At 65.1% G+C, this 56,519-nt stretch carries 54 protein-coding genes (1 of these 54 running past the window's edge); 25 read left to right on the plus strand and 29 right to left on the minus strand.

Annotated elements, in window-relative coordinates:
• Window positions 1-192 (plus strand): TSUP family transporter (locus AC1DP9_RS24710; protein WP_477108742.1); only part of this gene is annotated, 192 nt, incomplete at its 5' end.
• On the opposite strand, the gene AC1DP9_RS24715 is transcribed toward AC1DP9_RS24710, so the two are convergent.
• The gene (locus tag AC1DP9_RS24715; protein ID WP_441591348.1) at window positions 189-818 is read right to left on the minus strand and encodes a DUF938 domain-containing protein; all 630 of its coding nucleotides are present in this window, start codon (window positions 816-818) and stop codon (window positions 189-191) included. The two genes, AC1DP9_RS24710 and AC1DP9_RS24715, sit on opposite strands and share 4 nt — an antisense overlap.
• 147 nt (window positions 819-965) lie before the next feature.
• On the opposite strand from AC1DP9_RS24715, the gene AC1DP9_RS24720 reads away from it, so the two are divergent.
• Both AC1DP9_RS24720 and AC1DP9_RS24725 read left to right on the plus strand, forming a co-directional pair.
• The gene (locus AC1DP9_RS24720; protein ID WP_477108743.1) at window positions 966-1,571 is read left to right on the plus strand and encodes an IMPACT family protein; all 606 of its coding nucleotides are present in this window, start codon (window positions 966-968) and stop codon (window positions 1,569-1,571) included.
• The gene (locus AC1DP9_RS24725; protein WP_477108744.1) at window positions 1,564-1,878 is read left to right on the plus strand and encodes a 2Fe-2S iron-sulfur cluster-binding protein; all 315 of its coding nucleotides are present in this window, start codon (window positions 1,564-1,566) and stop codon (window positions 1,876-1,878) included. Before AC1DP9_RS24720 ends, AC1DP9_RS24725 begins: the two co-directional genes overlap by 8 nt.
• Window positions 1,879-1,899: 21 nt before the next feature.
• Here the strand turns inward: AC1DP9_RS24725 and AC1DP9_RS24730 are convergent, their stop codons facing one another.
• The 4 genes from AC1DP9_RS24730 to AC1DP9_RS24745 all read right to left on the minus strand — a co-directional run bounded on the left by AC1DP9_RS24730 (window position 1,900) and on the right by AC1DP9_RS24745 (window position 5,401).
• Window positions 1,900-3,015: an extracellular catalytic domain type 1 short-chain-length polyhydroxyalkanoate depolymerase gene (locus tag AC1DP9_RS24730; protein ID WP_477108745.1), complete on the minus strand. Its 1,116-nt coding sequence runs from the start codon at window positions 3,013-3,015 to the stop codon at window positions 1,900-1,902.
• Window positions 3,016-3,116: 101 nt separating this feature from the next.
• A complete protein-coding gene (locus AC1DP9_RS24735; protein WP_369823406.1) occupies window positions 3,117-3,866 on the minus strand; it encodes a sulfite exporter TauE/SafE family protein in 750 nt (249 codons plus the stop codon).
• A gap of 12 nt (window positions 3,867-3,878) precedes the next feature.
• Window positions 3,879-4,253 (minus strand): antibiotic biosynthesis monooxygenase family protein, encoded by a 375-nt coding sequence (locus tag AC1DP9_RS24740; RefSeq protein ID WP_477108746.1) that lies wholly within the window; start codon window positions 4,251-4,253, stop codon window positions 3,879-3,881.
• 17 nt (window positions 4,254-4,270) lie between these two features.
• Entirely contained in the window at window positions 4,271-5,401 is a 1,131-nt protein-coding gene (locus tag AC1DP9_RS24745) for a cytochrome P450 (protein WP_477108747.1), read from the minus strand.
• Window positions 5,402-5,670: 269 nt separating this feature from the next.
• Between AC1DP9_RS24745 and paoA the strand changes: the two genes are divergently transcribed.
• The 3 genes from paoA to paoC are packed head-to-tail and all read left to right on the plus strand — an operon-like array spanning window position 5,671 to window position 9,504.
• Window positions 5,671-6,333, plus strand: coding sequence for an aldehyde dehydrogenase iron-sulfur subunit PaoA (gene paoA / locus AC1DP9_RS24750; protein WP_477108748.1), 663 nt, complete (start codon window positions 5,671-5,673; stop codon window positions 6,331-6,333).
• Entirely contained in the window at window positions 6,330-7,280 is a 951-nt protein-coding gene (locus tag AC1DP9_RS24755) for an FAD binding domain-containing protein (RefSeq protein ID WP_477105123.1), read from the plus strand. The genes paoA and AC1DP9_RS24755 overlap by 4 nt, the downstream gene beginning before the upstream one ends.
• Before the next feature lie 16 nt (window positions 7,281-7,296).
• Complete coding sequence (paoC, locus tag AC1DP9_RS24760) at window positions 7,297-9,504, plus strand: aldehyde oxidoreductase molybdenum-binding subunit PaoC (RefSeq protein WP_477108749.1); 2,208 nt, start codon at window positions 7,297-7,299, stop codon at window positions 9,502-9,504.
• A gap of 30 nt (window positions 9,505-9,534) precedes the next feature.
• Here the strand turns inward: paoC and AC1DP9_RS24765 are convergent, their stop codons facing one another.
• Window positions 9,535-9,726 (minus strand): hypothetical protein, encoded by a 192-nt coding sequence (locus tag AC1DP9_RS24765; protein WP_441591345.1) that lies wholly within the window; start codon window positions 9,724-9,726, stop codon window positions 9,535-9,537.
• A 485-nt stretch (window positions 9,727-10,211) separates the two neighbouring features.
• On the opposite strand from AC1DP9_RS24765, the gene AC1DP9_RS24770 reads away from it, so the two are divergent.
• The 3 genes from AC1DP9_RS24770 to AC1DP9_RS24780 all read left to right on the plus strand — a co-directional run bounded on the left by AC1DP9_RS24770 (window position 10,212) and on the right by AC1DP9_RS24780 (window position 15,088).
• Window positions 10,212-13,277: an autotransporter outer membrane beta-barrel domain-containing protein gene (locus AC1DP9_RS24770; RefSeq protein ID WP_477108750.1), complete on the plus strand. Its 3,066-nt coding sequence runs from the start codon at window positions 10,212-10,214 to the stop codon at window positions 13,275-13,277.
• Between the two features lie 143 nt (window positions 13,278-13,420).
• Complete coding sequence (locus AC1DP9_RS24775; protein ID WP_143093876.1) at window positions 13,421-14,362, plus strand: hypothetical protein; 942 nt, start codon at window positions 13,421-13,423, stop codon at window positions 14,360-14,362.
• A 78-nt stretch (window positions 14,363-14,440) separates the two neighbouring features.
• On the plus strand, window positions 14,441-15,088 hold the full coding sequence (locus AC1DP9_RS24780) for a response regulator (RefSeq protein WP_092293547.1): 648 nt from the start codon (window positions 14,441-14,443) through the stop codon (window positions 15,086-15,088).
• Here AC1DP9_RS24780 and AC1DP9_RS24785 read toward each other — a convergent pair.
• Window positions 15,085-15,984, minus strand: coding sequence for a LysR family transcriptional regulator (locus AC1DP9_RS24785; RefSeq protein ID WP_092293549.1), 900 nt, complete (start codon window positions 15,982-15,984; stop codon window positions 15,085-15,087). The genes AC1DP9_RS24780 and AC1DP9_RS24785 overlap by 4 nt on opposite strands.
• A gap of 93 nt (window positions 15,985-16,077) precedes the next feature.
• On the opposite strand from AC1DP9_RS24785, the gene AC1DP9_RS24790 reads away from it, so the two are divergent.
• Together AC1DP9_RS24790 and AC1DP9_RS24795 are read left to right on the plus strand one after the other, a co-directional pair.
• Window positions 16,078-17,292, plus strand: a complete 1,215-nt coding sequence (locus AC1DP9_RS24790; protein ID WP_477108751.1) for a CaiB/BaiF CoA transferase family protein — start codon at window positions 16,078-16,080, stop codon at window positions 17,290-17,292.
• Between the two features lie 36 nt (window positions 17,293-17,328).
• Window positions 17,329-18,327, plus strand: a complete 999-nt coding sequence (locus tag AC1DP9_RS24795; protein ID WP_092293553.1) for a Bug family tripartite tricarboxylate transporter substrate binding protein — start codon at window positions 17,329-17,331, stop codon at window positions 18,325-18,327.
• A 6-nt stretch (window positions 18,328-18,333) separates the two neighbouring features.
• On the opposite strand, the gene AC1DP9_RS24800 is transcribed toward AC1DP9_RS24795, so the two are convergent.
• Together AC1DP9_RS24800 and AC1DP9_RS24805 are read right to left on the minus strand one after the other, a co-directional pair.
• Window positions 18,334-19,302, minus strand: a complete 969-nt coding sequence (locus AC1DP9_RS24800) for a 5'-nucleotidase (RefSeq protein WP_477108752.1) — start codon at window positions 19,300-19,302, stop codon at window positions 18,334-18,336.
• Between the two features lie 78 nt (window positions 19,303-19,380).
• On the minus strand, window positions 19,381-20,352 hold the full coding sequence (locus AC1DP9_RS24805; protein WP_477105125.1) for an AraC family transcriptional regulator: 972 nt from the start codon (window positions 20,350-20,352) through the stop codon (window positions 19,381-19,383).
• A 94-nt stretch (window positions 20,353-20,446) separates the two neighbouring features.
• Between AC1DP9_RS24805 and AC1DP9_RS24810 the strand changes: the two genes are divergently transcribed.
• Entirely contained in the window at window positions 20,447-21,280 is an 834-nt protein-coding gene (locus AC1DP9_RS24810; protein ID WP_477108753.1) for an oxidoreductase, read from the plus strand.
• Between the two features lie 15 nt (window positions 21,281-21,295).
• Here the strand turns inward: AC1DP9_RS24810 and AC1DP9_RS24815 are convergent, their stop codons facing one another.
• A complete protein-coding gene (locus AC1DP9_RS24815) occupies window positions 21,296-23,971 on the minus strand; it encodes an excinuclease ABC subunit UvrA (RefSeq protein WP_477108754.1) in 2,676 nt (891 codons plus the stop codon).
• A gap of 179 nt (window positions 23,972-24,150) precedes the next feature.
• Window positions 24,151-25,059 (minus strand): LysR family transcriptional regulator, encoded by a 909-nt coding sequence (locus AC1DP9_RS24820; RefSeq protein ID WP_477108755.1) that lies wholly within the window; start codon window positions 25,057-25,059, stop codon window positions 24,151-24,153.
• A gap of 170 nt (window positions 25,060-25,229) precedes the next feature.
• Between AC1DP9_RS24820 and AC1DP9_RS24825 the strand changes: the two genes are divergently transcribed.
• Both AC1DP9_RS24825 and AC1DP9_RS24830 read left to right on the plus strand, forming a co-directional pair.
• Window positions 25,230-25,907: a hydrolase gene (locus AC1DP9_RS24825; RefSeq protein ID WP_477108756.1), complete on the plus strand. Its 678-nt coding sequence runs from the start codon at window positions 25,230-25,232 to the stop codon at window positions 25,905-25,907.
• Between the two features lie 68 nt (window positions 25,908-25,975).
• Entirely contained in the window at window positions 25,976-27,379 is a 1,404-nt protein-coding gene (locus tag AC1DP9_RS24830; RefSeq protein ID WP_477108757.1) for an alginate export family protein, read from the plus strand.
• Window positions 27,380-27,656: 277 nt separating this feature from the next.
• On the opposite strand, the gene AC1DP9_RS24835 is transcribed toward AC1DP9_RS24830, so the two are convergent.
• From AC1DP9_RS24835 to AC1DP9_RS24885, 11 genes are all read right to left on the minus strand, one after another.
• Window positions 27,657-28,400 (minus strand): sulfite exporter TauE/SafE family protein, encoded by a 744-nt coding sequence (locus AC1DP9_RS24835; protein ID WP_092293569.1) that lies wholly within the window; start codon window positions 28,398-28,400, stop codon window positions 27,657-27,659.
• Window positions 28,401-28,414: 14 nt separating this feature from the next.
• Window positions 28,415-29,509, minus strand: coding sequence for a Bug family tripartite tricarboxylate transporter substrate binding protein (locus tag AC1DP9_RS24840; protein ID WP_477108758.1), 1,095 nt, complete (start codon window positions 29,507-29,509; stop codon window positions 28,415-28,417).
• Between the two features lie 64 nt (window positions 29,510-29,573).
• On the minus strand, window positions 29,574-30,488 hold the full coding sequence (locus AC1DP9_RS24845) for a LysR family transcriptional regulator (protein ID WP_092293573.1): 915 nt from the start codon (window positions 30,486-30,488) through the stop codon (window positions 29,574-29,576).
• An 8-nt stretch (window positions 30,489-30,496) separates the two neighbouring features.
• On the minus strand, window positions 30,497-31,330 hold the full coding sequence (locus tag AC1DP9_RS24850) for an amidohydrolase family protein (protein ID WP_092293575.1): 834 nt from the start codon (window positions 31,328-31,330) through the stop codon (window positions 30,497-30,499).
• Between the two features lie 35 nt (window positions 31,331-31,365).
• On the minus strand, window positions 31,366-32,049 hold the full coding sequence (locus AC1DP9_RS24855) for a fumarate hydratase C-terminal domain-containing protein (RefSeq protein WP_441644952.1): 684 nt from the start codon (window positions 32,047-32,049) through the stop codon (window positions 31,366-31,368).
• Window positions 32,043-32,978: a fumarate hydratase gene (locus AC1DP9_RS24860; protein ID WP_441591337.1), complete on the minus strand. Its 936-nt coding sequence runs from the start codon at window positions 32,976-32,978 to the stop codon at window positions 32,043-32,045. The genes AC1DP9_RS24855 and AC1DP9_RS24860 overlap by 7 nt, the downstream gene beginning before the upstream one ends.
• Before the next feature lie 12 nt (window positions 32,979-32,990).
• Window positions 32,991-34,739, minus strand: a complete 1,749-nt coding sequence (locus tag AC1DP9_RS24865; RefSeq protein ID WP_477108759.1) for an L-aspartate oxidase — start codon at window positions 34,737-34,739, stop codon at window positions 32,991-32,993.
• Window position 34,740: 1 nt separating this feature from the next.
• A complete protein-coding gene (locus AC1DP9_RS24870) occupies window positions 34,741-35,088 on the minus strand; it encodes a succinate dehydrogenase/fumarate reductase transmembrane subunit (RefSeq protein ID WP_092293583.1) in 348 nt (115 codons plus the stop codon).
• Window positions 35,085-35,420 carry a succinate dehydrogenase gene (locus AC1DP9_RS24875; protein WP_092293585.1) on the minus strand — a complete coding sequence of 112 codons (336 nt, stop codon included), beginning with the start codon at window positions 35,418-35,420 and terminating at the stop codon, window positions 35,085-35,087. Before AC1DP9_RS24875 ends, AC1DP9_RS24870 begins: the two co-directional genes overlap by 4 nt.
• Window positions 35,421-35,422: 2 nt before the next feature.
• A complete protein-coding gene (locus AC1DP9_RS24880) occupies window positions 35,423-36,157 on the minus strand; it encodes a succinate dehydrogenase/fumarate reductase iron-sulfur subunit (protein ID WP_477108807.1) in 735 nt (244 codons plus the stop codon).
• A gap of 142 nt (window positions 36,158-36,299) precedes the next feature.
• On the minus strand, window positions 36,300-37,265 hold the full coding sequence (locus tag AC1DP9_RS24885) for a LysR family transcriptional regulator (RefSeq protein ID WP_441591334.1): 966 nt from the start codon (window positions 37,263-37,265) through the stop codon (window positions 36,300-36,302).
• A gap of 188 nt (window positions 37,266-37,453) precedes the next feature.
• Between AC1DP9_RS24885 and AC1DP9_RS24890 the strand changes: the two genes are divergently transcribed.
• From AC1DP9_RS24890 to ribB, 9 genes are all read left to right on the plus strand, one after another.
• A complete protein-coding gene (locus AC1DP9_RS24890; protein WP_477108760.1) occupies window positions 37,454-38,968 on the plus strand; it encodes a CoA-acylating methylmalonate-semialdehyde dehydrogenase in 1,515 nt (504 codons plus the stop codon).
• 68 nt (window positions 38,969-39,036) lie between these two features.
• Window positions 39,037-39,966: a LysR family transcriptional regulator gene (locus tag AC1DP9_RS24895; protein ID WP_477108761.1), complete on the plus strand. Its 930-nt coding sequence runs from the start codon at window positions 39,037-39,039 to the stop codon at window positions 39,964-39,966.
• 378 nt (window positions 39,967-40,344) lie between these two features.
• Window positions 40,345-41,382: an LLM class flavin-dependent oxidoreductase gene (locus AC1DP9_RS24900; protein WP_477108762.1), complete on the plus strand. Its 1,038-nt coding sequence runs from the start codon at window positions 40,345-40,347 to the stop codon at window positions 41,380-41,382.
• 20 nt (window positions 41,383-41,402) lie between these two features.
• Window positions 41,403-42,380, plus strand: a complete 978-nt coding sequence (locus tag AC1DP9_RS24905) for a Bug family tripartite tricarboxylate transporter substrate binding protein (protein ID WP_477108763.1) — start codon at window positions 41,403-41,405, stop codon at window positions 42,378-42,380.
• 58 nt (window positions 42,381-42,438) lie between these two features.
• Entirely contained in the window at window positions 42,439-43,470 is a 1,032-nt protein-coding gene (locus tag AC1DP9_RS24910; RefSeq protein WP_477108764.1) for a flavin reductase, read from the plus strand.
• Window positions 43,467-44,075: a glutathione S-transferase gene (locus tag AC1DP9_RS24915; protein ID WP_477108765.1), complete on the plus strand. Its 609-nt coding sequence runs from the start codon at window positions 43,467-43,469 to the stop codon at window positions 44,073-44,075. Before AC1DP9_RS24910 ends, AC1DP9_RS24915 begins: the two co-directional genes overlap by 4 nt.
• Before the next feature lie 78 nt (window positions 44,076-44,153).
• Window positions 44,154-45,398 carry a CaiB/BaiF CoA transferase family protein gene (locus AC1DP9_RS24920; RefSeq protein ID WP_477108766.1) on the plus strand — a complete coding sequence of 415 codons (1,245 nt, stop codon included), beginning with the start codon at window positions 44,154-44,156 and terminating at the stop codon, window positions 45,396-45,398.
• Between the two features lie 27 nt (window positions 45,399-45,425).
• A complete protein-coding gene (locus AC1DP9_RS24925) occupies window positions 45,426-46,874 on the plus strand; it encodes an NAD-dependent succinate-semialdehyde dehydrogenase (RefSeq protein ID WP_477108767.1) in 1,449 nt (482 codons plus the stop codon).
• A 26-nt stretch (window positions 46,875-46,900) separates the two neighbouring features.
• Window positions 46,901-47,992 carry a 3,4-dihydroxy-2-butanone-4-phosphate synthase gene (gene ribB / locus AC1DP9_RS24930; RefSeq protein ID WP_477108768.1) on the plus strand — a complete coding sequence of 364 codons (1,092 nt, stop codon included), beginning with the start codon at window positions 46,901-46,903 and terminating at the stop codon, window positions 47,990-47,992.
• Window positions 47,993-48,144: 152 nt separating this feature from the next.
• Here ribB and AC1DP9_RS24935 read toward each other — a convergent pair whose 3' ends face one another.
• From AC1DP9_RS24935 to AC1DP9_RS24945, 3 genes are all read right to left on the minus strand, one after another.
• A complete protein-coding gene (locus AC1DP9_RS24935) occupies window positions 48,145-48,897 on the minus strand; it encodes a helix-turn-helix domain-containing protein (protein WP_477108769.1) in 753 nt (250 codons plus the stop codon).
• Window positions 48,898-48,995: 98 nt separating this feature from the next.
• Entirely contained in the window at window positions 48,996-50,708 is a 1,713-nt protein-coding gene (locus tag AC1DP9_RS24940) for a methyl-accepting chemotaxis protein (RefSeq protein ID WP_477108770.1), read from the minus strand.
• Window positions 50,709-50,929: 221 nt separating this feature from the next.
• Window positions 50,930-51,607 (minus strand): helix-turn-helix domain-containing protein, encoded by a 678-nt coding sequence (locus AC1DP9_RS24945; RefSeq protein ID WP_477108771.1) that lies wholly within the window; start codon window positions 51,605-51,607, stop codon window positions 50,930-50,932.
• Between the two features lie 209 nt (window positions 51,608-51,816).
• Here AC1DP9_RS24945 and AC1DP9_RS24950 point away from each other — a divergent pair, with 209 nt between their 5' ends.
• Window positions 51,817-52,740 carry a LysR family transcriptional regulator gene (locus tag AC1DP9_RS24950; RefSeq protein WP_477108772.1) on the plus strand — a complete coding sequence of 308 codons (924 nt, stop codon included), beginning with the start codon at window positions 51,817-51,819 and terminating at the stop codon, window positions 52,738-52,740.
• A gap of 16 nt (window positions 52,741-52,756) precedes the next feature.
• Here the strand turns inward: AC1DP9_RS24950 and AC1DP9_RS24955 are convergent, their stop codons facing one another.
• Genes AC1DP9_RS24955 through flhD form a run of 3 tightly spaced genes read right to left on the minus strand, consistent with a single transcriptional unit; the run spans window position 52,757 to window position 54,476 of the window.
• Complete coding sequence (locus AC1DP9_RS24955; protein WP_477108773.1) at window positions 52,757-53,503, minus strand: flagellar brake protein; 747 nt, start codon at window positions 53,501-53,503, stop codon at window positions 52,757-52,759.
• A gap of 29 nt (window positions 53,504-53,532) precedes the next feature.
• On the minus strand, window positions 53,533-54,180 hold the full coding sequence (gene flhC, locus AC1DP9_RS24960; RefSeq protein WP_477108774.1) for a flagellar transcriptional regulator FlhC: 648 nt from the start codon (window positions 54,178-54,180) through the stop codon (window positions 53,533-53,535).
• Window positions 54,177-54,476 (minus strand): flagellar transcriptional regulator FlhD, encoded by a 300-nt coding sequence (flhD, locus tag AC1DP9_RS24965; protein ID WP_477108775.1) that lies wholly within the window; start codon window positions 54,474-54,476, stop codon window positions 54,177-54,179. Before flhD ends, flhC begins: the two co-directional genes overlap by 4 nt.
• A gap of 287 nt (window positions 54,477-54,763) precedes the next feature.
• Between flhD and AC1DP9_RS24970 the strand changes: the two genes are divergently transcribed.
• Window positions 54,764-55,915 (plus strand): EAL domain-containing protein, encoded by a 1,152-nt coding sequence (locus AC1DP9_RS24970; RefSeq protein ID WP_477108776.1) that lies wholly within the window; start codon window positions 54,764-54,766, stop codon window positions 55,913-55,915.
• A gap of 7 nt (window positions 55,916-55,922) precedes the next feature.
• Here AC1DP9_RS24970 and AC1DP9_RS24975 read toward each other — a convergent pair whose 3' ends face one another.
• Window positions 55,923-56,519: the final stretch of a diguanylate cyclase domain-containing protein gene (locus tag AC1DP9_RS24975; protein ID WP_477108777.1), read on the minus strand. The gene runs 969 nt beyond the window's last position; only the last 597 of its 1,566 coding nucleotides appear in the window; its start codon lies off the right edge, out of view — the gene reads right to left on this strand; the stop codon is at window positions 55,923-55,925.

Raw genomic sequence — 56,519 nt, forward strand, 5'->3', positions numbered from 1 at the left:
GTGGTCGCGCTGATGACCTATGCCCAGGCCGGGCATGTCGACTGGACCAGCGGCATCCCGCTCTCGCTCGGCGGCATGCTGACGATCTCCTGGGGCGTGGCGCTGGCGCACCGGATGCCGGAGCGCCGCCTGCGCGCCGCGTTCGCCGTGTGCCTGATCGTCACGGCGGTGATCATGCTCGTGCGCGGCTAGCCTGCCGCCGGCTTGCGGAAGACCAGGCTGAAGTTGTTCGCCGGCATCGGGATGGGCGCGTCGCAGGTCATGCCTTGGGCAGCCCCGAGGGCGATCACCGCTTCCATGTCGCGCACGCCCCATTCGGCATCGGCAGCACGCAGCTGCGCGTCGAAGGCTTCGTTGCTGGGCGCCGTGTGAGCGCCGTCGCGCTTGTAAGGGCCGTAGAGATAGAGCACGCCGCCCGGCCCGAGCCGCTTGCCGGCGCCGGCGAACAGCGCCTCGGCGGCCGCCCACGGCGAGATGTGGACCATATTGATACAGACAATGGCGGCCACGGCGTCGATGCCCCAGGGTTCCGCGCGCACGTCGAGGGCCAGCGGCGGCAGCACGTTCGTCGCCCCGGCGTGGGCCGCCCAGGCCGCGATCGACTCGCGCCAGGTGGCATCGGGGTCGCTCGGCTGCCAGGTGATGCCCGGCAGCGCGGCGGCAAAGTGCGCGGCGTGCTGGCCGGTGCCGCTGGCAATCTCGAGCACCGTGCCGCTGGCCGGCAGCACCTGGCGCAGCACGGCAAGGATCGGCTCCCGGTTGCGCTCGGTGGCAGGCGCCATGCGGCGCGCGGCGAGGTCGGGGGACGGGCGGTTCATGGGCGCTCCTGTTTTCGCGGGTGACAGGCGCAAGGGTAGCAGGCGCGGCGCCCCGGCGCGGTCAGACCCGGACGGCGCAGCGCCCCGGCTGCGCTACACTCCCCTCCTGCCCAGTCACCCCGCCGGTTTCGGCCGATTTTCGCCGCCTTGCCCACCTACACGCTTGCCACCCCCGTCCACTCGGACCTCGAGATCCGCAAGAGCCGCTTTATCGGCCTGGCCACGCCCGTGCCGGACCGCGAGGCCGCCATGGCAGTGCTCCAGGACCTGCGCGCGCAGCACCCGGGGGCCACGCATGTGTGCTGGGCGCTGCTGGCGGGTGGACAGTCGGGCATGTCCGATGACGGCGAGCCGTCTGGCACGGCGGGCCGGCCGATCCTCGAAGTGCTGCGCCACCATGATCTCGATGGCGTGCTGGCGGCGGTGATCCGCTACTACGGCGGGGTCAAGCTCGGCGCGGGCGGACTCGTGCGCGCCTATACCGATGCGATTGCCGCCGCGCTCAAGGACGCCGAGCGCGTCGAGCGCATCGCCTACGCCACGCTGGATGTCGAGGTGGACTATGCCGACGAACCACGCGTGCGCCGCTGGATCGAATCGATGGCTGGCGAGGGCTGCATGCTGGCCGACACCCAGTACGGCGCGCTGGCCCGGCTGGTGATCCGCCTGCCGGCCACGCTGCGCGATTCCGCCATCGCCACCCTGCGCGACGCCACCCATGGCCGCGCCCAGTTTCCGGAAGCCAATGCCTGATCCGGACGACATCACCACCCACGACAGCGCCGAATTCACCGCCCGCGTGCTGCCCGGCGAGACGCACTACGCCGCGCCGGCCTCGCTGAGCCTGTTGGAGGCGGCCTTGCTCGAAGGCGTCGCCCTGCCCAGCTCCTGCCGCAACGGCACCTGCCGGGCCTGCATCAGCCAGCTTCACGCGGGGAGCGTGCGCTATCGGATCGAATGGCCGGGACTCAGTGCGGATGAAAAGGACGAGGGCCTGATCCTGCCGTGCGTGGCGTGTCCGACCAGCGACGTGGCCTTCGAGCCGATCGGCACGAACTAAACCCCGGGGTAAGTCACCCCATCAAGCCAGCCCGCGCCCGTTCACGGAGAAGAAGCGCAGGGCGATCTTCAGCGCATCCGGGCCGGTCGGGTCGGCGAAGGCCTGCCCCGGCGCGCCACCGCTCCAGGCGTGGCGCAGCCCTTCCACCTTGACCAGCCGCATAAAGGGCCGCACGCCGGCCTGCCAGTCGAAGACATCCACCGCGCGCCGGGTGCCGCGCCGCACGCGCCGGGGCGGCATGGCCTTGGGGGCGGGCGCGCCGGGCGGCAGCAACTCCAGCCACAGCGCAGCGGCCGAGGTGGCGTTGTCGTAGGTGACCACGGTGTCGTCATCGCCATGCAGCAGCAGCAGCGGGGGCGGTCGCCGGCCCGCCAGCGCCAGCCGGGCTGCCACGGCGTCCGGGACGCGCTCGCCGCGCATGGCGCGTGGGGCCTGGGCCGCGTTGACGGCGCTGTAGGGCACCGCGCCCGAGTGCGAACCCACGGCGGCAAAACGATCGGGATAGCGCAGGCCGAGCATCATCGCCATCGCCCCGCCCGCAGACAGCCCCAGCGCGCACACCCGCTCGCCGATGATGGCGTAGCGCCGGCAGACATGGTCGATCATCGACATCAGCAGCGCCGCCTCGGATGCGCCCCGGGCGTCCGGCCGGAACCAGTTCCAGCAGCGCTGCGAGTTCGCCTGCACCGACTGCTCGGGCATCAGCACCACCCAGCGCGCATCGCGCGCCACGGTGGTCACGCGCGCGCAGGCGGCAAAGCTGGCGGCGTCCTGCCCGCAGCCGTGCAGCAGCACCAGCAGCGGCGCAGGCCGCGCGGCGCTCACGCCTGGCGGCACGAAGATCCGGTAGCGCCGCTGGCCCAGCGCGCCCAGGCCAAGGGTGAAGCCCCAGACCCCCTCCTCCCAGACCCCGCCGCCCTTGCTGACCGGCGACGGCGCCGGCGTGACCACGCCGGTCAGCGCCCGGTGCGCAGCCTTGCCCACGGCGCGGCCCACGGCCTCGCTGACCGCACTGCTTTGCTGCTTGGCCGTCTTCAGCACGGAATTGGTCACCGTGCGTTGCAGGCGCCGGGCGCTACGCGCCGCCTGCTTGCCCAGCGTTGCCCACAGTTGGGTAGTACCCCTGCGCCGTGTCATGCCGCATCGCCCTTTCGTCGTCTGGTGCCGTGACGGATGCCACGCTGCGATCCTGCACCAGTATCGGGGGCGATTGTGTCAGGTTTTCATGCCATGTCCGGTCAGACGATGCCGCGCAGGGCCAGATCCGCCCCCAGCAACAGCAATCCGCAGAAGAACAGGCGCCGGAAGCGCTCCGCGCTGATCCGGTGCCGCAGCCACTGGCCGAGGAACATCCCGCCCAGCGCGGGCACCAGCGCCAGCAGCGAGGCCCCGAGCACCGGCGTATGGAGCAGCGCGCCGCCCAGCGCCAGGCTCACCGCCAGCGCGATGGTCGAGACCGTGAACGACAGCCCCAGCGCCTGCACCATGCTTTCCTTGTCGAGGCCGAGCCCCTGCAGGTAAGGCACGGCGGGAATGACGAAGACCCCGGTCACGGCGGTGATCGCCCCCGTAACCAGCCCGGCCAGCGGCGCCATCCAGCGCTCCGCCCGGGGCGGCACGACCAGCCGCACGGCGGCGAGGCCCATCACGGCATAGACGATCAGCGCCACGCCGAGCGCGTTGGTGGCGTGGTCCATCATCCTGGCCGGCACCAGCGCGGCGCAGAGCCACGTGCCGGCGCAGATGGTGACCAGCATCGGCCACAGCCGCAGCAGCAGTTGACCGAAGCGCGGGCCGCTGAACAGCTGCACAACGTTGGTCACCATGGACGGCGCCACCAGCAGCGCGGCGGCCTGCACGGGCGGCATGACCAGCCCGAGCAGGCCCACCGCCACGGTCGGCAGGCCAAGGCCCACCACGCCCTTGACGAAGCCGGCCAGCAGGAAGGTCAGGCCGATAAACGCGAATTCAGGACCTACGTGGAACATCGACAAACTCCTTCAGCGGGGGGTGGACACGCCGGTGGGCAGATCGGCGTGGACCGCCCGGCTGTCCGCCGGCGCCTCGTCGCGCTCGTTCAGGCCGTAGTCGCGCAGCACCTGGGCCACGCGCAGCCGGTAGTTGGCGAACACGCCGCCGCGCCCGGCCGCCTGCGCCTGGCGGTGGTCTAGCGTGTTGCGCCAGGCCATGACCGCCGCTTCGTCGCGGAAGAACGAGAGGGACAGCAGCTTGCCCGGCGTGGTCAGGCTCTGGAAGCGCTCCACCGAGATAAAGCCATCGATGGCCTCAAGCGTCGGCTTCAGGTGGGCGGCGATGTCGAGATAGGCGTCCTGGCGGCCCGGCGCGGGTTCGACTTCGAAAATCACGGCAATCATGGGGGCTCCTCTATTTATTAGTGGGATGGTGTGAACAGCGGAATGCGGGCGTTCACGGACGGACGATAGCGCAAGCCGGTCAGCAGGCGGCGCGGGTCGACATCGCGCCGGAGCAGGCTGTCGACGGTGGTTGCTGCTAGAAGACGCGCCAGCGCGTCGCCGGGGCAGCCGTGGCGACCGGTGCCGAAGGTCCAGGGGCGGTCGGGGCGGGGTGCGGACGGATCGTGCGATGCGGCGGCCAGCAGCACCAGCACGGCATCGCCAGCCTTCAGGGATTCGCCGCAGAGCGTGGCGTCCGCCGCCAGGAAGCGGCGCGTGTTCTGCACGGGGGGATCGGTACGGGCGACGTCCGCGACCAGCTGGTCGAGATCGCCCGCTTCGCCAGTCCTGCCCAGCCGTACCAGCGTATTCCCAACCAGCCCGGCCGTGGCCTCGCACGCCTGGATCATCAGGCCGATGGCGTTGGCCAGCAGCGTGGCGGGGTCGATATCGGCGTCGATAGCGGTGTCGATAGCGGCCTGCGACATCGCCGCGAGCAACCCGCCGGGGGCGGCATGCTCCCCCGCCCAGCGCGTCAGCCATTGCGCGGCCACGGCGCCCGCCTCCACATCGGCGGGCCGGGCGAGCGGTGACATGGCCGCGGCGAACGTCGCCACGAAGCCAGCCACCCGCGTGGACACATGGCCGGCTTCGTCCCGCTCCAGCGGCAGCCCGAGCAGGTCCGCCACGCAGAGCACGGGCAGCGTGAACATCCAGCGATTGGCCTCGTGGGCGTCGTCCGCCTCCACGCGCGGCAGGTGTGCAGCCAGCGCGCGGGCGCGGAGGCGGGCGGCTGGCAGGTCGATGCCGGCCATCGCCCGCATGACCACGGCCTTGAGCGCCGCATGGGGCGCCCCGTCGGTCATGCGCACCAGCCGGCCGAACAGGGCGCCCGCCGGGGTGCCGGCCAGCGCGGGCGGCACCGGCTGGGCCACCGGGCGGACCCGGCAGTCGGGATGGGCGAGGACCTCGGCGGCCGCGTCGGCGCTGGCGGCCACCCACAGGCCCAGCGCGGCATCGTGGTGGAACGGCCGCGTGGCGGCCAGGTGCCGGTAGTACGGATAGGGGTCGGGATCGGTGACGGCGGCAATCGGATCGGCAACGTACATGGGAGCGGCTCCGTGGCGAATGGATGCAGTGTGCGTCACGCCGTGCCGCCGATGCTTCATGGCGACGTGAAACGTCGAATGCCGGCGGGCAGGCCGGGCGAGGGCGCAGGCGGGCGCGGGCGGGCTCGGGCATGTTTTGTGCGCCGTTCTGCCCGCACTGGCAGACGCCCCGCTCGGCCGGCCCGCGCCGTGTAATAACTGCGCGCAACCGTCGCCACATTGCAATTTCTGGCGTCCCCGCCCACGGACGATAACAAGGACCCCACCCCATGGAAGACTTCCGCGACCATCAGCCTCTCAAGCTATCGCGGCGCGAACTGCTCAAGGCGAGCGCGGTCACGGTGACCGCCGCCGCCGTGCCGGGCGCCGTCACCGGCCAGCCCGCCGCCGCGCCCTCCCCCGCCACCACGCGCCCGCCCATCTCCCACAAGGTGTCGCTGATCGTCAACGGCCAGCGGCGCGACCTCGACCTCGACACCCGCACCACGCTGCTGGACGCCCTGCGCGAACACCTGCACCTGACCGGCACCAAGAAAGGCTGCGACCACGGCCAGTGCGGCGCGTGCACGGTCATCGTCGATGGGCGCCGGCTGAACTCCTGCCTGACGCTCGCCGTGATGCACCACGAGGCCAAGATCACGACGATCGAGGGTCTGGGCACGCCCGAGCGCATGCATCCGATGCAGGTGGCCTTCGTGAAGCATGACGGCTACCAGTGCGGCTATTGCACGCCCGGCCAGATCTGTTCCGCCGTGGCCGTGCTCGACGAGATCCAGGCCGGCATCCCGAGCCACGTCAGCGCCGACCTCAACGCGCGCCCGCCCCTGAGCGCCGAGGAGATCCGCGAGCGGATGAGCGGCAACATCTGCCGCTGCGGCGCCTATTCCAACATCCTCGACGCCATTGGCGACGTCGCCGGGAGAAAAGCATGATCCCCTTTACCTACGAACGCGCCCAGTCGCCGGCGCAGGCCGCCGCGTCCGCCACGCGCATCCCGGGCAGCCGCTTCATCGCGGGCGGCACCAATCTGCTCGATCTGATGAAACTCGGCATCGAGACCCCGCTGCACCTGATCGACGTGAACGGCCTGGCGCTGGACAAGATCGAGGCCACCTCCCAGGGCGGGCTGCGCATCGGCGCGCTGGTCCGCAACACCGACCTCGCCGCCGACCCGCGCGTGCGGCGCGACTACGGCGTGCTGGCGCGCGCGCTGCTGGCCGGCGCCTCCGGGCAGCTGCGCAACCGCGCCACCACGGCGGGCAACCTGCTGCAACGCACGCGCTGCCCCTATTTCTACGATACCGACCAGCCCTGCAACAAGCGCGTGCCGGGCAGCGGCTGCGCGGCCATCGGCGGCGTGACGCGGCAGCATGCGGTCATCGGCGCCAGCAATGCGTGCATCGCCACGCATCCGAGCGACATGGCCGTGGCGATGCGCGTGCTCGACGCCTCGGTGGAGACTGTCAACCCGAAGGGCGCCGTGCGCGTCATCCCGATCCTCGATTTCCACAAGCTGCCGGGCAACACGCCGCATATCGAGACCGCGCTGGAGCCGGGCGAGCTGATCACCGCCGTGACGCTGCCCCCGCCCATCGGCGGCGCGCAGTTGTACCGGAAGGTCCGCGACCGGGCGTCGTATGCGTTCGCGCTGGTGTCCGTGGCCGCCATCGTGCAGCGCGACGGCACCGGCCGCGTGGCCGTGGGCGGCGTGGCGCACCGGCCGTGGCGCCTGGAAGCCGCCGAGACCGAGTTGCCGCGCGGCGCCCAAGCCGTGACCCAGCGCCTGTTCGCGGACGCCCGGCCCACCCACGACAACGCCTTCAAGGTGCCGCTGTTCCAGCGCACCCTGAGCGCCGTGCTGGCGCAGGCCCGCACCTGACCGGAGGAGACGGACGATGAAATTCGACACCCCCGCCACCACCAATCCGATCGACCAGCTTCGCGTGGTCGGCAAACCCACGGACCGCATCGACGGTCCCCACAAGGCCACCGGCACGGCGCCCTACGCCTACGAGCGGCACGACGTGGCGCGCAACCAGGCCTACGGCTATGTGCTGGGCGCCGGCATCGGACGCGGCCGCATCGTGTCGATGGACACCGCCACCGCGCGTCGCGCGCCCGGCGTGCTGGCCATCGTCACAGCCGCGAATGCCGGCAAGCTCGGCAAGGGCCAGCGCAATACCGCGAAGCTGCTCGGCGGCCCGGAGATCCAGCACTATCACCAGGCCGTGGCGCTGGTGGTAGCGGAGACCTTCGAGCAGGCCCGCGCGGCGGCGCAGATGATCCGCGTGCGCTATACCGCCGAGAAAGGCGCGTTCGACCTGGCCGCCGCGCGCGATACGGCCGTCGCGCCGAAGGGCGATGACTTTTCGGGCAAGCCGGAGACGGCCGTCGGCGACTTCGCCGGCAGCTTCGCGGCGGCGCCGGTGCAGTTGGACGCCACCTACACCACGCCCGACCAGTCGCACGCGATGATGGAGCCGCACGCCTCCATCGCCGCCTGGAACGGCGACAAGCTTACGTTGTGGACGGCCAACCAGATGATCGCCTGGGGCCGCGAAGACCTGGCGGCCACGCTCGGCATCCCCAAGGAGAACGTGCGCGTGATCTCGCCCTATATCGGCGGCGGCTTCGGCGGCAAGCTGTTCGTGCGGGCCGAGGCGCTGCTCGCGGCGCTGGGCGCGCGCGCGGCCAAGCGGCCCGTGAAGGTGGCGCTGACGCGGCCCCTGATGTTCAACAACACCACGCACCGGCCGGCGACGATCCAGCGCATCCGCATCGGCACCACGCGGGACGGCAAGATCACGGCCATCGCCCATGAAAGCTGGTCGGGCGACCTGCCCGGCGGCGGGCCCGAGACCGCCGTGCAGCAGACGCGCCTGCTCTACGCCGGCGCCAACCGGATGACCGCGCTGCGACTGGCCACGCTGGACCTGCCCGAAGGCAACGCCATGCGCGCGCCGGGCGAGGCGCCGGGCATGATGGCGCTGGAGATCGCCATCGACGAGATCGCCGAGAAGGCCGGCATCGACCCCGTGCAGTTCCGCATCCTCAACGACACGCAGGTCGATCCGGAGAAGCCGGCGCGGCCGTTCTCGCAGCGGCAGTTCGTCCAATGCCTGCGGCTGGGCGCCGAGCGCTTCGGCTGGCAGGCGCGCAATCCCAAACCCGGTGCGACCAAGGCGGGGCAATGGCTGGTCGGCATGGGCGTGGCGTCGGCCTTCCGGAACAACCTCGTCATGAAGTCCGGCGCGCGCGTGGGGGTGGACAAGGGCGGCCGGGTCTTCGTCGAGACCGATATGACCGATATCGGCACGGGCAGCTATACGGTCATCGCCCAGACGGCGGCCGAGATGCTTGGCGTGCCGATCGAACAGGTGGTGGTGCGGCTGGGCGATTCGTCGTTCCCGGTGTCGGCGGGGTCCGGCGGGCAGTGGGGCGCCAACAGTTCGACGTCAGGCGTCTATGCCGCCTGCGTGAAGCTGCGCCAACTGCTGGCCGAGCGTGCCGGCCTGAGCGGCACGGACGCGGTGTTCGAGGGTGGCCAGATTCGCGCCGGGGGCCGCAGCGTGCCGCTGGCACAGGCGGCGGGGGACGGCGTGACCGCCGAGGACACCCTGGAATTCGGCGATCTCGACAAGAAGTACCAGCAATCGACCTTCGGCGCGCATTTCGTCGAGGTGGGCGTGGACATGGCAACCGCCGAGATCCGCGTGCGCCGCATGCTGGCCGTCTGCGCGGCGGGGCGGATCCTGAATCCGAAGTCGGCACGCAGCCAGGTGATCGGCGCCATGACGATGGGCGTGGGCGCCGCCTTGATGGAGGAACTTGCCATCGACAAGCGCGTGGGCTTTTTCGTCAATCACGACCTCGCCGGCTACGAGGTGCCCGTGCACGCCGATATTCCCCACCAGGACGTGATTTTCCTGGACGAGGTGGATCCCATTTCCTCGCCGATGAAAGCGAAGGGCGTGGGAGAACTCGGCATTTGCGGGGTGGGCGCGGCGGTGGCCAATGCCATCTACCACGCCACCGGCGTGCGGGTGCGTGACTACCCGATCACGCTGGACAAACTCCTGGCGGGGATGCCGGCAATGGCCTGATTCGTCGCCATATGCCCGTCCACCCGTCCGTCAGGCCTTGCGCGACGGACGGGCATTGCGCAGTGCCGAAGGCCGCACTTCCTGCAGCGATCGCAGCGAGCGCTGTGCGTCCTCCACCGCTTCGAGCCCCTCCCGCAGCCGCGTGCAGGCGTAGCCAAGGCGCGCCTGCACCTCGGTATCCAGTGAAGACAGACGCTCCAGGGCGTCCAGTTCCGTCTGCAAGTGGCCAATCATTCTTCGTAATTGCGCCGTGCTATGAGATGCGAGTGACTGGATGGCCATTCGTAATCCCCTGTGGCTAAGGATGCAAAATGAGAAGGGCAGTGCCCATCCTAATACCCTAGGGCGAGCCACCCAGAATTCCAGCGCTGTTACATATATGTTGGGAGCGCTCCCCGGGTAATCCGGCATTGCGCTGGGAGTGAGCAGCCCCTTTCGCTGTCAAGCCTGCTGGCTCTGTATTTCTTGCATGGTCGACCGGCATATGGATAATAAATGACAATCGCGAGATTGCGTTATGTCGATCGGGAAAATAAATATCAGACTCCGCAGGAAAATAAATCCCCCGCCCTGACATTAATCCACTTTCCCAACCCCTTCGCATCACATACACTGCCCTTCAAATCCACCCGATAATCCTCTGATAATCCAATATCACCCATTATCAAACATATTGGATTCAGTTTCCGATCCATGGGAAATTGCCGATGCCCGTTCCGTCCCGAGTTCGCATCGCTGTACTCCTGTTGTTCGCCACCGCCTTCCGGCCCCTTCATGCGACTGACCTGACGAGTTCGGAGGTGGGCTACAAGCTGAGCCGCGCCGACAACCCGTTCGTCGTGGTACCCGGCGCGATCATCGACACGCGTGGGAACGGCGCCGTTGCCATCGACGCATCGGGCAGCTCCGGCTGGGCACTGACCAACAACGGCACCGTCTATGGCGGCTACAACGCGGTGCACCTCCCCCTGGGCACCTTGACCAACTTCGGCGTGCTGGCGAGCCCCGGCACCACCGCGGTGGCGATGTTCGCTGGCGGCACCGTGGTGAACCACGCCGGCGCGGTGATCGCCGGCAAGCTCGACGGCATCTACCTCGGGCAGTCCGGCAGCATCGTGATCAATGCCGGCGACATCGCCGGCGATGTGTTCGACTACTCCAGCACACAGGCCGCCATCCATTTCGCCGAGAGCGGCACCGTGGTCAATCTGGCGACGGGCCGCATCGTCGGGCATGCGCACGGCATCCTGGCCACGCCTGCCCTCACCCTCGACAACGCCGGCTTGATTGCGTCGGACGAGGGCGCAGCCATCGACCTGCACTCGGGCCCCAGCGCGCCGGCCTCCATCGTCAACAGCGGCACGATCAACGGGCGCAGCGGCGTGGCCATCGCCTTCGGCCCGGCGGACGACCGGCTCGAGATCAGCGGCACCTCGCGGATCACCGGCGTCGTGGACGGTGGCGCCGCGGGCAGCGTCGGCAACATGCTGGTGCTAGGCGGCGCCGACGCCGGCAGCTTCGACCTCTCCGCGCTCGGCCCCGCCGCGCAGTACCGGAACTTCGGCATCCTCCAGAAGCAGGGCGCCAGCATCTGGACACTGACGGGCGCGAACCTCGACGAGCAGGCGTGGCAGGTCGGCGGCGGCGGCTTCGTGGTGGCCGGGCAGCTCACCGGCAGCCTGACCGCCCAGCCCGGCGTCACCGGCCTCTATATAGAAGTGGCGCCGGGCGGAGCGCTCCAGTCGCCTACAACCAGCGCCATCACCCTCAACGGCGGGAGCCAGATCGTCAATGCAGGCACGATCACGGCCAGCGGCGCGGGCGTCCCGGCCATCCGGATCGGTGGCGCGGATGGTCCCGCCAGCGTGGTCAACCAGCCGGGGGCGACGATTGCCGGCAGCCAGGGGCCGGCCATCGTGGCGGGCGCCAACGTCGCCATCGTCAACGCGGGCACGCTGAGCGGCAGCGGCGTCGCCGTGCAGTTCACCGGGGCAAATAGCACGTTGACGCTCGATACCGGCAGCGCCTTATCGGGCGACCTCGACGGTGGCAACGGTGCCGGCAACGCCCTGATTCTGCAGGGCAGCGGCAGCCTGCCCGGCCGTGCCTATGGCTTCCCCACTTTCCATATGCGCGGCACGGACTGGTTGCTCGACGGCACCGCGGAGATCGGGACATCGGCCACGGTCGAGACCGGCACCCTGCGCGTGAACGGCACGCTCGCCAGCCCGGCCGTGGCGGTGTCGCCCAGCGCGGCGCTGGCCGGCACGGGCACGGTACAGGGCGCCGTCAGCGTGCAGGGCATCGTCGCGCCCGGGAACACCGTCTTGCCGACTACGCCGAGGGCGCCGCTGTCGGTCGGCACGCTGTCTGTCGTGGGCAGCTACAGCCAGGCGGCCGGCGCCGTGTATCAGGTCGATGTCTCGCACACCAGCAACGACCTGATCGACGTCACCGGCCCCGCCGCGCTGGCCGGCGGCATGGTGCAGGCCCGTCTGCGCGCGCTGTCGCTGCGTCCTGCCGATACGTACCGCATCCTGTCGGCCTCGGGCGGGCTGACCGGCACGTTCGCGGGCGTGACCACGCTCAATCCGTTCGCCACGCCCTCCCTGGCCTACGATGCCGGGAATGCCTACCTCGTGGTCGCACGCGGCTTCGCCCTGGCCGGCGGTACACCGAACGAGATCGCCGTGGAAACTGCCCTGGACCGCGACGCCTTCGCCGCAGGCACCAACAACGCGCCGAGCCGGGACTTCCTGTCGGTGGCGCTCGAACTGTTCAATCAGGAAGGTGCAGGAGCCTACGCGGCGATCGACCAGTTGAGCGCGGAAGCCTACGCCGCGCTGCCGAACGCCCACTACGCGGCGGCGCGGGCGGGCATGAACGCCATCGACACCCGGCTTGCGGACAACACCTGCACCGGCGCGGCACCGGCGGCGCGCTTCTGCGCATGGGCCACAGTGCTGGGCAACACCGGCCGCATCGGCGGGTATGACACGTGGCTGTCGCAGGACATCAACCTGGCGGGCGTCATGGCCGGGGTCGACTATCAATGGACGCCGGCGTTCACCGGCGGGATGGCATTCGGCTACCTCCACGGCAATACCTTCACCCACGGCCTGCCGGTGCACGGCCAGTTCGACAGCTACCAGGCCGTGCTCTATGGCCGCTACACAGCAGGCCGTTTCTGGTTCCGGCAGGCACTGGGCTACGCGCGCAATATCGACGATATGCGTCGCGACATCACGTTCACCGAGGTGCCCCGTACGGCCACGGGCGGCGCGCACGGCAATCAGTTCTTCACCGCCCTGCGCACCGGCGTGGACCTGCCGCTGGCCCTGCCCGGCGTGCTGTCACCGTTTGCCGGCGCGGAGTTGCAGTCTGTGAAGTTGTCCGGCACGGTGGAATCCGGGGCGGACAGCGTCAACCTTGTGCTGCCTTCGCGCACGACGCATTCGGTCCGGTCGCTGCTCGGCACCGAGTGGCGCCATCTGTTCGACGGACCGGGCGGCGCGTGGCGTATCGACGCCGCGGCGGCCTGGGTCCACACCTTCGGCACGAACACGCTGGCTATCAACGCGCGCTACGCCGGCGCCCCCGCCACCGACTTCACGGTGCACGGCAGCGGCCAGAACCGCAATGCCGCTCAACTGCGGCTGGGCATGAGCGTCAGTCCCACGCCGCGTAGCCGATTGTCCATTCGCTACGACGGCGAACTCGGCACCCACGGCAGCACGCATGGCGGCGCGGTGGGCTTCTCCTATCACTGGTAGGTCCAGCGACTCGCAGATTATTCAAATCGATGTCGGCGAAGGGGGTGGCCTGACAGCAGAGAGATTGCATTTTCAGGAAACAGCGATGGTGACATCACGGCTAAGCGGCTAACGTAGGCCAACGGTGTTCACACAGATCGCATATGCAAACAAATATTCCGCTGGAGGTTGAGACAGACCATCCGAGCCACCTCGGCACCCATCCCGCCGAGATGGAGGCTGCCCTGCTCAGGAATCGGTACTGCAAGACCATGGCCGAGTTCTTCGAAGCACCGGCCACCGTATCGCTATCGCGCGTGGCGCGGGCGATGTACCGACTGGGCCGGGTTCGCCAATGGCAGGCCATCAATGCCACCGCGCGCGGTGCGCCCGCGCCGAATACGGCCAGCCTGCGGTCCGGCGTGCTCGAAAGCCTGGCCGGCTCGCACGCCATGGTCGTGCACCGCAAGCACTGGTACGGCACCCACTATAACAAGACCGATCTGTCCGATCTGGCGCTCCAGGTGGCGATGCTGCTTGCGCTCGACTGGCGCGATCTGGCGGCGTTCGCGCTGCGGGAATGGTTTGGCGAGCACTCCGAACTCGACAATCTCTACCAGCCCACGCTGAGCGGCGTCACCGGCATGATCATCCGGGTGGCCGGGCAGGCGCTCGATGTCGAGGTGCCCGGGGCCGCGTTCCGCCCCACGGAATCGCCGCTTGCCGATATGGCCTTGCACTGGCGCGACAACGAAACCGCGTTCGTGGAACTGGCGCTACAACTGGCCGACCGCCATCTCGCGCAAAGCCACGGCCATTCGCCCACGGCACTCGCGGACTTCGACCAGCCCATCGAACAGGCCGTGCCGGTGGAACTGCTGATGCTGCTGCGCCTGCGCGGCTATGCGGCCACGCCGCGCTGGCTGGCCGTCCATCCGGCGCTGGCGCATCCGGCCGCGGTGCTGTGCACGGCGGCCTCCCCGGTGCCCTCGCAGCGCTGCGAACAGTTCGTCATGCAGATGGTCCGCCTCCTGCCCGAGTACCAGGCATTGCGCACGGCCCTCGCGGCGCAGCAGGCCAGCCTGCGCGCCAATCGTCCCCGATAGCTCTCCCCCTCACCCGCCGGCCGCCACGCGCCGGCGGGGCCTTGACCACGCCAGCATGACCTGTTCGGAGACAACGTTATGACCTTGATGGCCAATCGCATCGCCGTCGCAGACGACCACCCTCTCATCCTCAAGGCATTGCATGACTGCCTCGCCGCCACGCCTGGGTTCGAGGTGATCTGCGCATGCGCAAACGGCGGCGCGTTGATCCATGCGCTGGCCGATGCCGAACTCGACATCATCGTGACAGACTTCGCCATGGGGCAGGCAGACCGCAGTGTCGACGGCTTCAACCTGCTGCGGCAGCTCATCGCGCGCCATCCCGACGCCCGCATCGTGGTGATCAGCGGCCAGATGAACCCGGGCATCGTGGCCCGTGCCATGCACCTCGGCGTGCGCGCGTTCGTCAGCAAGCAGGATGAACTCGACGAGGTGGTCCAGGCCTGCGTGCACGTGACCACCACGGACGAGTGCTTCTATTCCTCGACCATCCGCACGCTGCTGAACGCCTCTGGCGCCATGAAGAAGGCAGTCCACGACCTGACCCTGCGCGAGACGGAAGTGGTGCGCCTCTACGTCCAGGGCTTGCAGTTACAGGAGATCGCCACCCGGGTCGGGCGGTCGATCAGCACCGTCTCATCGCAGAAATCCACGGCCATGGACAAGCTCGGGGTCAAGAAGAACACCGACCTGATCCGCTACGCCTACGAACACGGTGTGATCTAGGCGCCGCGCCCTGCCGCGCGTTCCTGCAGGAACGCGATCAGCGTGGCCACGGCGCGCGTCTGGTAGCGCGCCGGCATGTAGAGCAGGTACATGGTGGTCCGGAGGAAAGATAAATCCTCCGGCGGCAGCGGCAGGCGCAGCAGCGCCCCCGTGGCGAGGTCCTGATCCACCATGTAGTGCGGCACCAGTCCCACCCCCAGCCCCTGGAGGATGGCATCGCGCAGGAAGAAGAAGTTCGCCGACATCAGCCTGGGCCGAATGTCGAGCTGCCGGCTTGCCGGGCCCGGCCTCCCCGCCGCGTGCAGCTTCTGGCCCGTCAGTTCCGAGGTGATCAGCGGCAGGTCCTTGAATTGCTCGAGGGTCTGCGGCATGCCGTAGGTGCGCACCAGATCCGGCGTCGCGCAGGCCACATATTCGACGTCGCCCAGGCTGCAGGCCACGGCGTTGGTGGGCGCGTCGCCCATCACGCGGACGGAGAAGTCCACCGCGCCCTTGATCAGGTCGTCGATGTCGTTGTCGAACACCACGTTCAGCGTGATGGCCGGATACAGGTTCATGAACGCGATGAACCACGCGGACATGGTGTGCTGGCCGAAGCCGCTCGGCACGCTGAGCCGGACCGTGCCGCTCAACCGCTTCCCCAGACTCTGGACCGACTCCTGCGCCGCCATCACTTCGTGGCGGATGGCCCGGGCATGCTCATACAACTGCCAGCCGAGTTCCGTCGGTTCCAGCTGCCGCGTGCTGCGTCGCAGCAATTCCGCGCCAATCTGCCGCTCGAAGTGGTTGAGGCGCTTGCTGACGTTGGCGCGGCTCATGCCGAGCTGCGCCGCGGCGCGGCTGAGATTGCCGGCCTCGATGATGTCCACGAGCAGGGACAGCCCGTTCAGGTCCATTGTCAACTTTCCGTAGTCATATGCGTTGCGGATTGGTAGCAATTGTCAAGCATACGGAACATATAGACAATGCGCTGACAGGAGACACAGACAATGGAATTACAGAATCAGGCCGCGCCGTTGCCGTTGGCAGGCGTGCGCATCCTTGACCTCTCGCGCGTACTGGCCGGGCCGATGTGTGCGATGGCGCTGGCAGACCTCGGCGCCGATGTCATCAAGGTCGAGCACCCCGCGCGCGGCGACGACACCCGAGACTGGGGCGTGCGGATCGGCACGCGCAATACCTCCTATTTCAATAGCGCCAACCGCAACAAGCGCTCGGTCACCTTGGACTTGCAGAGCGAAGAGGGCGTGCAGCTGGCGCGCCAGCTGGCCGCGCGCAGCGACGTGGTGATCCAGAACTTCAAGGTCGGTGGCGCCGAAAAGCTGGGCCTTGGCTACGGACAGCTCAGCGCGGACAATCCGGGCCTCGTCTATTGCTCGATCTCCGGCTACGCACGCTTCACGCCGGAGGCCGAGCGGCCCGGCTACGATCTTGTGGTGCAGGGCGAAGCCGGCGTAATGGCCACCAACGGCGAGGCCGGGCAAGGTCCGCTGAAGTTTGGCGTCGCGGCCGTGGACATGTTCACCGGCATGTACGCCGGGCAGGCGATCCTGGCGGCGCTGTTCGCGCGCCACACCACCGGACGCGGACGCCATGTGCAGATGGCCCTCTATGACTGCGGGCTGATGATCACGTCGTACTACGGCATGGAAGCGCTGCTCAAGGCCGGCGATCCGCCGAAGTTCGGCAACGCCCATCCGTCCATCGTTCCTTACGGCGTCTTCGAGGCCGCCGACGGCCCGCTCGTGATCACCGTGGGTAACAACGGCCAGTTCCAGCGATTCTGCCGCGAAGTCATCGGTCGTCCCGAATGGGCGGAAGATCCGCGATTTGCGACGAACACGACGCGCTCGGCCCATCGCGACACCCTACTGGCCGCACTGCGCGAGACCCTGCGGCGCTTCACCCGGGCCGAATTGCTGCAACGGCTGACCGCCGCGCAGATTCCGTGCGGCGAGGTGCTGGGCATGCTCGACGCGCTACAGTCCCAACGCACCGCCGACGCGGGGCTGCTGCACCATTTCCACGACACCGAGGCCGGCGCGCAGGCCGTGCTGGCCCCGCCCTATGCGATGGATGGCCAACGCCTGCCCGTGCGGCGCCCGCCGCCCCATATGGGCGAGCACACCACGGAAATCTTCAAGGAAGTGCTACAACTCGACGACAACGCTATCGCGGGCCTGCGATCCCGAGGCGTGATCTGATCCCGATATTTCGATTCAAAACTGGAGACAAAACCCATGACCAAGCTGCGACTCAGCCGCCGCCAGATCCTCAAGGCCGGCGCCGCGGCCTCCCTGGCATCGATGATGCCCGCCGTGCTCGCCAAGACCGGCTGGCCGGAGAAGTTCATCAAGATGACCGTCGCGTTCCCGGCGGGCGGCCCCACGGACACCGCCGCCCGGATCGTGGCCCAGAAGCTGTCGGAGCGGCTCGGGCAGCAGGTCATCATCGAGAACAAGCCGGGTGCGTCGGGTTCCATCGGCACGGCCAGCTTTATCAAGAGCCCGGCCGATGGCTACAGCCTGTCGATGTTCGGCATGCCGGCCCTGCTGGCACCGCTGATGTACAAGAACAACGCCTATGACGTGAAGAAGGACTTCCTGTCCGTGGCCACGGTCTATGTGCTGCCGATGGCCATCGTCATCAATCCCGCCGTGGTGCCCGGCGTGGAGACCCTGCCGGACCTGATCCGCTTCGCCAAGGCCAGCAAGACGCCGCTGAACTACACCAGCTCGGGCACCGGCAGCTTCGGGCACCTGGCCATGGAGCAGCTCAAGGACCTGGGCGGCTTCGACATGCAGCACGTGCCGTACCGCGGCAGTGCGCCGGCCGTTGCGGACCTGCTGGGCGGACAGGTGGGCATCATGTTCGCCGACGTAGTGGCCGCCCTGCCCCACATCCGCGCCGGCAAGCTCAAGGCGATCGCCCTGAGTTCGCCCAATGCCAAGGTGCTGCTGACCGGCGTGAAGACGGTGTCCGAACAGGGCTTCCCAGGCTTCGACTTCGACTCCTGGGGCGGCCTGATCGCGCCGCTGGAGACGCCGCAGGCCATCGTGGACCGCATTGCCCGCGAGACCCGCGACATCGTCACCAGCGACAAGGAACTGCAGCAGAAGCTGGTAAGTGCCGGCGCCATCGCCTCGTTCCAGGACGGCAAGCAGATGCAGGCACGCCTGAACAAGGACTACGACCGCTGGAGCGCCATCGTCAAGGCGAAGAACATCACTGCCATGTAAGGCGAATTAAGCTGGCATCGCCCCGCCATCCACGGCCTCCGGGGAAAGCTGCTCGGCGTTTCGGATCCCGAACGGGATATGGACGCAAGGCAGGGTCCCGGCGGCCGGTTCGAGATGCAGGCGCTGGTCGTCGAAAAAAATGTGCGGCTGGAGCACTTCCAGGACGAGCCGCTTCTCTACCCCGCCCAGAAAGAACGCCTCGTTGACCGAGATGCCCCAGTGGCGCATGGTGTTGACCACGCGTTCATGCGCCGGCGCGTTGCGCGCGGTGACGATCGCCACGCTCAACTTCTGCTTGTACTGCGGGTCCCGCTGCACGCGCTCGCTCTCGAGCGCCTGGATCACCGCCAGTTTCTTCAGGAACGGCGCCAGGGGTCCCGGATTGTGGGGGATGTCGATGTGTTTCTGCTCGTGCTGAAGGAATGCGTCGAGCTGGCCGTTGTGGAAAACGGCCTCGGCCGCATCGTCGGCAATCACCCCGTCAAAGTCGAAGGCCAGCCGTAGCTCGTCAGACTCCGTATCGGCGGGCAAGGTGCCAGCCAGAACCTGGCCGGCCGCATGCCCAGCCAGGATCGCCTGGCGGACATCGGTCTGATTTGCGGAAAGGAACAGGCTGATGCTCAGCGCCTCGATATATCGCTGCGGCGCGCCGCCCTGCAGAAACAGGGCGCGACTGATATCCAGCCCATGAGCCTTGATCGACTCCATCACCCGCATGCCGGTGTCGGGATCATTCCTGGAGAGCAGGATTACCTCCACCAGCGGATCACCCGGACGCAGTTCGTTGAGCGATAGCAGTCGTCGAATAAAGGGAAATGCCACGCCCGGGCGCAACGGTACGTGCTGATGCTTTCGCTGGTAGTCCCGATAGGCCTCCTCGCCGTCGCCACGGAAAATCTTGTCGGACTCGTCGAGATCGAACAGCGCACTCGACGCGAGCCCCAGTACCAGCCGGTTGGTCAGATCGTAAGGCATAGGTGATTGTTGCTAGCAAGGGGACAGGCCCCGCCGTGAAATCGAAAGATGCTAAGTCTATCCGGACAGCAAACGCCATCAGTGCGAGGAGACGTACTCAGCGTCATGGAACACCGGGGGGACCGCAAACCCTTCTCGCATTCGCTTCGCCTCCGCCGCCGGGGTCAAGCCAAAAAGTCTTCTAAATTCTCTGCTGAATTGTGATGGACTTGTGTAGCCCACGGCACGGCCAGCCGCTTCTGCGGTCAGGTCTTGACGCACCATTAGCAGGCGAGCCTGATGCAGGCGCGTCGACTTTAGATACTGCATGGGTGACGTCTGCGTGATCGCCTTGAAATGGCTGTGGAAGGTAGGAATACTCATGCCGGCTTCCAGTGCGAGTTGCGACAGGTCGAGCGGTTCCGCGTAATCGGCATGAATGCGGCGCAGCGCCCGGCCGATCTTTCCATACTGACCTTTCATCGCAAGCGCCTCTCGCATGGCGCTTCCCTGCTCCCCGGTGAGTACCCGGAAATACAGTTCTCGCAGCAGACCGGGACCCAACACGGCTGCCTCGAGCGGTCGGTTCATCGCCTCCAGGAAGCGCAATACCGATGCGCGCATGTCCGCATCCATTGGACTTGACATCATGGCCTGCGGTGGCTGCGCGCGCTCGGCCACCGACTGACGGTCGATTTGCAGCATCAACTCGGCGGCGACCGCAAAATCCAGGTGCAAATACATCGCGAGAAGGGGATGCGCCGGCGTCGCGTCCGTCTCCATATCGAATGGAACGGGAACTGAGACGGCGAGGTAGTGCTGCGCGTCGTAGACATAGCGCTTGTCACCGAAGTAACCACGCTTGCGGCCCTGGCAAACGATGACAATTCCCGGATCGTAAAGAACCGGAGTACGCGACAAGGCGCGATCGGAGCGCAGTATTCGGACCCCGGGGAGCGCCGTGAGGTTGTATCCCTCGTTGTGCGCCAATGCGCCGAGCAGATCGACCAATCGTCGTTGCCCGCCGTCTGACGAAGACGGATGATTACCCGTATCACTCTTCGAATACATAGTTTTAGGCAAGAAAAACAGGAGATTGGCGCTTATATCACTGATTTCTGCAGAATAACATGCGCTCTCCAGTCTACCGAACGGAGAAGCTCAAATGGCATCCAGCAAACGCTTGCTCATTACCGGCGTCAGCAGCGGCTTTGGTCGTGCGCTCGCTCAAGAGGCGCTAGCGGCCGGCCACCGCGTGGTCGGCACGGTGAGAAGCGCGCGAGCGAAGCAAGACTTCGAAGCGCTATCCATCGACAGGGCTTTCGCCCGCATACTCGACGTGACCGAATTCGACGCCATCGACGGCGTCGTTGCGGAGATCGAATCGAACGTCGGCCCCATCGATGTCCTCGTCAACAACGCGGGCTACGGGCATGAGGGCATTCTGGAAGAGTCGCCTTTGTCCGAGATGCGCCGACAGTTCGACGTGAACGTGTTCGGCGCAGTCGCCATGGTGAAGGCCGTGCTGCCTTTCATGCGTGAACGCAGGCGCGGTCATGTTCTTAACATTACGTCTATGGGCGGCTACATCACGATGCCCGGTATTGCTTACTACTGTGGGAGCAAGTTCGCTCTGGAAGGCATCTCGGACGCGCTTGCCAAGGAAGTGCAGCCCTTCGGTATTGCGGTTACTGCTGTCGCGCCGGGCTCGTTTCGGACCGACTGGGCGGGTCGATCGATGACCCGCACGCCACGCTCAATCCCCGACTACGACGCTATCTTCGAACCGGTTCGCGAGGCACGTATCGAGAAGAGCGGAAAGCAGTTGGGAGATCCCGCAAAGGCAGCGCGTGCGATGCTCGCCGTGATCGATGCAGATCAGCCGCCCGCGCATCTTCTGCTTGGTAGCGACGCGCTCCAACTCGTGCGAAGCAAGCTGTCTGCTGCAGCAAGCGAACTCTGCGCCTGGGAACACGTCACAGTGTCGACCGACGGTTGAGCGGCCTTGAACGGGTCAACTCAATTCCTTTGCCAGATATTCGCCAGTGCGGCTCGTCGCCACGCTGGTGATATCGGTGGGGCGGCCGCTAGCCACGACGCGGCCGCCCAGCTCTCCGGCGCCCGGACCCATGTCGATCACCCAGTCCGCCTGGGCCACGACACGCATGTCGTGCTCGACAACGACCACGGTATTGCCCGCATCCACCAGCTCCTGTAGTTGCAGGAGCAGGCGGTCCACATCGGCCGGATGCAGTCCGTTGGTGGGTTCGTCCAGCACGTAGAGCGTGTCGCCGCGCTGGGCGCGCTGCAGTTCGGTGGCCAGTTTGATCCGCTGTGCCTCGCCACCCGACAGCTCGGTGGCCGGCTGCCCCAATCGAAGGTATCCCAATCCGATGTTCTGCAACGCCTTCAGCGATCGCATCACCGAAGGCTCATCCGCAAAGACTTCGCATGCCGCATCGACGGTCAGGTCGAGGATCTCGGCAATATTCCGGCCTTGCCAGGTGATTTCCAGCGTCTGCGCCTGATAGCGCGTGCCGTGGCAGGCGGTACACGGCGCATACACACTCGGCAGGAACAACAGCTCCACGCTGACGAAGCCCTCGCCTTCACATGTGGGGCAACGGCCTTGGGCGACGTTGAAGGAAAAGCGTCCCGGCGTATAGCGCCGCTTGCGCGCGGCGGGGGTGTCGGCAAACAGCTTGCGGACATGATCGAACAGCCCGGTATAGGTAGCGAGGTTCGATCGCGGGGTGCGGCCAATGGGCTTCTGGTCGACGCGCACCAGACGGCGCACCGCCTCCAGGTCGCCCGCCACGCGCCCACTTGTCGGCGCATCCGTCACCGCGAACAGTGGATCGCGCTCCTCGTCGGCATCGCTATCGTTGGCGCGGCCAAGATGCCGGTTCACCAGCTCCGGCAGGGCCTGGCTGATCAGGCTCGACTTCCCCGATCCCGAGACGCCCGTCACCGCCACGAAGCACCCCAGCGGTATCGCCGCATCGATTTTGTGGAGATTGTTGCGGGCGACATGCACGAGCTTGAGCCACCCAGCGGGTTCACGGGGTTCTCGCAGGGACACCTGTTGCTCGCCAAACAGATACGCTGCGGTACGCGATGCCTGCACCGCGGCAAGCCCGTCGAGCGGCCCGCTGTAGAGCACGTGGCCGCCGCCCTCGCCAGCGGCCGGCCCCACGTCTACGATCCAGTCCGCGTGACGCATGGTCTGTGTGTCATGTTCGACCACGAACAGCGAGTTGCCGGCGGCCTTCAATCGTCGCAACGCCACCAGCAGCGCTTCGCCATCGGCGGGATGCAGCCCGGCCGAGGGCTCGTCGAGCACATAAACCACGCCGAACAGTTGGGAAGATAGCTGCGTGGCCAGCCGCAGCCGTTGCAATTCGCCCGATGACAGCGTCGGCGTGCTGCGGTCCAGCGACAGATACCCGAGCCCGAGATCGATGAGCGTGGAAACGCGCTCCATCAGCTCTTCCGCGATGCGCTGCGCGGCCAGCCGCTTTTCGTCGGAGAGGTTGGGCGTGCGTCGCACGTCGGGCGCCGCCTTGTGTGCGGATCCCCCTGCCGCCACGCGCCGCGCCGTGGCGGCGCGCATCGCCTTCGTGCTCAGCACCGCGCCGGAGATTGCCTCGGGGCTCGCCCACTCGCCGTGCGCAATCGGCCGCATGATCTCCGCCACGCGGGCAAGCGGAAGGTTCGCGAACGTGCCGATGTCCATGCCCGCAAACGTCACCGATAGCGCTTCCTTCTTGAGCCGCTTGCCGTGACAGGCCGGGCATTCGCGTCCAATCATGTATTGCGAAACGCGCTTCTTCATCAGCGCGCTCTGCGTCGTGGCGAAGGTCTGCAGGACATAGCGACGGGCGCCCGTGAACGTGCCCTGATAGCTCGGCTCCATCTTGCGCTTGAGCGCGGCGCGCACCTCCTTGGGCGTGAATCCTGCGTACACCGGCACCGTGGGCTGTTCCTCGGTGAACAGGATCCAGTCACGGTCCTTCTTCGGCAGCTCGCGCCACGGCTTGTCCACGTCGTAACCGAGCGTCACCAGGATGTCGCGCAGGTTCTGCCCGTGCCATGCGGGCGGCCACGCCGCGATGGCGCGCTCGCGTATCGACAAGGTATCGTCGGGCACCATCGACTGCTCGGTCACATCATAGATGCGCCCCAGACCATGGCACGTGGGGCAGGCGCCCTCCACCGTGTTGGGCGAGAAGTCCTCCGCATACAGCATCGGCTGCCTGGCCGGATAAGTGCCCGCGCGCGAATAGAGCATGCGGACAAGACTCCCCAGCGTGGCGACGCTTCCAACCGTGGAACGTGCATTCGGCGTACCGCGCTGCTGCTGGAGCGCGACGGCGGGCGGTAGCCCTTCGATCGCATCCACCTCCGGCACGCCAACCTGCTCGATCAGCCGTCTGGCATAGGGGGCCACCGACTCGAAGTAGCGCCGCTGGGCTTCCGCGTAAAGCGTGCCGAATGCCAGGGAGGACTTGCCCGACCCCGAGACCCCGGTAAATACGACCAGCGCGTTGCGTGGGATATCGACATCGACGTTCTTGAGGTTGTGCTCACGGGCCCCGCGCACGCGGACGAAGTTGTCCGCCGCGTGACCGGACGCGGCCGGAAACGTGTCGTCGGGTGTCAGTGGGTGCCGGCGGTCTTCATCCTTCATGCGATTTGTCTGTCTGAAAGCGGCGCCCTTGCAGAAATTTCCGACTGAATCTTCATATTTCCTGCGGATTCGAGGGGGCGCTTGGCGATGGCCTCAACAAGGCAGGAAACATGCCAAATCGGATTGGAGTGAAGAGACCGCCGCAAAGAAGCCTACTCAACATCTACTGCGGCCCGCCCCTACTCCTCGTCCATTTCGGCAAATCTCTCGACCAAAAACTCGATTAATGCGCGTACGGCTGGCAAGACGCCGCGCCGGGACGGGAATACGACGTGAAGCAGTTCGGCGCGAGGTGCCCAGTCCGGCAGGAGCCGTACCAGCTGCCCCCTGTTCAACTGCTCACGTACCATCATCACCGGCAGCTGGCCGATACCGACACCTGCCAGTGCTGCGGCTCGCAGTGCAATCATGTCGCCTGTCACCAGGCGCGGGCGATGTCGCACCACCGCCTGCGCCCCATCCGGACCAAACAGCGCCCAGGCGTATTCCGCCTGCGTTGCGCCCAGTGCAAGGCTTGGCAGGTCGGCGAGATCAGCCGGCGCGCGTGGCAGCTCGCGCTGCCCTTCTACCAGGGCGCTACTGGCCACCAGACATTGCCTGCGTTCCGCCAGCACGCGGATGACAAGGTCGCTGTCTTGCAATGGCGCCGGCCTGACGCGGATGGAAACATCCACAGCATCGCCGACCGGATCCACGCGCCGATTGGTCGCTTCCAGATGCACGATCACCTGCGGGTGCGCGGCCATGAACCTGGCCAGCATGTCGCCGACGTGCGCGTGCAGCAATGCCACCGGACAGGTCACCCTGACGGTACCGCGCGGCTCGGCGCGCGTCAGCTCCACGGCTTCCTGTGCAGCCTCTGCCTCCATCAGCATCGCCTTGCAATGCTCGTAGTAGGTACGGCCAATCTCGGTCATGGTGAAGCGGCGCGTCGAGCGCTGGATCAGCCGAACGCCGAGTCGTTCCTCCAGCACGGCGATGCGCCGGCTAAGCCGGGACTTGGGCATTCCCAGTGCGCGGCCAGCCGGCGCGAATCCGCCGTGCTCAACCGCCTGCACATAGAAGTAGAGGTCATTTAGGTCCTGCACGCCACTTCCTTCTCCCTTCATCGTTCACCAGATAGGACTATGACGTCCAATCTAGCACTCTAGTGCGTCCCGCGTCCCAATCCTATGCTTTCTCCATCCGACGAATGGTCGCTAGCGGCCAGACCTTCCACACGGTGCGATGCCACCGCCCCTTACCCAGGAGACCCATCATGTCCCAACCCGCCAACTTCAACGGCAAGCGACCTGTCATCGACCCGGACGACTCGGCGATGCTGCTGATCGATCATCAGAGCGGTCTCTTCCAGACCGTAGGCGATATGCCCATGCCGGAACTGCGCCAGCGCGCCGCCGCCCTGGCAAAGATGGCGACGCTGTGCAAGCTGCCGGTCATTACTACGGCTTCCGTGCCACAAGGGCCCAATGGCCCGCTGATTCCGGAGATTCAAGAGAACGCACCGCACGCGAAGTACGTCGCGCGCAAAGGCGAAATCAATGCATGGGACAACCCCGAATTCGTCGCCGCCGTGGAAGCGACGGGCAAGAAAACCCTGATCATCGCCGGCACCATCACGAGTGTGTGCATGGCGTTCCCGTCCATCAGCGCCGTGGCTGACGGGTACCGGGTTTTCGCCGTAGTGGATGCTTCCGGCACCTACTCGAAGATGGCGCAGGAAATCACGCTGGCCCGCGTGGTGCAGGCCGGTGTGGTACCGATGGATACCGCCGGCGTGGCCTCCGAGCTGCAACGCACGTGGCATCGCGATGACGCGCAGCAATGGGCGGAGATCTACACGAAGATCTTCCCGGCCTACCAGTTGCTGATCGAAAGCTACGCGAAGGCGCAAGACGTGCAGAAGAAGGGCGAGGCGCTGGACTCCGCGCGCTAAGCGTCGGAACCGGCATGGGCCTGGCGGCCCTGCCGGTTCCTTGAACGTAATCGTGGTCAATGTCACCCATGGGCATACGAGCGTCCGCACCGCTGGTGGTACTGGCCTGCTATCTCCAAGGCATGTCGTCCGATGGGTGCGCCCAGTCGTCACCGCCGCCCTACAGCTTTCTTCGTTACGAAGAGGATTACCGCTATCTACAAGATCCGGCGCGGCGCGGTGACGCCTGGGATGCCATCAAGTATTGGCCGCTCGGTTCCCCGGACATCTATCTGAGCCTGGGCGGAGAGATTCGAGAGCGCTTCGAATCCTACTCGGCGCCGAACTTCGGCGTGCCGGGCCCGTCGGCGGACGGCTACCTGTTGCATCGCCTCCTCCTCCATGCCGACGTGCATGCTGGCGACTATCTGCGCGCATTCGTGCAACTCGGCAATCATCTGGCGCCGGGCAAGGAGGTCGCCATACCGCCTTACGAAGACCGGGTGGACGTGCAACAGGCGTTTGTCGATGTGCATGTGCCGAAGGCAGGCAGCACGATGGACACCGCCTTGCTGCGGGTCGGGCGGCAGGAAATGGCATTCGGCGCGCAACGGCTGGTGTCGGTGCGGGAAGCGCCAAACGTCCGGCGCGCCTTCGATGGTGTCCGCGTGGGTGGTGCTACAAACAGCGGCGTGAAGATCGATGCGTTTGCCACGCGGCCGGTGCTGCTGAAGGCGGGCGATTTCGACGATCGGCCCAATCAGTCGCAGGCCTTTTGGGGCGTCTACTCGACCTTCCCCAAGACCTTTGTGCCGTCATCGGGCATCGACGTCTACTACCTTGGCTTCGAGAACAACCACGCGCTGTACAGCATCGGAACCGGCGTGGAGCGACGGCATTCCGTTGGTGGGCGGGTCTTTGGCACGCACGGTCAGTGGGACTGGGATTGGGAAGCCCTGGGACAGTTTGGCAGTTTTGGCGCGCAGGACTTGCTTGCCTGGGGCTTCTCCACCGACACCGGCTATGGATTTTCCGTCGCCGACTGGAAGGCGCGTGCGGGCATCAAGGCCACCATCGGCAGTGGTGATACCAATCCGCGCGACGGAAAGCTGGGCACGTATGGCGGCCTGTTTCCAAAACTGGCGTACTTCAATCAGGCAGGACTACTGGGTGCATCGAATGTCATGGACCTACAGCCGTCCCTGACGCTAAAGCCGATTCCGCGACTCAAGCTGACCCTGTCCTGGGACTTTATCTGGCGACAGACGACCAACGATGCCGTCTACACGAGCGTGGCCACGCCCATTCCCGGCACGGCGGGTCGAGCCGGGCGCTACACGGGCAGCCAGCTTGCCTTTGACGTGTACTGGCAGGTGGACCGGCACATTGTCATGAATGCCGGCCTGGTGCATGTCGACGTCGCAAAAATCCTCAGCGCCGTGGGCGGCCACAATACAAACTTCGTCTACCTGTCGGCGGCGTACACGTTCTGAACCGTCTGATGGCCCCGCTGCGGGGTCAATGCGACTTTGCCTTGTGTTCCAGATGATCGAAAGCGACGTCCTCCACGCGGGAGACCTTGTTTGCCAGTCGGAACTGGAACCAGAACAGGGCAACTACCGCCAACATCGCAAGGCCGCCAAGTGCAAATCTGAGCCACATCTTTATCCTCGATTGATATCGTACGGTGACAAATCAAGCGTATGCGGACTCAGATACAAGCTGCATCAAGATGGCGTCGAGCGCGATAAAAATCCTGTTAAGTTTGTCTCAATGCATCAACAAGCCGCGACAGAGCACCGAAACGCCGCTGATGCAGAGAAGGACCAAGAGCGCGCGACGCACCGCGTCGGGCGAGATCCGACGACGCAGGCGAGAACCTATCGCCAGGCCGACGAGGCCGAATGGCAGGGCGAACACGGCACTGCGCAGCAGATCGCTCTGAAACAGCAATCCGCTGTATGCAAATGCTGTCAGGCGCACCAGCGCACTCACCATGATGACAGCCGCGATGGTCGAGCGAAACTCGTCGATCCGCGGAAGTCGCCGGGACAGGTACATGGTGTAGACCGGACCTCCGGTGCCGAACAATGCGCTGAACACACCGCCCACGACGCCGGCCGGCACTGACCACCCCCTCGCCGCCTCTTCCTCCCGATGCGCGCCGCCAAGGAGCGTCCGCCCCGTCATGATGAGCACAAAGAGTCCCAACCCGACAAGCAGCCAGCGGGACTCGACCTTGGCCAGTACGGTCGTGCCGAGCGCCACGCCCACCATCATGAACGGGATCAGGCGGGACAGCTCTTGACGAGACACAGCGCTCCAGTTGCGCAGGCCAACCATTGTGGTCGTCACAAGATCGAGCAGAAGCAGCAGCGGCACCACAAACTGCAGCGGGATGAACTGCACCAGGATCGGCACGGCGACCATCGCCGCACCGAAGCCGGTGAGTCCGAACACCGTGTAGGCGCCAACCACTGTTGCCCCGAGGGCTGCGTAATGTTCAGTGCCCATGCCCTGTGCCCGTCCTAGTTGGCGGAGATCTTTCGCTTTGTCACCAGCGGCTTCCAGCGCCCCGATTCCTGGGCAATCTCCTCGGGAAGACGACCTTTCGGCGTGATCGTCCTGGCCATGCCTTGCGCGGCCAGATAGCGCTGCATGCCCGGTTCTGCAGCGGCGCGCTCCAGGTCGGCATACATTTTCGCCGTCAACGCCTTTGGCGTGCCGGCCGGCGCCATCAGCGCGAACCAGCCATAGAACGTAAAGCCCTCCAGCCCCGCCTCCGCGACAGTCGGCACGTCAGGAAGCAGCGCGGACCGTTCGTTGCCCGTCACGGCAAGCGCGCGAAGGCGGCCGCCCTTGAGGAGCGGGGAGATGGCATTGATGTTCCCCACTGTCATGTCTACCGTGCCCGCCATCAGGTCCGCATAGGCCGGTCCTTCGCCCTTGTACGGCACATGCACGACGTCGATGCCGGCAGCGTCGGCAAACGCTTCACTGGCGATATGCACCTGGCTACCGTTGCCTGCCGACGCGAAGGTCAATTTTCCCGGGTTGGCCTTTGCATAAGCGATGAGCTCGATCATCGTTTTCGCCGGAATCTTCGTGTTGACCGTCACCACCATCGGCCCACTGGCGATCTTGCTGATCATCTCGAAGCTTTCAGCCGAGTAGGGAAGCTTCTGATAGATGAACGGGTTGACCGTGAACATGCTGCCGGAGGCGAGCAGCAGCGTGTAGCCATCCGGCACGGATTTGGCTACGGCTTCCGCGCCCACGGCACCGCCTGCACCCGGGCGGTTGTCCACGACAACGGGCTGCTTCCATTGCTTGCCCAGTTCCACGGCCACCGCACGTGCAAGCAGATCGGTCGCGCCGCCCGCGGCAAACGGCACTACCAGACGAATCGGCTTGCCCGGCCATTCCTCCGCGTGAGCCGGCACCATGGCTAGCGGAGCAATCGCAAACGCAAACATGGCTGCCGCGGTCGATGTGTTGTATCGCCTGGCGTCCGCATCGCCGCACAGCTCTTTCACAACGGGATGCTGACGTATCCGGCTCAACCCGTGCCGCCCTCGTCCAAACCAATGCCAGATGGCCTTGCCAGTGCTTGCTGCGTTCATCGTTGTCTCCTTTGTGTGGCGTCGCTTTCGTATGCGACTTTCGTATACGTCCTTACCGCATGCGTCAGCCCTTCTGCACCAGCTTCGGGCGGCCGTCGTCCGGTGTGCTGGCGGGTGTCGTGACAGCGGTCAATGCGTCCAGCAGCAACCTCGACAGATGCGCACGGGGGTTGTCGCGCGGCACCAGAATCCCGATGCGACGCATCAGCGGCGGCGAGCCGAACGGAATGGTGCGAATCGACGCCGGAAATTCGTTCTCGACGCCACGGGCCGGCACCACTGACGATCCCAGGCCGTTGGCGACCATCGCGATGACGCCTTCGAGCGTGTCGATCTCCATGGTCGAGCGGACGGCGATCTGTCGTCGCACCATTTCTTCCTGAACGAGCAGGCCCACGCGCGCCGTGCGATTAAATCGCACATAAGGCGTGGTTTCCAGCACACCCTTGTCCGAATCGCCGCGCGTAGTGGCGTGGGTGATCACGACAAACTCTTCGTTGAAGAAAGGCATGAACTGCAGGTCCAGGCGTGGAACCTCCGGCTCGGTAACAACGGCGACATCGAGTTGCCGCCGGTGCACCGCCCGTTCCAGATCGTGTGTCAGGCCCGTGGTCAGGTGAATGTCGATGCGATGACCCTGCTGGTGCAGGCGCTTCAAGGCCAGCGGCAACACCCCGGAGACGCAGGTGTGAACCGAGCCGAGCTTGAGCACACCGCCAGCCGCATCGCGCTTGAGGGCCGCGCTCATGCTCTCCCAGTGGGTCAGCAGGTCTCGGGCGCGATTCGTGAAGGCGAGGCCGGCGTCCGTCAATACCGGCGGCCTGCGGCTACGATCGAAGATCGTGATGCCCAACTCCTCTTCGAGCGAGCGCATTTGCATGCTGACGGCCGATACCGTCAGGCCGATAGCATTGCCGGCCTCCGCGAAGCTGCCCCGGTCGGCGATGGCTACCAGCGTGTAGAGCGTCTTGACGTCCATGTCGAACTCTAGATGCCCAGCAGGCGGCGGGCGTTGCCACCCATCACCTTTTCGAGGTTCTCGGGACGGATCGGCAATGTTTCGAACCACTGCTTGTAGTCCCGTACCGGGCAGAATGGGAACGAGCTTGCGTACAGCATGCGGTCTGCGAGGAAGGAATCCGCGGCCTTGACGTATTCCTCCCAGCCTGGCATCCGCGAGAAGTACATGTCCGGCGAAAGGTACATATTCGGGCGGCGGAACGCGATATGCAGGATCTCGGTCACCCAGGGCCAGCCGCCGTGCGCAACGACGACCTTCAGCTTAGGGAAGTCCGCCAGCACGCGATCAGTGCGCACGGGGTCGGAGTAGCTCAAGTCCGGGCCGGCTGTTCCGCCTACCATCATGATCACCGGCACCTCCAGATCCTCGCAGTGCGCGTAGATCGGATAAAGGCGTCGATCGTCCGCGTACATGGGAACCGGGTAGGAGCCGGGCTCGATATTAATGGCCTTGAACCCGTGGGCGACCGCATCCGAAATGGTCTTGCACGCCGCCACGCGGTTCGTTGGATCGATCGAGGCGGCACCGATGAAGCGCTCCGGATAGTCGCCCACGATGCGTGCGACGTCTTCATTGGAGACGCTTCCCAGCGTGCCGGCAAGGCGACCGACCACCACGCCCTTGTCGACCCCGCCTTCGTCCATCTCCTTGAGCAGCAGTTCCATGGACTGTCGTTGCGCTGCGGGGGAAGGCTCGAAGCCAACGGTCCGGGTAAAGCCGTCGCGCCGCTCGCCGGCCGAGTACATCAACGTGTCGAGAAAGCCGCCGACCGGCGGGCGGAGTCTGAAATCAATGATCATGTCGTCTTCCTGGCTGGTTGGATGCGGGAATGGCCTTACATCACCTCGTTCTTGCGATCGTCGGTCTCGCCGTACCGGTGCAGCGCCGGCGGCTTGAGGCCGGCGTAGAGCTTGTCGATCCCGGCGTTGATGACCTCCGCGTGCTGCGCAAACAGCGAATTGCCTTCCAGGTCGCTCTCGACGATAAACGGACCGAAGTTCTCGACGTCGAACATCCACATCGCCTGTGCAATGCCGAGTTCATCCAGCCAGAACACGTCCTGCACACGCTTGATGCCGCGCCCAAGCAGCGCGCCCGTGCCATAGCCGACGGTTGTGAGGTAGATCGCCCCGCCGGGCGCCAGCACGCGCTTGTAGTCGTCGGCGGGCATGCCACCCTTGCCGATAAAGATGCGGCACCCCGTCTTCTCCATCCACTTGGGAATCCATTTGGAGAAGCGGAAGCTTGCCGTCGCGGTCACCGCGCCTACGTTGTAGCCGCCGTCCTCGTTGGGCGCCGCAGCCGGTGAACAGTGGAAGTTCACGTTGCTGAGCCCGCGCAGTTCCACCGGTGCCTCCAGGCCCTCATCGAGCACCTTCTTGTAGATGCCTTCCCGGGCGGTATAGACCAGGCCGGTCAAGTAGACGGCCGAGCCCAGCTCAAGTCTTGCGAGGTCTTCCGTCGTGGCTGGCAGATTGATGTGGAAGACCTTCAGTTCATCGTCTTGGGGGCTTACCATTCGACCGTCTCCCTGCGCAGGTATGGGGTGAACCACTGGGGGTCCGTGCGATATTCGATGTTGCCGTCCGGGTGAATCCGGGCCGTTGCCCGCCGCGACGACAGGCAGAACGTGTGGAGGCTGATCGGCATCCCGCCCGTGTGGGTGTGGCCTACCTCGATATGGCAGTCCACCACCATCGACGAGCCCACGAAACCCATGGCACCCATGCCGATCGAGTTGCCCAGCGTCATCAGTTCGCGCTCGAGTTCGGCGATCTTGGGATCGGGATTGCGGTCGCCCACCACGCGCAGGCAGGCCGCCTGCTTGCCAAGCTGCATGCAGGTATCCTTCGAGCCGCCCAGGCCGATGCCGACGATGGCGGGCTGGCATGCCAGCCCGCGCTTGCCGAAGGCAATCAGCGTATCGAGCACGAATCGCTTGATACCGTCGATGCCGTCGCCGGGGAACAGCATCCGGTAGTCGGTGCCGAACAGCCCGCCCTTGTGCACGGTCGTGATGTCGACCCAGTCGGCGTCGGGCTCGAACGACCACTCGATCTCCGGCGCATTGATGCCGACGTTATTGTTGTTGTCCGTGCGCCAGAGCGGGTGCACGCGATTGGGCCGCAGCGGCACCGCCAGCGTGGCATCGGCCGTGGCCTTGCGCAGCGCGCGCTCGACCGCGACGAAGCCGCGCTGCACCGAAGCGTTGTTGCCAACCTTGACGTAGTAGCGTGGCAGCCCGGTATCGGCACACATGGGGCGCCGGTCCTGGTCCGCCGCTTCCCAGTTGTCCTGCATGGCGTGTATCACGAAGCGCGGCAGCTTGCCGGTCTCCGTCTTCTGCAACGCCTGGATGCCTTGCTTGTAGTCCTTGGGGATCTCGATCGCCGCGCGTTTCATGATCTCGAACGCGGCTTCCTCGACCCGATCGATGGAGATGGTCATCGTAGCGGTCCTCTATGCTGCAACTTTTGGGGGTTGACCGGCCTCACCGGTAATCAGGGACGTGCCTGGCGTCACGATGTCGAACTTCACCGGCACCATGTCCAGACGAATATCGTCGCCGTCCGCGGTCACTCGGGTGTAGCGGCTGCCGTGCAAATCGCCGGGCTCCGGGAAGTCCTCGCGGAAGTGGGCGCCCCGGCTGTTCTCGCGCGCCAATGCGGAAACGGTGATCACGCGGGACATGTCCACGAGGCTTTGCAGATTGAGCCAGTCATGCCAGGTGACGTTGTAGCGGCGGTCGCCATCCGGAACGCCCATGGCCAGCAGCGCCGCGTTGTGCGAAGCGATGGAATCCAGTCCCCGGCGCATCGCCGCCTCGTGACGCAGTACGCCGACGTCGTCCCACATCGTCTGGGCGAGGGTATCGCGGAGCTCGTGAATGGCGCCCGGCGTCTTGGAGAACGGATACTCGGCACGCTCGATGCCGCGCAGGATGACGCGCTTGTCCGGCTCCTTCCAATGCTGCACGCCGGTGGCATACGCAGCCATCGAATCGCCGGCGATGCCGCCGAATACCGTCGAGTTCGCCACGCCATTGCCGCCCAGGCGATTGGCGCCGTGCACGCCGCCGCAATCCTCCCCGGCCGCAAACAGTCCCGGCGAAGCCGTGCTGCAATCCACATCGAACTCCACGCCGCCCATCAGATAGTGAGCGGTGGGCACCACCTCCACGCGACCACCGGCCAGGTCAAAGCCACAATCCTTGCAGCGGTTGACCATGCCGGGGAACGTCTTGGCCACCTTCTCGGGTCCAAGGTGGCTCATCTGGATGTAGATCCCACCCATCGGGCCGGTCCGGCCGGCGCGCATTTCGGCGTAGATGCCCCGGCTGACCACGTCGCGCGTCGCGCGCTCGCCGCGTGCGTCATAGTTGGTCATGAAACGGTCGCCGTTGCCATTGACCAGCCAACCGCCGGCACCGCGCAGGCCCTCTTCGAGCACCGTGCCGGTCATGCGGGTATCCGGGCCTCCCAGCAGTCCCGTCGGGTGGAACTGCACCATCTCCATGTCGCGCAGGCTCAGCCCGTAGCGCATGGCCATCGCCAGGCCGTCGCAGGTCTTGTCGCCGGATGGCGTGTGGTAGCGGTACATCGTCGGGCCCGCACCGGTGGCCAGCAGCACCGCCTTGGCCTGTACGAAGCGGTAGGTGCCGCGCCGCATGTCGATGAACAGCACGCCGGCGATGCCGGAGCCATCGGCGGCCGGGATCAGCTCGATGGCGCGGTGCTCCTCCAGCTCTTCCACATCCAGGGCCCGCACCTGTTCCATCAGGCGATTGATGATCTCGATACCGGTCAGGTCCGCCTTGTGGACGGTGCGGTCAAAGCTCTGGCCCGCGAAAGCCTTCTGGTGCAGCGTGCCGTCGGGGTTGCGGTCAAAGAAGCAGCCGATCTCGTTCTCGAGTTCCCGCACGCGCTCGACCGCGCCTTCGACCAGCCGCCAGGCCAGATCCTGGCGCGGCAGCCATTTGCCGCCCTCGATGGTGTCCATGAAATGGCGCTCGACCGAATCGCCCGTGGACAGCGCCACGTTGTATCCGCCCTGCACCATCCGCGTGCAGCCGCACTTGCCGAGCAGGCCCTTCACCGCCACGGAAACCTTGAGCGCAGGATTGGCCTTCTTGGCATGCAGGGCGGCAAACAGCCCTGCCCCGCCCGTGCCAAGAATCAGGATGTCCGTCTTGTGGTTCTCGATCTGCATTTCAAATAACCCCCAGGGCAAAGATCACGCCGACGCACAGCGACAGCACACCACCCCAACTGATCCACGACAGGCGCGCGTCTCGGGTGGTACTCCATGGCAGGAGTTCAAGCGCCAGCAGTCGCAGGCCAAAGCACATGTGGATGGACAACAGCAGCACCAGGCCCCATTCGCCGAACTTGACGGCGCCCATGTCGGCGAATTTCAGGAACGCGTCCATACGCGCCTGTTGCTCCAGCGCGAGTCCAAGGACATAGAAGTGCGCGGGCAGGAAGACGCCAAGCGCCAGCCCCGACAGGCGGTGACCAAGGAAGGCCCAGTAGGCGCGGTGGTTTCTCGGAGACTTCATGACAGCAAGCCTCCCACTGCGGCAACCGCGCGCAGGCCCATCGACAGCAGCAACAGGCCGAAGAGGAAGCAGCACACCGATGCGGCGCCGCGGCTCAGGCGCGCCCATTCGATCAGGATGTTGCGCAGCCCGATCGGCACGTGCACCGCCACGCTGATCACGAACAGGGAATAGAACGGAATCCAGAAAAGACTGCCCTGCGTGCGCGCGAGAATCTCGGCGGCGGTCAGGCCGCCTCGCACTGCATAGAGGATGATCCCCAGATGTACCAGCACGAACGGCGCCATGACCATCGCGCTGAGGCGCTGAAGGGCGAACAGACGCTGCTCCATGATCAGTCCCCTCCCTTCAGGAATTGCAGCAGGGCATTCTTCTTCAGGCCGGCAATGCTTCCCGTCGGGCTCAGGCTGACCGGGCAGTGCGTCATGCAATTGCCCTGCGTATGGCAGGAATTGCAGCCGCTGCCGGAAGTCGCCTTCTTCAGCACGTCCTTGGGGTCCGCATGGCGTTCGTCGTTGAAGAGGGTCCATGCGCGATTCAACGCGGCGGGACCGAGGTACTCCTTGTCCCATGCCACCACGTCGCAGGACGCATAGCAAACGCCGCAGTTGATGCATTCGATGGCAGCGTCGGCCATCTTTCGCTTCTTGCTGGTCGGGGATACCGCGGCCGGGGGCTCATGGCGCGTCGCGGTGCCCACGAAGGTGCTGCCGGCCTTCTTCCATTTGTCGAAGAACTCCGACATGTCGACCACGAGGTCCTTGATGCGCGGCATGTTGCGCAACGGCTCGATGACGATCACGCCATCCTCTTCTACGCGGCTGACGTGGGTGCGGCATGTCCAGCGCGGCTTGCCGTTCACCGTCATCGCGCAGGATCCGCATACCCCAACCCGGCACGCGAAGCGGTAGGACAGGGTTGGTTCGATACGCCGCTGCACTTCGGTCACCACGTCGAGAACGGTCTGGTTCTCGCGCCATGGCACCTCATAGGTCGTGAAATTGCCGTCCTCGGTGCCGCGGGCAATACGTACCTTCAGCGTGCGTTGCGCGGCCTTTGTCGCCTCCATCACTTTTCCCCTGAGTCTTTTGTGGGTGGGTGTTGAAGCGAGTTTAAGTAATCGATATTTCTGAATCAATATTAAATAACTTGATATTTTTTGAACTAAAAGGCCAAAAGCGCCTTGTAGTCGACGTATTGCGCGACGCGCGTCAGATCAGGGTTGGGGGCGTTGAGGTAAACCCTTGCGCGAAGGACTCTCGCAAGTACTCCACGAAGACTTGCGAGACCCGCGAGGCATGCGCGGAGTAGGGGCGGATGGCGTAGAGCCAATCCCCGAAGGCACCCGCTGAACGCCATTCCGGCAGGACCTCGACGAGCCGTCCGGTTTCCAGCGCCGATTGGGCGCTGAAGTCCGGAAGCAGCGCGATGCCCAGGCCTTCGATTGCGGCATCGCGCAAGGCTTCGCTGTTATTCACGGACAAGGGACCCGTCACCGGCACCGTCACGGGATCGGCATGTCGGACATTGCGCTCCGCCACCGCAGGAACAAAGGTCCATGTGGCCGCGCCCTGCAGCCGTGGATAGTGAAGGCATGCATGGCCCATCAAGGCTTGCGGCGTCTCCGGCGTCCCCCTGCTCCGCAGGTACGCACGGCTTGCCACCAGCACCGAGCGCGTGGCCGCGAGGGTCCATGCGACGTGGGTCTCCGGCGGGGTCGATGTATGCCTGACGGCGATGTCAAAGCCCTCCTGCGCCAGCGGCCGCAATCGATCCGACATATCCAACTCAAGCTGGATCTGCGGATAACGGCGCAGGAAATCGGGCAGACGAGGTATCAGTTGTTGCCTGGCAAAAGCCACTGGCGCCGTCACGCGAAGAAACCCCCTGGGTGCGCCCGCCAGGTCGCGCACCTGGGCGTAGCCCGTTGCGATCTGCTCGAACGCGCCACGCATGGACTCGACCATTTGCCGCCCCGCATCCGTCAACGAAGCGCTGCGGGTAGTCCGCTGCACCAGGGTAATGCCGGCGGCCTTCTCGAGATCCGTAATGTGCTGGCTCATCGAGGCCTTGCTGACGCCAAGGCGTGCGGCAGCTTTGCTGAAACTGCCTTGCTGATGCAGCACCACAAGCCAATGCAGGTGCTCCCAAAGGTCCTCCACATGGTCCTTGCGCATCCAGACACTCCTTAATCGGCACTTGTTTGATGGAACTTTTCGTACCTATAACATGGCAGTGGCTAAATTTCCTGAACAATATGTTCGGCGGTGGGTGACTACCCCGCGGGAGCGGCCATCCATACACTCCAGTCATCGATCACGCGGCGGGTATGTCGATCCCCGCCCGACACTGACAGGAGATGACCATGACTGCGCCCTATACCCACCCCGCCGAGGTGATTCACTTTGTTTCCGGCGAGCCGTATCAAGGCAACGGCGAGCGGTCGCAGGCCGTGTTCAATCCTGCTACTGGCGCGGTCGCGCGCCAGGTTCGACTGGGCACGGCGCAGGACGTCGATGTAGCCGTCGCATCCGCCGCTGCAGCGTTTCCGAAGTGGGCCGACACCCCGCCGATTCGCCGGGCGCGCGTCATGTTCAAGTTCCTCGAACTGATGAACCGGCACAAGGACGAACTTGCCGCGATCATTACCGCCGAGCACGGCAAGGTGCTCAGCGATGCGGCCGGTGAAGTCAGCCGCGGCATCGACATCATCGAATTTGCATGCGGTGTTCCCCAACTGCTCAAGGGCGACTTCACCGACCAGGTCTCCACCGGCATGGACAACTGGACGCTGCGCCAGCCGCTGGGCGTTGTGGCAGGCATCACCCCGTTCAATTTCCCTTGCATGGTGCCGTGCTGGATGTTCCCGGTCGCCATCGCCACCGGCAACTGCTTCATCCTGAAGCCAAGCGAGCGCGATCCTTCGGCATCGCTCTTCATGGCCCGCCTGCTCAAGGAAGCCGGACTGCCCGATGGCGTTTTCAACGTCGTGCAAGGTGACAAGACGGTGGTCGACGCCCTGCTCCATCACCGGGAGGTCAAGGCCGTGAGCTTCGTCGGCTCGACGCCGATTGCGAACTACATCTACGAGACGGGCGCGCGGCTCGGCAAGCGGGTGCAGGCCCTGGGCGGTGCAAAGAACCACATGGTGGTCATGCCCGACGCCGATATCGACCAGGCCGTCGATGGACTGATCGGTGCCGCATACGGCTCGGCGGGCGAGCGCTGCATGGCCATCTCCGTGGCCGTGCTCGTCGGCGACGTGGCGGACAAGATCATGCCGAAGCTGGAAGCGCGCGCACGGGAACTCATCATCAAGAACGGCATGGAAGCTGACGCCGAGATGGGCCCCGTCGTGACCGGCCAGGCGCTCGAACGCATCGAGAACTACGTGGCGCTCGGCGTGCAGGAAGGCGCGAAGCTTGTTGTCGATGGCCGCAACTACAAGGTGCCCGGCCATGAGCAGGGGTTCTTTACCGGCGGAACGCTGTTCGACAACGTCACTCCCGAAATGCGTATCTACAAGGAAGAGATCTTCGKCCCCGTGCTGTCGTGTGTGCGCGTAGACGATTTCGCGCAAGCGGTAAAGCTGGTCAACGAGCACGAGTTCGGCAACGGCGTGGCCTGCTACACGCGGGATGGGCAAGTGGCGCGCGAATTCGCCCGTCGTATCGAAGTTGGCATGGTCGGCATCAACGTGCCGATCCCCGTGCCGATGGCGTGGCACGGCTTCGGCGGCTGGAAGCGCTCGCTGTTTGGCGACATGCACGCGTATGGCGAAGAAGGCGTCCGGTTCTACACCCGGCAGAAGAGCATCATGCAACGCTGGCCCAACGACACCGCGCGCGGCGCCGAGTTCGCCATGCCCACTGCAAACTGATGTCGATGGGGCGTGTACACTTTCCGCCCCGGCCCCAGTTGCCACGATAGCCCGCCCGCAGGAGAGATGTGCCGCAAGCCAATCTCAAGCGATTCGATCTGAATCTTCTGGTTGTGTTTCTTGAATTGTGGGAGACGCGGAGCGTCACGCGCACCAGTGAAAAGCTGTCGCTGACCCAGCCCGCCGTGAGCCAGGCGCTCAAGCGCCTGCGCACGGCGCTGGGCGACGACCTCTTCCTGCAAAGCCGCGCCGGCTTGCAGCCGACAGCGCGGGCCCAGCAACTGGTGATTCCGGTGCGGCGGGCGCTGGACGAACTCGGTGGGTCGCTGTTTGCGGAAGGCGTCTTCGATCCCGCCGTCGCCGTCCGTGAGTTCCATATCGCCACAAGCGAGATCGTGGAACTGTCGATCGCCCCGCTGCTGGCCAAGGCGCTTCGCGACGAAGCGCCGAACGTCGTGCTGCGGCTCCGCGCCATGCCCGACACGCGTACAGCCTGCACCATGCTTGAGGATGGCGATCTTCAGTTGATACTCAGTACGCGCGATATCCAGGGCCAGGCGATCCAGAACGAAACGCTGGGAGAAGTACCCCTGGTGGCGCTGCTTGCGACGTCGATAGGCCCGGCGGAGCGCGTTCTGCCGATGTCGCTGTACCTGTCCATTCCACACGTCGTCATGCAGCCGCTCGACCATCGGGGCAGCATCGTCGATCACGTCCTCGCCCGGCAGGGCCTGAGAAGACCCATTGCCGCCGTGGTCCAGAATTACATGGTCATGGCGCTGGTCGCCGCACAATGCGGTTATATCTGCCATCTCCCAAAGGCAGCCGCGACGCAATTCGCCGGCATTTTAGGGCTTACCGTCTACGATTTACCGATTGAAGTGCCGCCATCGCAGCTTATTATGACTTCGCACACCCGGTTTCAATCGGACCCGGGTGTGGCCTGGTTATCGGCCCGCGCCAGCGAAATACTGAAGAACTGGCAACTGGACCAGTAAGCAGTATTTGAAAATGTGCTGCCGGGGGGATCTCCACGGCAAGGAACGCCAGCGAGGCGCATGGGTGTTAACCCGAAACCTGCTACGGCCCCGCACCGTCCGACTTCCGTTCCCCGAGCTTCCGCACCGCGCCTCCTCTCGCCGCTGTCCCTTGCTGCGGCGACGTTTGCACGCCCGTACCCGTGCCTCCGCGCGGGGGCCGGAGGCAGGGCATAACGCAGCCTAATGCCTCGAATCAAATCTGATTATTTTTCTTTTTCCTGAGGCATCGTTAAGCTTCCCCTCATCTTCCGGTGACGATTTTTCCTGATTTACAAATCGATAATGCCGGCTTGAAACGGGAGACTCAAATTGAATAGCAGTAGCAAGAAACTGAAAATGGGCTGGTTCTGCCCCACCAACGGCGACCTGACCGCCTTCGGTGATCCGTCGAAAGCGATCCCCCGCACGCTGAACCATTTTCTGAAAGTCGCGGCAAATGCCGAAAATGCCGGCTTCGAATATATCCTCATTCCGGTCGGCCAGGGCTGCTGGGAAGCCTGGACTGCGGCGTCGTTCATTGCCGCAAACCTGAAGAAGATCAAGCCGCTGGTTGCGATCAAGCCCGGCTTCGTCCATCCGGTCACACAGGCCAAGATGATAGCGACATTCAGCCAGTTCACCGGCAACCGCCTCTATCTGAATCTGATTGCCGGCCTAAGCGAAGCCGAGGCAGTGGCCGAGGGCCAGCCGGCCTCCAAGGAGGCGCGATACCGCAAGCTGGAAGAGGAAACTGTGCTGCTCAAGCGTCTGTTGAGCGAAACCAAGGTCAACTTCGAAGGTGAGTTCTATCGCGTGAACGAGCCGGTCATCATTCCGGAATTGCCCGGTGGCTGCCCGGACTTCTTCCTCGGCGGCGGCTCGGATCAGGCCATCGAGATCTCGGCAAAACACTCGGCGGTGCACCTGTTCTGGGGCGACTATCCCTCGGCCATTGCGGAACAGATCCGGCAGATCAAGGATCGCGCGGCAAAGTACAACCGCGAGAACGAACTGGAGTACGCGATGCGCCTGCAGGTCATCTGCCGCGAGAGCGAGCAGGAGGCATGGGACTTCGCGCACCAGCTCGTCGAGAAGGCGGAAGCACAGAAGCTGGCCAAGCAACAGCGCGACCAGGGCATGGATTCCGTGGCCAACAATCGGCAGCGGACGCTGGCAACCGTGGCCGACGGCAAGCTCACGCCGCACCTGTGGACGGGCATCAACGATGTCCGCGCGGGTGCCGGCGTAGCGGTGGTAGGCAATCCGGAACAGGTCGCGGCGCAGTTGCGGGAATTCGTCGACGCGGGCTGCAGCGGCTTCTGTCTGTCGGGCTATCCGCACGACAAGGAAGCGGAAATCTTCGGCCGGCACGTGATGCCGCGCCTGATGAACTGATCAGCCCCTCGGAGACCCTCATGTTTCGTCGTTTCATTCCTGGCACCCGCTGCCTGCTTTCTGCGCTCGCCCTGGTGGCTCCCGCCGCTGGCGCCAGCGAGAGCTACCCGTCCCATCCCATCAAGATGATCGTTCCCTATCCTGCCGGCGGCGGCACGGACGTGCTGGTCCGCACCGTCATGCAGGAGATGAGCAAGACCCTGGGCCAGAGCATCGTTGTCATCAACCGGCCCGGCGCCGGCGGCAAGATCGGCGTCGCCGCCTTGAAAGTGGAGAAGCCCGACGGCTACACCATGGGGCTGAGCAGTACCTCGACCATGGCGGTGTATCCGGCCATTGAACCCAAACTCTCCTACGACCCGATCAAGAGCTTCGTTCACGGCGGCATGATCGCCAAGACGCCGGGTGTGCTGCTGGCATCGCGGTCGCTGCCGGCGGACAACCTTGACGATCTGAAGAAGCTGCTCGCCGCAAAACCAGACGACTACGTGATTGCCTCGGGCACGCCCACCACGTTCCTGTCGGCCGAAATGTACAAGCAGGCCATCAAGTCGAAAATGCAGACGGTGCAGTACAACGGCAGCCCGCCGGTGCTGCTCGATCTGGTTCCCGGCCGCGTCCACCTGACCTTCATGATTGCCGGCGCCGCCATCCCCGAGATCAAGAACGGCACGGTGAAAGCATTGGCGATAACCTGGGACAAGCGCATCCCGCAGTTGCCGGAAGTGCCCACCATGAAGGAAGCCGGCATGGGACAAGTCGAGGCTACCACCTGGATCGGCATCGCGTTCCCGGCCGGAACGCCAACGCCCATCGTGAACAAGGTCAACGCCGCGATGAACCAGGCGCTGCAACAACCGCAAGTCGCCAAGCGCCTGGTCGAACTCGGCTACTTCGCCGAGGGCGGATCACCCGAACAGCACACTAGGACCGTGGCATCGGAGCTGACGCTCTGGTCGAAGATCTACACGAACGCCGGGTCGCCCGGCATGCAGTAAGCCTGGCACAGCGTGTGCGGCCACATGGCCGCACACCCGCCATCGTCGGAGGATGACAATGAGCAACGACAATGCGTTTGACAGCAAGCAGTTCCGCAGGGCGCTGGGCAGCTTCGTCACGGGCGTGACCGTAGTGACCACCCGGGGCGCGGACGGCAAGGATGCAGGCCTGACCGCCAACAGCTTCAACTCGGCTTCCCTCACCCCACCCATGGTGCTGTGGAGCCTGGACAAGAAGTCATCGAACTTTGCCACGTTCATGGAGACCGATCACTTTGCCGTGCATATCCTTGCGGCAGGTCAGGAAGCCGTGTCGAACCAGTTCGCCAAGAGCGGCACGGACCGCTTCGCCGGGCTGCAGGTCGAGCGTGGCGCGGGGCAGGTGCCGTTGCTGGACGGCTGCGCCGCGCGCTTCCAGTGCCGCACCACATACCGGTACGAAGGTGGCGACCACATCATCTTCGTTGGCGAAGTCCTGTCATTCGACAGCACCGGCCATGCGCCGCTGGCATTCCACGGCGGCAGATATGGCAGGCTCCAGCCGCCGCTCGTGGCAGTGCCGACCCATCGCGTCACGGACGACGACGACTTCCTCGGCTTCATGCTGCGCCGCGCCTATGCGCAGTTGATGATGCCCCTGCTGGCCGATGTGCGGCGGCGCGGCCTGAACGACCTCCATCGCAGCATCCTGACCGTCCTGAGCATGGGCGATGGCCGCAGCGTGGCGGAAGTCAGCCGGCTGGTCGAGATTGGCGGACATCTGGCCAGCGAGGAGCACTTCCAGGATCTGGCGATGCAAGGCCTGATCACGATCGACCACGGCATGGACGGTGGCGTGGTCCGCTTCACCGAGGCAGGCCGGCAGTGTGCCGGCGATCATATGGTCGCGAAGAAGACTGCCGAAACGGATGCCACCCACGGCTTTACCCAGGACGAGGTGCAGTTGCTGAAGAACCTGTTGCAGCGCGTGATCGGCAACACCGCTGCCGGCTTGCCCGATTTCTGGCGCAAGGAGAACTTCTGGCGCGACAACAATATCTGGGGCGCTACCCCGGCCAACGCGCCTGAAGGCGCCGGTGTGCAGCCTTGAAGCTCTACTTCTCCCCGTTCTCGCCCTACGTGCGCAAGTGTCTGGTCGTGGCGCACGAGCTAGGCCTGCACTCACGCATCCAACTGCTGCCTGCCAACGTCCACCCCGTCCAACGCGATCGCGAGGTCATCGCCAGGAATCCGCTTGGCAAGGTGCCCACCTTTATCGCGGACGATGGACTGGTCCTGTATGACAGCCGCGTGATCTGCGAGTACCTCGACGAACTGGCGCGCGGCACGCTGTTTCCACGCAGCGGCCCCCAGCGCTGGACGACCCTGACGCTGCAGTCGCTCGGTGACGGCATCCTCGATGGCGCCGTGTTGGCGCGCTATGAAGAAGCGGCCCGCCCGGAGGCGCTCCGCTGGGCCGAATGGCGTGCAGGTCAGCTCGACAAGGCAGAAACCTCGCTGGCCTGGCTCGATGCGAATCCGGACCTGCTGTCGGTTGAGGCGATCGACATCGGCAGCCTGACCCTTGCCTGCGCGTTGTGGTACCTCGACCTGCGCTTCTCCGACCTCGGCTGGCGCCAACGCTACCCGGCCGTGGCGGGCTGGTATGCGGAGGTATCCCGGCGTCCGTCGCTGCAGATGACCTGGTCGCTCTGACCGCCTTCCCCGCAAGGGACCTTCTTCCATGACGCGCGGCGCCGTGCGCGCCGGCGTCATTCAATGTGGCAATCCAATATGCAAGCCTCATCCCAACATGGCGCGCTCGCGGGCATCAAGGTGCTCGATCTCACGCGCGTGCTGGCCGGCCCGTGGTGCACCCAGATCCTCGCGGACCTCGGCGCCGACGTGACCAAGATCGAACGGCCCGGCGTGGGCGACGATACGCGCGCCTGGGGCCCCCCGTTCCTGAAAGATGCCGACGGACGCGACACCGACCAGTCCACCTACTTCACCTGCTGCAACCGCAACAAGCGTTCGGTCACCATCGATATGGCGACCCCCGAGGGCCAGGCACTGCTCCGCCAGATGGCGGCGCAAAGCGATATCGTGGTGGAGAACTTCAAGACCGGCGGCCTGCAGCAGTTTGGCCTCGACTTCGACAGCCTGCGCGCCGTGAACCCACGGCTGGTGTACTGCAGCGTGACAGGCTTCGGCAATGATGGCCCGTACGCCATGCGCGCGGGCTACGACCTGCTCGTCCAGGCCAGCAGTGGCCTGATGAGCATTACCGGGCAGCCTGACGACGTGCCCGGCGGCGGCCCTTTGCGCGTTGGCGTAGCGCTGACGGACCTGTTCACTGGCGTCTATGCCAGCACCGCCATCCTCGCTGCGCTGGAGGTGCGCCATCGCACGGGCGTCGGCCAGCACATCGACATGGCGCTGCTGGATGTCGGCATCGCACTTCTCGCCAACCAGGCCAGCGCGTTCCTGAACACCGGCCTGATCCCGCAGCGCCAAGGCAACAGCAATCCGAGTCTGGCGCCCTACCAGGACTTCCCCACGCGCGACGGCGCGATGATCCTGGCAATCGGCAACGACGGGCAGTTCCAGCGCTTCTGCAGGGCGGCCGACCAGCCCTCCCTGGCCAGCGATCCGCGCTTTGCCACCAACACGCTGCGCGTGGAGCACCGCGAGGCGCTGATCCAGGCCATGGAGGCCGTGACGCGCTCGCGCAGCACCGCCGAGTGGATCGCGATGCTCGAGCATCGTGCCGTGCCCTGCGGTCCGGTCAATGACATCGCACAGGCGTTCGACGATCCGCAAGTCAAGGCCCGCAAGCTTGCCGTGAAACTGCCGCGCGCCGCTGGCGATGGCATCGCCGCCATCTCCGGCGTAGCCAGCCCCCTGCGGCTATCGGACACGCCCCCGGTGTTGCGTTACGCGCCGCCGGGGCTTGGGCAGCATACGGACGAAGTGCTGGCGGAGTTTGGCATGTCCCCTTCGCAAATCGCGGAACTGCGCGACGCACGCGTGATCTAGCGCACTTGCATCCCCAACCATTCGAGCATGACTATCTCTTCGACTTACACCGACACCCGCCTCCTGATCGACAACGCATGGTGCGACGCCGCCAGCGGCAAGACCGTGGACGTCATCAACCCTGCCTCGGGCAAGGTGATTGGACGCGTGGCACACGCCAGCATCATCGATCTGGACCGCGCCCTGGCTGCGGCCCAGCGCGGATTCCAGGCATGGCGGGCGATACCCGCCAGCGAGCGCGCGGCCACCATGCGCCGCGCTGCCAGCCTGCTGCGTGAGCGCGCCGATACCATCGCCAGCCTGCTGACACAGGAACAGGGCAAGCCGCTCCCCCAGGCGCGCAGCGAGGTACTCGCCGGTGCGGACATCATCGATTGGTTCGCCGACGAAGGCATGCGCACCTATGGCCGCATCGTGCCCTCCCGCAACCCTGCCGCACAGCAACTGGTCCTCAAGGAGCCCGTGGGCCCCGTGGCCGCCTTTACGCCGTGGAATTTCCCGATCAACCAAGTCGTGCGCAAACTCGGCGCCGCGCTAGCCAGCGGTTGCTCCTTCGTGGTCAAGGCGCCGGAGGAAACTCCAGCGTCACCCGCCGCGCTGCTGCAGACCTTCGTGGATGCTGGCGTACCCCCCGGCACCGTCGGTCTGGTGTTTGGCAATCCGGCGGAGATTTCCGCCTATCTGATCCCGCACCCCATCATCCGCAAGGTCACCTTCACCGGCTCGACCCCGATCGGCAAGCAGCTGGCGGCGCTGGCCGGCGCCCATATGAAGCGCGTCACGATGGAGTTGGGCGGGCACGCACCGGTCATCGTGGCGGAAGATGCCGACGTCGACCTGGCCGTGATGGCGTCCGGCGCCGCGAAGTTTCGCAACGCCGGGCAGATCTGCATCGCCCCCACGCGTTTCCTGGTCCATCACAGCCTGAAGGATGCATTCACGGAGCGCATGGTGCGCCTTGCGCGGGACCTGAAACTCGGCAATGGTCTGATCGAAGGGACTACGCTCGGCCCGCTTGCCAATGCACGTCGCGTCGACGCGATGGAACGGATGATCGAGAACGCCGTGCACAGCGGCGCGACGCTCGCAACCGGTGGCGAGCGAGTCGGCATGACGGGGAACTTCTTCATGCCGACTGTACTGACCGATGTCCCACAGCATGCCGACGTATTCAACAACGAGCCGTTGGGTCCCGTAGTGGCGATTCGCGGCTTCGACACGCTTGATGAAGCCATTTCCGAAGCCAATCGTCTGGAATACGGGCTCGCGGGTTATGCGTTCACGAAATCCATTCGCACTGTTCAGCAGATCTCGCAGCAGATGGAAGTCGGCATGCTGTGGATCAACCAGCCGGCGGTCAGCTCGGCCGAGATGCCCTTCGGCGGCGTCAAGGACTCCGGCTACGGCACAGAAGGTGGCCCCGAAGCGATGGAGGCGTACCTCGTCACGAAGGCAGTGTCCATCGTGGCTGGATAATCCGTTGCAAGAGAACCGATAACGCCATGCTATCGACAATTCCGGAACTGGTCGCGGACCTCGCCGCGGGCAAGCTGGTCATCCTGGTCGATGACGCGGATCGCGAGAACGAAGGCGATCTGGTGATCGCCGCCGACCTTGTCACCCCAGAGACGATCAACTTCATGGCCACGCATGCGCGCGGCCTCATCTGTTTGACACTGACCGAGGCGCATTGTCAGCGCCTGGCGCTACCGCCGATGACCCTCAACAACGGCGCTGCACACGACACGGCGTTTACGGTGTCGATTGAAGCTGCCAGCGGTGTCACCTCCGGCATCTCGGCCGCCGACCGCGCGAAGACTGTGCGGACCGCCGTGGCGGCGGGCGCGACGGCGCAGGATCTGGTGCAACCAGGCCACATCTTTCCCCTGCGGGCGCGTGAAGGCGGGGTGCTGATGCGTCCCGGGCATACAGAGGCAGGCTGTGACCTGGCCGGCCTCGCCGGCCTGTCGCGCGCTGCGGTCATCTGCGAGATCATGAATGACGATGGCACCATGGCGCGACTGCCGGACCTCGCAGGTTTTGCGAGCCGGCATGGCCTCAAGATGGGCACAATTGCAGACCTGATCACGTTCCGCACCGCAACCGAAGTGCTGGTCGAACGGCTTTCTGATCGAATGGTTCGTACCGCCTACGGCATATTCCGCTGTACGCGGTTCCGGGACAGATTCGGCGGTGATCATGTTGCGCTCGCGTGCGGGCGTTGGTCGCCAGAGGATCAGGTTCCGGTAGGCGTTCATGAGGGGGGATCAATTCTGGACCTAATGGACCTGGAGGTCAGTTGGCACTCGCGGTCTCTGCCAGACACCTTGGCAAAGCTCCAGACCACGGGGCGCGGCATCGCACTGCTTGTCAACTGCGACGAGGCCACGACGGCGCCCCGTTCGACGCCGGCTTTAGGAGCCGCCAGAGCGTCATGCGACCCGAATCTCGAGGCGCTGCGACTGCGCGGCATCTGCGCCCAGATTCTGGAAAGGCTGGATATCGGCAACATGACGCTGTTGACCGATCCATGCGGGCTATCCAGTCTCAACGATCATGGCCCTACCGCGGTACCCTCGCCAGAAATGGCATAGGCAAGGCGTAACGAATAAGAAAAAGAAGGCCACGATCCTTGCGGACAGCGGCCTGTTCAAAACGGGGTAGAAGGACGGGGAATCCTTCTGCCACCCATGCTAAGCCTGATGCGGTGCTCTCCGCATCGGGCAACCTTGATCTGCCGCAGAGTTCACGCGCCGATATCTTTCCGATCCGGTGCCAGAGCGTCCAGCTTCGCAGGCTTTTCCGACACAGCGCGGGAATGAATCGCATGCAACGCCGCCATGTCGAGAAGCTGTACGCTCCGATGCCGGATGCTGATCAAGCCAGCGTCGGATAGCCTGGAGAACAGCCGGCTGATGGTTTCCAGCTTCAGTCCGAGATAGCTGCCGATCTCCTCGCGCGTCATACGGAGCCGGAACTCTTTCGCAGCGAACCCGCGCGCGGAAAGTCGCGCCGAGAAATCGAGGAGGAAGGAGACCAGCCGTTCCTCGGCACTCAGCACGCCCAGAATAGCCAGCTTGCGATGGTCTTCCCGCACCTCGGTGGAGAGCAGCCGCAGGATATTGTCGTGCAGCGAGGGAAGGTTGCCGGCAAGGGCGCGTAGCGCGGACGCATTGATGCGGCACAGTCTCGCGTCTTCCAGCGCAATGGCGTGGGTCATCTGCTGGGCCGACACAAGACTCTCAAGTCCGATCAGTTCGCCCGGCAGGTGAAATCCCACTATCTGTACCCGGCCATCGTGCGTTGTGACCTGCGTCTTCAGCGTCCCCACACGAATCGCGAAGATTGCCTCGACGGGGTCCCCCGGCATATAGAGCGTTTCGCCCTTCTGCAAGCTGATACGCCCGTGTACCAGCGAGTCGATGCGTTCACTGTCCCGGCGTGTCATGCCGCCAGGCAGACAGAAGTTGGCAAAGGTGCAGGATGAACAGCGGGGCATTTCTGAGGTGTCGTAGTGGCGTTGGGGCGACGCACCTCCAGGCCGGCGTGTCATCCGCCAGTCAAGCAAGTGCGCGAGACGTTGAAGAACCACGCGCCTCAGAAGGATTGCCAGGTATCGGCATCCGCCGTCGCGGGTTCGGCACGGTTGGCTGCCGGAGATTTCATCCTCACAGGCGTCGGCCGGGTACCGGCGATCCTCAGACGCGGCGCGGACAGCGCGCGGGCACCTTCCGACGGACGCGGGCGTGTCGCGCCCGCATCGCCGGCGAGCTGGAAGAACATGATCTCGGTCTGCATCCGTGAGGCTTGCTCCTCGAGCGACTGCGCCGCCGCCGAGATTTGCTCCACGAGGGCGGCATTTTGCTGCGTGACCGTGTCAATCTCGCTGATCGCCTGGTGCACCTGTGCCACACCGCGACTCTGCTCGTCCGACGCCGCTGCAATCTCACCCACGATGTCCGACACCATGTTAATCACCCGCACCGTTTCCTGCATGGTTGTGCCAACTTCCGCGGCCTGATGGGCGCCGGCATCGACGATCGTCGACGACTGGTCGATCAGTTCCTTGATTTGCTTGGCCGCCGTGGACGATCGCTGTGCCAGTGTTCGCACTTCCCCGGCGACCACGGCGAAACCACGGCCCTGCTCTCCGGCACGCGCGGCTTCCACCGCTGCATTTAGCGCCAGTATGTTCGTCTGGAATGCGATCCCCTCGATCATGCTGGTGATCTCTGCAATCTTCCCCGAGCTATCGGCGATCCGATCCATCGTCTGGACCATCTCAGCCATGGCGCGATTGTTGGCGTCGGACAGGTCCGTAGCGTTCTTTGCCAGTGCGTTGGCCTGCCTGGCGTTGTCGGCATTCTGCTTCACAGTCTCGGTGATCTCGGACATCGTTGCCGCGGTCTGCTCCAGCGCTGCGGCCTGCTGTTCGGTCCGGGCGGAGAGATCAAGGTTTCCGGAAGCAATCTGCCCGGACGCCACCATCACGGAATCGCTGGACGAGCGGATGCCGCGTACCGTGGAAACCAGCTTCTCGTCCATGTCGTTCAACGTGCCGATCAGTTTCCCGAACTCGTCGCGAGATTCCACCCGCACGGGCTCGCCAAGCCGGCCCGCCGAGACGCGACCGGCAAGCTCCCCCGCCCGGGCGAGTGGCCGGGTGACGGCGCGCACCAGCAGCGCCGGCACGACCAGCGCGATCAATGCCCCCGCGATCATGATCGAGATGGAAGCCATGCGGCTTCGGTTGGCCAGCGCAACGCTGTCGCTGGCACTTTGCCCAGCCTGGCTGACGTTGTCGCGCATGTCGTCGTCCAGGCTCTCGTTCAGGTGGTCCGCTGCGGGCGCCAGGCGCTGGGCCTGACGCTCGTACGCCGCGTCGAAGTCGCCGGCGCGGATCAGGCTGAGCACCTGTTCGGACTCCTCGGAGAACGTCACGAGATGGGCAGCGATCGTCTCGGCAATGGCTCGCTCACTGTCCGAACTGATGCCGTCGGGATAGTAGTGACGCCAGCTCTTGTCGAGCGCGGTGCGTGCCTTCTCGATATCGGCCGCCAGGCGCTGCGTGGCCTCGGGGTTCTTTTCCACCTGGGCGCGCCAGAGGTCGAGACGAATGCGCAGGGTTGCCGCACGAACCGACGCCACGTCGATGATCGGTGACGTATTGGAGTAATAGAGGTCGTGCATATGCGATCCCAGCGTCGTGATGCCCCAATAGCCGAAGACACCGAGGGAGCCGGTCAGGACGAACATCAGCACGAATCCGGCAATCAGCCTGGCTTTGATGGTAAGGAGAAGTTGCTTCATCGATAGGAGCGACCGCCGGCGCACCGTTGACCTGCGCGACGCAGATCCGGTGTCCCTTGGACGATTCAGGGAGTCAGGAAAAGACGGGACAGTCTTCGGCCAATCGCACGCGCCGCATGTCTATCCACAGAGAACAACGAGGAGGCCCGTTGTTCGAAGGCTATCGTATAGGCGCGGTTGTCACACCGGTAGGCGCACCTTGACTGAAGTCAAGCTTCCGGTCAATTTCGAGCGCCGTCCACCGACTGGCTGGGCACGAACGTCCCCGTGGAAACGGACTGCAACGCGTCGCGATCAAGGATCGCGATATGCCGCGAGCGCACCGCGATGAAGCCGGTGTTCGCGAGCCGTGTCAGGACGCGGCTGACCGTTTCGAGCTTGAGCCCAAGATAGTTGCCGATATCGTCGCGCGTCATGCGCAGGAGAAACTCCGACGCCGCGTATCCCCTTGCGGCAAGACGGCTGGAGTAGTCCAGCAGGAAGGTGGCAATTCGCTCGTCGGCGCTCATCAGCACGAGCATCGTCGCGAGTTCGCGGTCGCGCCGGGACGATTCTCCGAAATTCTCCACCAGCCGGTGGTGCAAGGCGGCGAACTCGGTGGCACGGGTCTTGAGTGCGTCGGCAGGGATCTCGCACAGGCTGGCGTCCTCGAGCGCCGTCGCACTGACCGGATGCGTGGCGCTGGCAAGGCTGTCCAGGCCAACGATCTCCCCGGGCAGATGGAAGCCGGCCACCTTCTCCCGCCCATTCCGGGAGGTGAAGTGCGTCTTGAGCGTACCGGCGCGCACCGCGTAGATCGAGCGCGCGGCGTCGCCGGCGCTATACGCGGCGTCGCGCTTCGGCAACCGCACGCGCCGCCTGACCAGCGGCGCCACCCGTATCACATCGGGCCGGCTCATGCCCGCAGGCAGGCAAAAATGACAAAGCTGACAGGTCGTGCAATGAGTCATGGGCGAGTTGGGGAGCGTGTGTGCCCGCGAAGCGGGCCGCGGGGCCGGGTCGGCGCTTGATAGCGCCAATCGCTGCACGTATTGTTGCAACCCCCGCCGCACAAATACAATGAGAACGCTGTCCTTCGCTATGTCGTAAACCTCATGGATGGACATTCATGGACTGGACCCAGCGTTTGCGTATACGTCAGCTCCACGTTTTGGCAGAGTTGTACAACACACGCAACATGAGTCGTACGGCTGCCCGCCTGAATATGACGCAGCCGGCGCTTTCCAAGTGGCTGGCCGAGCTGGAAAGCGACCTTGGCGTAACGTTGTTCGAACGCCATGCCAAGGGACTGATTCCCACGCCGTTCAGCGACATGCTGATCGTCCATGCCAAGGCGATCCTTTCGGAAATCAACCGCACGCAGCAGGACATGGCCCTGATGGCGGCCGGCGCAATCGGCCATCTCGCGCTCGGGGCGACACCTGGCGTGGCGGCGTCGAAGGTGGTCGCCGGGTCGATTGTCGCGCTGCGCCTGCGGTTTCCCGACGTCTTCATCACGCTGAGCGAAGGCGTCCTGCAGGACATGGTGCAGCGTCTACGCGAAGGTCAGCTCGACTACGTCATCGGACGCATGGATGCGCGCGTATCGTGCAACGCCCTCGCCTATGACGCGCTGTATGAAGAGTCGATTCGCGTCATTGCGGCCACGAATCATCCGCTTGCCGGCAAGGCTGAGGTCTCGTGGGCAGACACCCGCCCGTACGGCTGGATCGGCATGCCCAAGGGCAGCCACCTGCGCGACGAGCTCGACTTCGAGCTAGCCGCCGCCTTCGAGCCCTCGGGCCGGGTCTGCGTCGAAACCTCGTCCGTGCTGCCAACGCTGGCCATCGTCCGACAAAGCGAACTGCTAGGCCTCGCTTCAGCCAGGGTCGCGGCGGTGTTCTCCGGCTGGGGCGTGATCAGCGTGCTGGCGCTGCCTTATGCAGGGCGCAGCGGTGTTGGCATGTTGAGTCGGAAGGAAGCGGAACTTACGCCGATACGTCGCGCATTTCGGGAAGGGGTGCTGGCTGCGGCCGCGCAGATGCCCCCCTGACGACGGTGCAAGCGATTCAGCGACGGGTGGGCGCACCGAGAACCAGCGCCCGGTTAGCGGCCTGTAATTCGAGCGACGTGACGATACGCTGCAGCATGTTCTCCGCGCGGAAAGGCAGGTCGAGAAAGGCGCAACCATAGTGGGCACCGTTCGCGTCATCCGTGTCGGCAAGCCAGCATCCCATCACCTTGACATGGGCATGCAGCTGACCCAGCGCGCCAAAGTGCATGCTGGCAGCGCGGACCTCGGCGCCTTTTGCGAGCGCCAGAACGCTGCCGGCCGGCCCTCGCAACCGCACGCCGGACAATGAGAGATCGACGATCGTCGTACGCAACGACACGCCCGTACCCAGAGGCAGCACGCATGTGAAGCCGGCATCTGCGCTGACCGCCGCACGGAAATGGCGCCTCCGCTGCACGTAGTACAACGACGCGGGGAATGGCACCTCGAAAGCCAGGCGCCCCCTGTGCTTGGTCTTGCGGAGCATTCCCGTCTGGAACACGACCGGGGCGCCGCGAATGGCACCGTGAAAGCGATTGACCGCGGACACCGTCAGCGCTTGTTCGTCGACTGCCTGCATGCCTCGCTCGAGCAACAGCCGGTGATTGGGCAGGTCCGCACACAGCACGCGCGCGTCGACGGTAGCTCCGGATTGCGTGTGAATCGTGAGCGCGGTGCCGAGCCATGCAATATCGCTAAGGACAGCACCGATCTCGATATCGTCGTTCATGCGGAAATCGTCGTCGATGTCCGCAATTGCCATGGTGCCGGTGACCGCTGGACTTCGTTCCTTTAATTCGCCCATCGTACACCTGCAGCGTCGGTCCGCAGTGCATCCACGCACAGCGCCGGGACCGGGATATCGACATGCGATTGCACGTCTCCTGTCCTGCGCCTTGTTTTCGCCACACGTGGCGGTGGCGCGCACAGGCCGCACACGAAATTCCGCTGCAGATCATAGGCGTGACGCACATACCGCCCCCCGCAGCCAGTGCAGGTACACAGTTGCAGCGTGTTGCTTTCCACGAACCGAACTAGTGTCCAGGCTCGCGTGAAGCTGAGGGCGGCCTCCTCACCGATCAACGCTGCCTGCTCCGCATACAAGCGATAGGCGGCGAGCACCCGTTCGATTCTGGAAAGCGAACTACGCGCTTCGAGGAATCCGTATGCCGAAAGGAAGAGCGACGCATGAGCGTTCGGCCGCCATGACAGGAACCAGTCCGGCGAAAACGGCAGTTGCCCCTTGGGCGGCGACACGCCAAGCAGTTCCTTGTAGAGACGGATCAGCCGCTCGCGCGACATTGACACCTCCGCCTCGAGGACCTGGAGCCTGGCGCCGAACGTGATCATTGCCGCAGCCAGCCGCAGTTCATCGGCATCGCGCAGGAGGCTCTTTCGCGCCAGCAATGTTCTGACAGGTCGAGGGATAGCGCTGGTCAATTGATCGACTCCACAGGTTGCGCCATCAGGAGGATGGCAAGCTGCATCTGTTGCAGGTCGTGCTGGGGTGTCTCGGACGCCAAGCCGGCCAGCAGCGCATGGTCATCGAAACGGAAGCGGCATAGCAGCATGCTGGTGCGCGAGATCTTGATCAGCTGCGTCGGCGTCATCGCGGCGATCAGACTGGCGATCTCCTGGCTCACACCAAGCCGCAGCATCGCTTCGGCCTGGTCTTCGCGAATCATGCGCTGCGCAAGCAACAGGTATGAGAGGTTGAGTTCGGTAATGGCGTTCATGCTGTAGTCCCGTATGGAGCGGCCTGTGTGGGAGGGGGCCGACCAAGATCGCCAAATCTTAAGAGATACCTCATCCCTCTCCAGTGGTCTTTTCGCTGGAACCTTGTGTTGACGCAAAGTTCGCCCGAGTCGCGCGGCGGTGAGATCACGCCGGATGGAATCCACCGAAACCTTGGACCAGATCAAGGTTGCGGATGTGCCCGCAGGGGGCTTTCAGGATAATTGCGTCCCACCTCATCCATACCCTGGATGTCCCGCAAGACAACTTCCAGATACTCGCTCACCCCATGCCTGGTCATTCGCAACGTGTACAAGTTCGCAAGACACCGAACCGGAAGGCGCAGCCCGTCCATGCCGTTGGGCTGCTGCGCGCGGGATGCCTGGAGATGCACTACCAGCCGATCCTCGACCTGGTCTCGAACCGTATCGGCAAGGTCGAGGCCCTCGCGCGCCTGCGTGACGACGACCGGCTGGTCCCGCCTGGCGAATTCCTGCCACAGTTCGGTAACGAGGCCCTCTATGAACTGTTCGTGCTCGGACTCGACATCGCACTGCGCGACCGCAACCACTGGCTGATGCATGGCGTGCAGGTCGACCTTTCCCTGAACCTGCCACCTGCCGGCCTGGTGGATCATCGCTACTTCGACGCCACGTGCCGCGCATTGGCACGTCACGGCTGCCCGCCCTCCGCGTTGACGCTGGAGTTGCTGGAAGGCCGGGATATCGGCAGCACAGCGTGCGCAGCGGAGCAGTTCCGGCGCTTTTCCGCCCTGGGTGTCCTTCTGGCGGAGGACGATCTCGGCTCCGGGCACAGCAGCCTCAGACGGCTCCGGGAGTTGGCCTTCGACTGGATCAAGATCGATCGGGGCGTCGTGCAACGCACCGACCACAACAACGTCGAGGTACTGCAGTTCGTATATCAGCTCACGCGTCTGGGGCATGGGCTGGGTAAGTCGGTGATAGTGGAAGGCGTGGAGGATCCGGATCTGGTCGAAGCGGTGCGCATCCTCGGCGCCGATGCCGTGCAAGGCTATGGCATTGCCCGACCGATGCCAGTGCATGGCATTCTCGAAAGCTTGCGGGCGCAGACGCGACTGGAGATTGGCACGGGGTCGGCATCGGCGCTGTCACGCCTCGCGAGATTGCTACTGGCAGAGGAAAACCTGCATGCCTGCCAGCGGCACACGTTGAAGGCTACCGCGCGGCCCACTGTCCCCGCACGCTTTGTAGACACTTGCGATGGTGGTTCCGAGATTGCCGTGGCGCAGGCGTGTGACGCGTGTCAGCGTGAACGCTTCCAGGCCGATGTCGATGCCATCTACCCGGCCAACCCCGCCCATACCGATTCGAAACGTGCGTTAGTCCACGCCGCGATGCATCACGGCGTACACAGCCCGGCCTACCGGCAGGCCAGGCTCCACCTGGCGCACACGACTTGACGCCGGATCAGGCCGCCCGCCGTGGCTGCACGTCACTGAAGCAATAGCAATTCTTGCCAGAACGCTTGGCCGTGTACATGTTCTCGTCGGCAATGGACAACAGCTTGTCATGCTCGACGGAATCGTCCGGATACAGGCTGATGCCAACGCTGGCTGTGACAGAAATCCGCTGATCGTGGTTCGCTCCGAGGTCGCCAATGGCCAACACCAGCTTTTCGGCCAGCGGCGCCACGCAATCGACCTCAGTGACATCCTCGATAACCATCGCGAACTCGTCACCGCCAAGGCGCGCCACCGTGTCCGATTCGCGCAGTGCCGCCTTCAGGCATTGCGCCACTGCGATCAAGGTCGCGTCTCCCACGCCGTGCCCCAGGGCGTCGTTGACCCCCTTGAATCCGTCGAGATCGAGGAACATGACGGCAACATGCGTTCCGGCGCGCCGCGCCCGGGCGATGGCCTGAGTGAGCCGCTCTCCCAACAGCGTGCGATTGGCCAATCCGGTCAGGGCGTCGTGGGTGGCCAGGTATCCCAGTTGGTCTTGCACCAACTGGCGTTGCGTGATGTCCGCGCAGACAGCGACGAAGTTGGAGAGCTCGCCCCGAGG

This window comes from Cupriavidus sp. 01L43, assembly GCF_056399925.1.

Coding starts and splice junctions, on each gene's coding strand:
- AC1DP9_RS24805 (WP_477105125.1), bottom strand. CDS start 20,352: ATGTATTCGAAGAGTGATACGGGTAATCATCCGTCTTCGTCAGACGGC.
- AC1DP9_RS24950 (WP_477108772.1), top strand. CDS start 51,817: ATGGACTGGACCCAGCGTTTGCGTATACGTCAGCTCCACGTTTTGGCA.
- AC1DP9_RS24940 (WP_477108770.1), bottom strand. CDS start 50,708: ATGAAGCAACTTCTCCTTACCATCAAAGCCAGGCTGATTGCCGGATTC.
- ribB (WP_477108768.1), top strand. CDS start 46,901: ATGCTATCGACAATTCCGGAACTGGTCGCGGACCTCGCCGCGGGCAAG.
- AC1DP9_RS24745 (WP_477108747.1), bottom strand. CDS start 5,401: ATGTACGTTGCCGATCCGATTGCCGCCGTCACCGATCCCGACCCCTAT.
- AC1DP9_RS24835 (WP_092293569.1), bottom strand. CDS start 28,400: ATGGGCACTGAACATTACGCAGCCCTCGGGGCAACAGTGGTTGGCGCC.
- AC1DP9_RS24945 (WP_477108771.1), bottom strand. CDS start 51,607: ATGAGCCGGCCCGATGTGATACGGGTGGCGCCGCTGGTCAGGCGGCGC.
- AC1DP9_RS24785 (WP_092293549.1), bottom strand. CDS start 15,984: ATGGACCTGAACGGGCTGTCCCTGCTCGTGGACATCATCGAGGCCGGC.
- AC1DP9_RS24970 (WP_477108776.1), top strand. CDS start 54,764: ATGCCTGGTCATTCGCAACGTGTACAAGTTCGCAAGACACCGAACCGG.
- AC1DP9_RS24955 (WP_477108773.1), bottom strand. CDS start 53,503: ATGGCAATTGCGGACATCGACGACGATTTCCGCATGAACGACGATATC.
- AC1DP9_RS24780 (WP_092293547.1), top strand. CDS start 14,441: ATGACCTTGATGGCCAATCGCATCGCCGTCGCAGACGACCACCCTCTC.
- AC1DP9_RS24900 (WP_477108762.1), top strand. CDS start 40,345: ATGGGCTGGTTCTGCCCCACCAACGGCGACCTGACCGCCTTCGGTGAT.
- AC1DP9_RS24770 (WP_477108750.1), top strand. CDS start 10,212: ATGCCCGTTCCGTCCCGAGTTCGCATCGCTGTACTCCTGTTGTTCGCC.
- AC1DP9_RS24860 (WP_441591337.1), bottom strand. CDS start 32,978: ATGACCATCTCCATCGATCGGGTCGAGGAAGCCGCGTTCGAGATCATG.
- AC1DP9_RS24815 (WP_477108754.1), bottom strand. CDS start 23,971: ATGAAGGATGAAGACCGCCGGCACCCACTGACACCCGACGACACGTTT.
- AC1DP9_RS24875 (WP_092293585.1), bottom strand. CDS start 35,420: ATGGAGCAGCGTCTGTTCGCCCTTCAGCGCCTCAGCGCGATGGTCATG.
- AC1DP9_RS24885 (WP_441591334.1), bottom strand. CDS start 37,265: ATGCGCAAGGACCATGTGGAGGACCTTTGGGAGCACCTGCATTGGCTT.
- AC1DP9_RS24905 (WP_477108763.1), top strand. CDS start 41,403: ATGTTTCGTCGTTTCATTCCTGGCACCCGCTGCCTGCTTTCTGCGCTC.
- AC1DP9_RS24735 (WP_369823406.1), bottom strand. CDS start 3,866: ATGTTCCACGTAGGTCCTGAATTCGCGTTTATCGGCCTGACCTTCCTG.
- AC1DP9_RS24795 (WP_092293553.1), top strand. CDS start 17,329: ATGACCAAGCTGCGACTCAGCCGCCGCCAGATCCTCAAGGCCGGCGCC.
- AC1DP9_RS24840 (WP_477108758.1), bottom strand. CDS start 29,509: ATGAACGCAGCAAGCACTGGCAAGGCCATCTGGCATTGGTTTGGACGA.
- AC1DP9_RS24775 (WP_143093876.1), top strand. CDS start 13,421: ATGCAAACAAATATTCCGCTGGAGGTTGAGACAGACCATCCGAGCCAC.
- AC1DP9_RS24850 (WP_092293575.1), bottom strand. CDS start 31,330: ATGATCATTGATTTCAGACTCCGCCCGCCGGTCGGCGGCTTTCTCGAC.
- paoA (WP_477108748.1), top strand. CDS start 5,671: ATGGAAGACTTCCGCGACCATCAGCCTCTCAAGCTATCGCGGCGCGAA.
- AC1DP9_RS24825 (WP_477108756.1), top strand. CDS start 25,230: ATGTCCCAACCCGCCAACTTCAACGGCAAGCGACCTGTCATCGACCCG.
- AC1DP9_RS24830 (WP_477108757.1), top strand. CDS start 25,976: ATGGGCATACGAGCGTCCGCACCGCTGGTGGTACTGGCCTGCTATCTC.
- AC1DP9_RS24855 (WP_441644952.1), bottom strand. CDS start 32,049: ATGGTAAGCCCCCAAGACGATGAACTGAAGGTCTTCCACATCAATCTG.
- AC1DP9_RS24715 (WP_441591348.1), bottom strand. CDS start 818: ATGAACCGCCCGTCCCCCGACCTCGCCGCGCGCCGCATGGCGCCTGCC.
- AC1DP9_RS24725 (WP_477108744.1), top strand. CDS start 1,564: ATGCCTGATCCGGACGACATCACCACCCACGACAGCGCCGAATTCACC.
- flhD (WP_477108775.1), bottom strand. CDS start 54,476: ATGAACGCCATTACCGAACTCAACCTCTCATACCTGTTGCTTGCGCAG.
- AC1DP9_RS24920 (WP_477108766.1), top strand. CDS start 44,154: ATGCAAGCCTCATCCCAACATGGCGCGCTCGCGGGCATCAAGGTGCTC.
- AC1DP9_RS24730 (WP_477108745.1), bottom strand. CDS start 3,015: ATGACACGGCGCAGGGGTACTACCCAACTGTGGGCAACGCTGGGCAAG.
- AC1DP9_RS24925 (WP_477108767.1), top strand. CDS start 45,426: ATGACTATCTCTTCGACTTACACCGACACCCGCCTCCTGATCGACAAC.
- AC1DP9_RS24935 (WP_477108769.1), bottom strand. CDS start 48,897: ATGCCCCGCTGTTCATCCTGCACCTTTGCCAACTTCTGTCTGCCTGGC.
- AC1DP9_RS24800 (WP_477108752.1), bottom strand. CDS start 19,302: ATGCCTTACGATCTGACCAACCGGCTGGTACTGGGGCTCGCGTCGAGT.
- AC1DP9_RS24880 (WP_477108807.1), bottom strand. CDS start 36,157: ATGGAGGCGACAAAGGCCGCGCAACGCACGCTGAAGGTACGTATTGCC.
- AC1DP9_RS24790 (WP_477108751.1), top strand. CDS start 16,078: ATGGAATTACAGAATCAGGCCGCGCCGTTGCCGTTGGCAGGCGTGCGC.
- AC1DP9_RS24865 (WP_477108759.1), bottom strand. CDS start 34,739: ATGCAGATCGAGAACCACAAGACGGACATCCTGATTCTTGGCACGGGC.
- AC1DP9_RS24870 (WP_092293583.1), bottom strand. CDS start 35,088: ATGAAGTCTCCGAGAAACCACCGCGCCTACTGGGCCTTCCTTGGTCAC.
- AC1DP9_RS24740 (WP_477108746.1), bottom strand. CDS start 4,253: ATGATTGCCGTGATTTTCGAAGTCGAACCCGCGCCGGGCCGCCAGGAC.
- AC1DP9_RS24810 (WP_477108753.1), top strand. CDS start 20,447: ATGGCATCCAGCAAACGCTTGCTCATTACCGGCGTCAGCAGCGGCTTT.
- paoC (WP_477108749.1), top strand. CDS start 7,297: ATGAAATTCGACACCCCCGCCACCACCAATCCGATCGACCAGCTTCGC.
- AC1DP9_RS24755 (WP_477105123.1), top strand. CDS start 6,330: ATGATCCCCTTTACCTACGAACGCGCCCAGTCGCCGGCGCAGGCCGCC.
- AC1DP9_RS24845 (WP_092293573.1), bottom strand. CDS start 30,488: ATGGACGTCAAGACGCTCTACACGCTGGTAGCCATCGCCGACCGGGGC.
- AC1DP9_RS24910 (WP_477108764.1), top strand. CDS start 42,439: ATGAGCAACGACAATGCGTTTGACAGCAAGCAGTTCCGCAGGGCGCTG.